Source organism: Roseomonas sp. SRI_022, assembly GCF_057586215.1.
In genome coordinates this window covers 222,200-277,350 of record NZ_JBYCZL010000001.1, presented here as the reverse complement: position 1 = coordinate 277,350, position 55,151 = coordinate 222,200, and the positions used below count along the sequence as shown (strand labels likewise).

At 69.9% G+C, this 55,151-nt stretch carries 53 protein-coding genes and 1 tRNA gene (2 of these 54 running past the window's edge); 31 read left to right on the top strand and 23 right to left on the bottom strand.

Annotated features, from left to right (window positions below; all coding sequences use genetic code 11):
• The 4 genes in view from AC2YHJ_RS01290 to AC2YHJ_RS01275 are tightly spaced (at most 7 nt apart) and all read left to right on the top strand, a layout consistent with a single transcriptional unit that may run on beyond the window.
• A protein-coding gene (locus AC2YHJ_RS01290; protein WP_487393489.1) for a hypothetical protein crosses the window boundary here: on the top strand, window positions 1-533 show its 3' portion. Its footprint begins 208 nt before the window's first position; only the last 533 of its 741 coding nucleotides appear in the window; the start codon falls outside the window, past its left edge; it ends in the stop codon at window positions 531-533.
• Between the two features lie 2 nt (window positions 534-535).
• Window positions 536-1,546 (top strand): hypothetical protein, encoded by a 1,011-nt coding sequence (locus AC2YHJ_RS01285; RefSeq protein ID WP_487393488.1) that lies wholly within the window; start codon window positions 536-538, stop codon window positions 1,544-1,546.
• Window position 1,547: 1 nt separating this feature from the next.
• Window positions 1,548-2,099, top strand: a complete 552-nt coding sequence (locus AC2YHJ_RS01280; RefSeq protein ID WP_487393487.1) for a hypothetical protein — start codon at window positions 1,548-1,550, stop codon at window positions 2,097-2,099.
• 7 nt (window positions 2,100-2,106) lie between these two features.
• Window positions 2,107-2,484 (top strand): hypothetical protein, encoded by a 378-nt coding sequence (locus AC2YHJ_RS01275; protein ID WP_487393486.1) that lies wholly within the window; start codon window positions 2,107-2,109, stop codon window positions 2,482-2,484.
• Between the two features lie 32 nt (window positions 2,485-2,516).
• Here the strand turns inward: AC2YHJ_RS01275 and AC2YHJ_RS01270 are convergent, their stop codons facing one another.
• Window positions 2,517-2,900 (bottom strand): PRC-barrel domain-containing protein, encoded by a 384-nt coding sequence (locus AC2YHJ_RS01270; protein WP_487393485.1) that lies wholly within the window; start codon window positions 2,898-2,900, stop codon window positions 2,517-2,519.
• A gap of 541 nt (window positions 2,901-3,441) precedes the next feature.
• Between AC2YHJ_RS01270 and AC2YHJ_RS01265 the strand changes: the two genes are divergently transcribed.
• Window positions 3,442-3,573: a hypothetical protein gene (locus tag AC2YHJ_RS01265; RefSeq protein ID WP_487393484.1), complete on the top strand. Its 132-nt coding sequence runs from the start codon at window positions 3,442-3,444 to the stop codon at window positions 3,571-3,573.
• 444 nt (window positions 3,574-4,017) lie between these two features.
• On the opposite strand, the gene AC2YHJ_RS01260 is transcribed toward AC2YHJ_RS01265, so the two are convergent.
• Both AC2YHJ_RS01260 and AC2YHJ_RS01255 read right to left on the bottom strand, forming a co-directional pair.
• Entirely contained in the window at window positions 4,018-4,476 is a 459-nt protein-coding gene (locus AC2YHJ_RS01260) for a helix-turn-helix domain-containing protein (protein ID WP_487393483.1), read from the bottom strand.
• Between the two features lie 348 nt (window positions 4,477-4,824).
• Window positions 4,825-4,899, bottom strand: a tRNA-Thr gene (locus AC2YHJ_RS01255).
• 124 nt (window positions 4,900-5,023) lie between these two features.
• On the opposite strand from AC2YHJ_RS01255, the gene AC2YHJ_RS01250 reads away from it, so the two are divergent.
• From AC2YHJ_RS01250 to AC2YHJ_RS01240, 3 genes are read left to right on the top strand one after another with little or no spacing between them, the layout of a single operon-like run.
• Window positions 5,024-6,016, top strand: coding sequence for an efflux RND transporter periplasmic adaptor subunit (locus tag AC2YHJ_RS01250; RefSeq protein ID WP_487393482.1), 993 nt, complete (start codon window positions 5,024-5,026; stop codon window positions 6,014-6,016).
• Window positions 6,013-7,257 (top strand): ABC transporter permease, encoded by a 1,245-nt coding sequence (locus tag AC2YHJ_RS01245; RefSeq protein ID WP_487393481.1) that lies wholly within the window; start codon window positions 6,013-6,015, stop codon window positions 7,255-7,257. The genes AC2YHJ_RS01250 and AC2YHJ_RS01245 overlap by 4 nt, the downstream gene beginning before the upstream one ends.
• Window positions 7,254-7,943, top strand: coding sequence for an ABC transporter ATP-binding protein (locus AC2YHJ_RS01240; RefSeq protein ID WP_487393480.1), 690 nt, complete (start codon window positions 7,254-7,256; stop codon window positions 7,941-7,943). Before AC2YHJ_RS01245 ends, AC2YHJ_RS01240 begins: the two co-directional genes overlap by 4 nt.
• A gap of 100 nt (window positions 7,944-8,043) precedes the next feature.
• On the opposite strand, the gene AC2YHJ_RS01235 is transcribed toward AC2YHJ_RS01240, so the two are convergent.
• From AC2YHJ_RS01235 to yddG, 4 genes are all read right to left on the bottom strand, one after another.
• Window positions 8,044-8,811 carry an SDR family NAD(P)-dependent oxidoreductase gene (locus AC2YHJ_RS01235; RefSeq protein WP_487393479.1) on the bottom strand — a complete coding sequence of 256 codons (768 nt, stop codon included), beginning with the start codon at window positions 8,809-8,811 and terminating at the stop codon, window positions 8,044-8,046.
• On the bottom strand, window positions 8,808-9,482 hold the full coding sequence (locus AC2YHJ_RS01230; RefSeq protein ID WP_487393478.1) for a cyclase family protein: 675 nt from the start codon (window positions 9,480-9,482) through the stop codon (window positions 8,808-8,810). The genes AC2YHJ_RS01235 and AC2YHJ_RS01230 overlap by 4 nt, the downstream gene beginning before the upstream one ends.
• 3 nt (window positions 9,483-9,485) lie before the next feature.
• On the bottom strand, window positions 9,486-10,463 hold the full coding sequence (locus AC2YHJ_RS01225) for a tripartite tricarboxylate transporter substrate binding protein (RefSeq protein WP_487393477.1): 978 nt from the start codon (window positions 10,461-10,463) through the stop codon (window positions 9,486-9,488).
• Between the two features lie 83 nt (window positions 10,464-10,546).
• Window positions 10,547-11,389 carry an aromatic amino acid exporter YddG gene (gene yddG, locus AC2YHJ_RS01220; protein WP_487393476.1) on the bottom strand — a complete coding sequence of 281 codons (843 nt, stop codon included), beginning with the start codon at window positions 11,387-11,389 and terminating at the stop codon, window positions 10,547-10,549.
• 78 nt (window positions 11,390-11,467) lie between these two features.
• Between yddG and AC2YHJ_RS01215 the strand changes: the two genes are divergently transcribed.
• Together AC2YHJ_RS01215 and AC2YHJ_RS01210 are read left to right on the top strand one after the other, a co-directional pair.
• The gene (locus tag AC2YHJ_RS01215) at window positions 11,468-11,812 is read left to right on the top strand and encodes a phage holin family protein (RefSeq protein WP_487393475.1); all 345 of its coding nucleotides are present in this window, start codon (window positions 11,468-11,470) and stop codon (window positions 11,810-11,812) included.
• 101 nt (window positions 11,813-11,913) lie between these two features.
• A complete protein-coding gene (locus AC2YHJ_RS01210; protein WP_487393474.1) occupies window positions 11,914-14,331 on the top strand; it encodes a PQQ-dependent sugar dehydrogenase in 2,418 nt (805 codons plus the stop codon).
• Here the strand turns inward: AC2YHJ_RS01210 and AC2YHJ_RS01205 are convergent.
• The 3 genes from AC2YHJ_RS01205 to xseA all read right to left on the bottom strand — a co-directional run bounded on the left by AC2YHJ_RS01205 (window position 14,328) and on the right by xseA (window position 17,364).
• Window positions 14,328-14,936, bottom strand: coding sequence for a class I SAM-dependent methyltransferase (locus tag AC2YHJ_RS01205; RefSeq protein WP_487393473.1), 609 nt, complete (start codon window positions 14,934-14,936; stop codon window positions 14,328-14,330). The two genes, AC2YHJ_RS01210 and AC2YHJ_RS01205, sit on opposite strands and share 4 nt — an antisense overlap.
• Complete coding sequence (locus AC2YHJ_RS01200; protein WP_487393472.1) at window positions 14,933-15,781, bottom strand: M23 family metallopeptidase; 849 nt, start codon at window positions 15,779-15,781, stop codon at window positions 14,933-14,935. Before AC2YHJ_RS01200 ends, AC2YHJ_RS01205 begins: the two co-directional genes overlap by 4 nt.
• A gap of 134 nt (window positions 15,782-15,915) precedes the next feature.
• Window positions 15,916-17,364 (bottom strand): exodeoxyribonuclease VII large subunit, encoded by a 1,449-nt coding sequence (gene xseA / locus AC2YHJ_RS01195; RefSeq protein ID WP_487393471.1) that lies wholly within the window; start codon window positions 17,362-17,364, stop codon window positions 15,916-15,918.
• A 50-nt stretch (window positions 17,365-17,414) separates the two neighbouring features.
• Here xseA and purD point away from each other — a divergent pair, with 50 nt between their 5' ends.
• From purD to AC2YHJ_RS01180, 3 genes are all read left to right on the top strand, one after another.
• Window positions 17,415-18,683, top strand: a complete 1,269-nt coding sequence (purD, locus tag AC2YHJ_RS01190; protein ID WP_487393470.1) for a phosphoribosylamine--glycine ligase — start codon at window positions 17,415-17,417, stop codon at window positions 18,681-18,683.
• 95 nt (window positions 18,684-18,778) lie between these two features.
• Window positions 18,779-19,396: a MarR family winged helix-turn-helix transcriptional regulator gene (locus tag AC2YHJ_RS01185; protein ID WP_487393469.1), complete on the top strand. Its 618-nt coding sequence runs from the start codon at window positions 18,779-18,781 to the stop codon at window positions 19,394-19,396.
• Complete coding sequence (locus tag AC2YHJ_RS01180; protein ID WP_487393468.1) at window positions 19,294-20,265, top strand: Bug family tripartite tricarboxylate transporter substrate binding protein; 972 nt, start codon at window positions 19,294-19,296, stop codon at window positions 20,263-20,265. Before AC2YHJ_RS01185 ends, AC2YHJ_RS01180 begins: the two co-directional genes overlap by 103 nt.
• 12 nt (window positions 20,266-20,277) lie before the next feature.
• Here the strand turns inward: AC2YHJ_RS01180 and AC2YHJ_RS01175 are convergent, their stop codons facing one another.
• On the bottom strand, window positions 20,278-20,613 hold the full coding sequence (locus AC2YHJ_RS01175) for a 4a-hydroxytetrahydrobiopterin dehydratase (RefSeq protein WP_487393467.1): 336 nt from the start codon (window positions 20,611-20,613) through the stop codon (window positions 20,278-20,280).
• A gap of 8 nt (window positions 20,614-20,621) precedes the next feature.
• On the opposite strand from AC2YHJ_RS01175, the gene AC2YHJ_RS01170 reads away from it, so the two are divergent.
• Window positions 20,622-21,014 carry a metallopeptidase family protein gene (locus AC2YHJ_RS01170; protein WP_487393466.1) on the top strand — a complete coding sequence of 131 codons (393 nt, stop codon included), beginning with the start codon at window positions 20,622-20,624 and terminating at the stop codon, window positions 21,012-21,014.
• Window positions 21,015-21,150: 136 nt separating this feature from the next.
• Window positions 21,151-23,280, top strand: a complete 2,130-nt coding sequence (locus tag AC2YHJ_RS01165; protein ID WP_487393465.1) for a calcium-binding protein — start codon at window positions 21,151-21,153, stop codon at window positions 23,278-23,280.
• 14 nt (window positions 23,281-23,294) lie between these two features.
• On the opposite strand, the gene AC2YHJ_RS01160 is transcribed toward AC2YHJ_RS01165, so the two are convergent.
• Complete coding sequence (locus AC2YHJ_RS01160) at window positions 23,295-24,431, bottom strand: CaiB/BaiF CoA transferase family protein (RefSeq protein WP_487393464.1); 1,137 nt, start codon at window positions 24,429-24,431, stop codon at window positions 23,295-23,297.
• 106 nt (window positions 24,432-24,537) lie between these two features.
• Here AC2YHJ_RS01160 and AC2YHJ_RS01155 point away from each other — a divergent pair, with 106 nt between their 5' ends.
• Window positions 24,538-25,803: a hypothetical protein gene (locus AC2YHJ_RS01155; protein WP_487393463.1), complete on the top strand. Its 1,266-nt coding sequence runs from the start codon at window positions 24,538-24,540 to the stop codon at window positions 25,801-25,803.
• Window positions 25,804-25,912: 109 nt separating this feature from the next.
• On the opposite strand, the gene AC2YHJ_RS01150 is transcribed toward AC2YHJ_RS01155, so the two are convergent.
• The 4 genes from AC2YHJ_RS01150 to AC2YHJ_RS01135 form a co-directional block, all read right to left on the bottom strand.
• Window positions 25,913-26,710, bottom strand: coding sequence for a sulfotransferase family protein (locus AC2YHJ_RS01150; RefSeq protein ID WP_487393462.1), 798 nt, complete (start codon window positions 26,708-26,710; stop codon window positions 25,913-25,915).
• A gap of 125 nt (window positions 26,711-26,835) precedes the next feature.
• Complete coding sequence (lpxK, locus tag AC2YHJ_RS01145; protein WP_487393461.1) at window positions 26,836-27,825, bottom strand: tetraacyldisaccharide 4'-kinase; 990 nt, start codon at window positions 27,823-27,825, stop codon at window positions 26,836-26,838.
• Window positions 27,826-29,199, bottom strand: a complete 1,374-nt coding sequence (locus AC2YHJ_RS01140) for a 3-deoxy-D-manno-octulosonic acid transferase (protein ID WP_487393460.1) — start codon at window positions 29,197-29,199, stop codon at window positions 27,826-27,828.
• A gap of 175 nt (window positions 29,200-29,374) precedes the next feature.
• Window positions 29,375-30,052, bottom strand: a complete 678-nt coding sequence (locus AC2YHJ_RS01135; protein WP_487393459.1) for a lysophospholipid acyltransferase family protein — start codon at window positions 30,050-30,052, stop codon at window positions 29,375-29,377.
• A 236-nt stretch (window positions 30,053-30,288) separates the two neighbouring features.
• Here AC2YHJ_RS01135 and AC2YHJ_RS01130 point away from each other — a divergent pair, with 236 nt between their 5' ends.
• The 3 genes from AC2YHJ_RS01130 to trxA all read left to right on the top strand — a co-directional run bounded on the left by AC2YHJ_RS01130 (window position 30,289) and on the right by trxA (window position 35,010).
• Window positions 30,289-31,434: an efflux RND transporter periplasmic adaptor subunit gene (locus tag AC2YHJ_RS01130; protein WP_487393458.1), complete on the top strand. Its 1,146-nt coding sequence runs from the start codon at window positions 30,289-30,291 to the stop codon at window positions 31,432-31,434.
• A gap of 4 nt (window positions 31,435-31,438) precedes the next feature.
• Window positions 31,439-34,600, top strand: coding sequence for an efflux RND transporter permease subunit (locus AC2YHJ_RS01125; protein WP_487393457.1), 3,162 nt, complete (start codon window positions 31,439-31,441; stop codon window positions 34,598-34,600).
• 77 nt (window positions 34,601-34,677) lie between these two features.
• Entirely contained in the window at window positions 34,678-35,010 is a 333-nt protein-coding gene (gene trxA, locus AC2YHJ_RS01120; RefSeq protein WP_487393456.1) for a thioredoxin TrxA, read from the top strand.
• Window positions 35,011-35,175: 165 nt separating this feature from the next.
• On the opposite strand, the gene AC2YHJ_RS01115 is transcribed toward trxA, so the two are convergent.
• The 3 genes from AC2YHJ_RS01115 to AC2YHJ_RS01105 all read right to left on the bottom strand — a co-directional run bounded on the left by AC2YHJ_RS01115 (window position 35,176) and on the right by AC2YHJ_RS01105 (window position 40,179).
• The gene (locus tag AC2YHJ_RS01115) at window positions 35,176-38,046 is read right to left on the bottom strand and encodes a hypothetical protein (RefSeq protein WP_487393455.1); all 2,871 of its coding nucleotides are present in this window, start codon (window positions 38,044-38,046) and stop codon (window positions 35,176-35,178) included.
• Between the two features lie 250 nt (window positions 38,047-38,296).
• Window positions 38,297-39,364 carry a glycosyltransferase family 4 protein gene (locus AC2YHJ_RS01110; RefSeq protein ID WP_487393585.1) on the bottom strand — a complete coding sequence of 356 codons (1,068 nt, stop codon included), beginning with the start codon at window positions 39,362-39,364 and terminating at the stop codon, window positions 38,297-38,299.
• A gap of 5 nt (window positions 39,365-39,369) precedes the next feature.
• Window positions 39,370-40,179 (bottom strand): UDP-2,3-diacylglucosamine diphosphatase, encoded by an 810-nt coding sequence (locus tag AC2YHJ_RS01105; RefSeq protein WP_487393454.1) that lies wholly within the window; start codon window positions 40,177-40,179, stop codon window positions 39,370-39,372.
• Between the two features lie 207 nt (window positions 40,180-40,386).
• On the opposite strand from AC2YHJ_RS01105, the gene AC2YHJ_RS01100 reads away from it, so the two are divergent.
• Window positions 40,387-41,268 (top strand): diacylglycerol/lipid kinase family protein, encoded by an 882-nt coding sequence (locus AC2YHJ_RS01100; protein WP_487393453.1) that lies wholly within the window; start codon window positions 40,387-40,389, stop codon window positions 41,266-41,268.
• 217 nt (window positions 41,269-41,485) lie between these two features.
• Window positions 41,486-42,160: an RraA family protein gene (locus AC2YHJ_RS01095; protein ID WP_487393452.1), complete on the top strand. Its 675-nt coding sequence runs from the start codon at window positions 41,486-41,488 to the stop codon at window positions 42,158-42,160.
• 294 nt (window positions 42,161-42,454) lie between these two features.
• Here AC2YHJ_RS01095 and AC2YHJ_RS01090 read toward each other — a convergent pair whose 3' ends face one another.
• Entirely contained in the window at window positions 42,455-43,414 is a 960-nt protein-coding gene (locus tag AC2YHJ_RS01090) for a TIM44-like domain-containing protein (RefSeq protein WP_487393451.1), read from the bottom strand.
• Window positions 43,415-43,565: 151 nt separating this feature from the next.
• Here AC2YHJ_RS01090 and AC2YHJ_RS01085 point away from each other — a divergent pair, with 151 nt between their 5' ends.
• Genes AC2YHJ_RS01085 through AC2YHJ_RS01070 form a run of 4 tightly spaced genes read left to right on the top strand, consistent with a single transcriptional unit; the run spans window position 43,566 to window position 47,590 of the window.
• A complete protein-coding gene (locus AC2YHJ_RS01085; RefSeq protein ID WP_487393450.1) occupies window positions 43,566-44,777 on the top strand; it encodes a hypothetical protein in 1,212 nt (403 codons plus the stop codon).
• A complete protein-coding gene (locus AC2YHJ_RS01080; RefSeq protein WP_487393449.1) occupies window positions 44,774-45,955 on the top strand; it encodes a hypothetical protein in 1,182 nt (393 codons plus the stop codon). The genes AC2YHJ_RS01085 and AC2YHJ_RS01080 overlap by 4 nt, the downstream gene beginning before the upstream one ends.
• Window positions 45,956-46,001: 46 nt before the next feature.
• Complete coding sequence (locus AC2YHJ_RS01075; RefSeq protein ID WP_487393448.1) at window positions 46,002-46,754, top strand: ABC transporter ATP-binding protein; 753 nt, start codon at window positions 46,002-46,004, stop codon at window positions 46,752-46,754.
• Window positions 46,751-47,590: an ABC transporter permease gene (locus AC2YHJ_RS01070; protein ID WP_487393447.1), complete on the top strand. Its 840-nt coding sequence runs from the start codon at window positions 46,751-46,753 to the stop codon at window positions 47,588-47,590. Before AC2YHJ_RS01075 ends, AC2YHJ_RS01070 begins: the two co-directional genes overlap by 4 nt.
• Here the strand turns inward: AC2YHJ_RS01070 and AC2YHJ_RS01065 are convergent.
• Complete coding sequence (locus tag AC2YHJ_RS01065) at window positions 47,574-48,071, bottom strand: GNAT family N-acetyltransferase (RefSeq protein ID WP_487393446.1); 498 nt, start codon at window positions 48,069-48,071, stop codon at window positions 47,574-47,576. The genes AC2YHJ_RS01070 and AC2YHJ_RS01065 overlap by 17 nt on opposite strands.
• A gap of 23 nt (window positions 48,072-48,094) precedes the next feature.
• On the bottom strand, window positions 48,095-49,615 hold the full coding sequence (locus AC2YHJ_RS01060; RefSeq protein ID WP_487393445.1) for a helix-turn-helix domain-containing protein: 1,521 nt from the start codon (window positions 49,613-49,615) through the stop codon (window positions 48,095-48,097).
• 120 nt (window positions 49,616-49,735) lie between these two features.
• Here AC2YHJ_RS01060 and AC2YHJ_RS01055 point away from each other — a divergent pair, with 120 nt between their 5' ends.
• The 6 genes from AC2YHJ_RS01055 to AC2YHJ_RS01030 all read left to right on the top strand — a co-directional run bounded on the left by AC2YHJ_RS01055 (window position 49,736) and on the right by AC2YHJ_RS01030 (window position 54,756).
• Window positions 49,736-51,316 carry a tetratricopeptide repeat protein gene (locus AC2YHJ_RS01055; protein ID WP_487393444.1) on the top strand — a complete coding sequence of 527 codons (1,581 nt, stop codon included), beginning with the start codon at window positions 49,736-49,738 and terminating at the stop codon, window positions 51,314-51,316.
• Between the two features lie 46 nt (window positions 51,317-51,362).
• Complete coding sequence (locus AC2YHJ_RS01050; RefSeq protein ID WP_487393443.1) at window positions 51,363-52,001, top strand: histidine phosphatase family protein; 639 nt, start codon at window positions 51,363-51,365, stop codon at window positions 51,999-52,001.
• 150 nt (window positions 52,002-52,151) lie between these two features.
• Window positions 52,152-52,970, top strand: a complete 819-nt coding sequence (locus AC2YHJ_RS01045) for a lipid-binding SYLF domain-containing protein (protein ID WP_487393442.1) — start codon at window positions 52,152-52,154, stop codon at window positions 52,968-52,970.
• A 57-nt stretch (window positions 52,971-53,027) separates the two neighbouring features.
• Window positions 53,028-53,507, top strand: coding sequence for a YcgN family cysteine cluster protein (locus AC2YHJ_RS01040; protein WP_487393441.1), 480 nt, complete (start codon window positions 53,028-53,030; stop codon window positions 53,505-53,507).
• Window positions 53,504-54,445 (top strand): dihydrodipicolinate synthase family protein, encoded by a 942-nt coding sequence (locus AC2YHJ_RS01035; protein WP_487393440.1) that lies wholly within the window; start codon window positions 53,504-53,506, stop codon window positions 54,443-54,445. The genes AC2YHJ_RS01040 and AC2YHJ_RS01035 overlap by 4 nt, the downstream gene beginning before the upstream one ends.
• Window positions 54,442-54,756: a cupin domain-containing protein gene (locus tag AC2YHJ_RS01030; protein ID WP_487393439.1), complete on the top strand. Its 315-nt coding sequence runs from the start codon at window positions 54,442-54,444 to the stop codon at window positions 54,754-54,756. Before AC2YHJ_RS01035 ends, AC2YHJ_RS01030 begins: the two co-directional genes overlap by 4 nt.
• Here AC2YHJ_RS01030 and AC2YHJ_RS01025 read toward each other — a convergent pair.
• Window positions 54,737-55,151 carry the 3' portion of a DMT family transporter gene (locus AC2YHJ_RS01025; RefSeq protein ID WP_487393438.1) on the bottom strand. The gene runs 479 nt beyond the window's last position, so 415 of the gene's 894 nt are visible here — the last part of the coding sequence; its start codon lies off the right edge, out of view; it ends in the stop codon at window positions 54,737-54,739. The genes AC2YHJ_RS01030 and AC2YHJ_RS01025 overlap by 20 nt on opposite strands.

Genomic DNA, 55,151 nt, shown 5'->3' with positions numbered 1-55,151 from the left:
GCGCGATTGGGCTGACCGAGAGGCGCGTCGCCACCGTGAAGGCCGAGGGGCGCCTTCCGGTAAGCAGCACAGGCAAGGTGGATCTACCTGCTCTGTTGCGCTTGGGCTGGACGGCCGCACTTGCGGCGAAGGGCTATGTCGAGAAGTTCCCGGAGCCGACCGAAGAGGAACTCGCCGCGGCGAAGGGCCTTGCACCGGGGTTGGCGTTCACAGAGCCCATGCATCGTGGATATGCCCTCGCTGCCCTGATCGCGCTGCATGAGGCGCCGATCAATGCAGCGATCGCCGCGGCCGAGGCTGGCGTGTCACGGGCGCAGGCCGAGCACCTTGCCGATCTACTGCTGGTGATGCTGTTCCAGCAGATGAATGAGGGCGCCGCCAGCGCTGGCCTTCCGGATGCGGGCAAAGGCGGCCCCTTGTACGCGAACCCTACAATCAAGGATTGGCGCTCCGGCGTCGCCTGGCATCGACTGTTCGACGCATCTGGAGCGCCGGCAACCTCGACGCGAATTCCTCAAGCGGAGGAGACCTGACTATGACCATCGAATACATCGACGGCTTCGATCGGGCGAACACGAACACGTCCCTCGCCCTGCGCGGCTGGCAGGGGATCACGGGGACGTTCGCCGCGATCACTGGGCGGAACAGCCAGGGGAACGCGCTGCGCCTGTCCTTCAATGGAACGAATGGGATGTGGCGCGACCTCCCAGGCGGGAACCTCGCGTCGCGGGTTGTCGGCGTGGCGCTGAAATATCGAACGACATCCTTCGCGTCTTCAATCAGCCTGTTCTCCTTGCGTGACGGCAGTACAGCGCAGATCAACGTCTTCCAAGGGGCGAATGAGGGGCGTCTGATTGTCAAGCAGGGTACGACGACGCTCGGGACCAGCGCCATCCTGTGGTCAGATCCGGCTGGACTGGGCGTGTGGAAATATGTGGAACTCGTTTCCACCATCCACAACACAACGGGTTCCTATGAACTGTTCGTCGATGGTGTGTCCGTTCTAAGCGGCACCAATGTCGATACGCAGGGCTCGGCCAACGCGTACGCAAACCGCCTCTATATCGACGGTAGTTACAACGGGTGCTCGGATTTCGACGATCTGTATGTCGGAAGCACTCGCCTTGGCGAACGCCGCGTTGTCTCGCTTTCCGTTACCTCCGATTCTGCCGTCGCCTGGACCCGCAGCACTGGGTCGAACAACTACGCGACGGTGGATGACAATCCACTGAGCGCGAGCGACTACAACCAGGCGACCGCGGCCAGCCTTCGGGATCAGTTTGGGCTTGAGGACCTGAGCTTCACGCCAGCGTCGATCGACGCGGTCGCGGTGAACTACACTCACACCAAGACCGACAGCGGAGCGCGGACGATCCGGGCCGGAATTGTGAGCGGCGGATCGACGGGCAATGGCACCACGGTCAGCCCTGTGCTGTCGGTTGACACATTCCGACAGGAGCTCTTCGCGACTGACCCGAACACCGGCTCCGCGTGGACCAAGTCCGGTGTCGATGCGGCCGAGCCATTCTACGAAACCATGACCTGATATGAGTGGCACGACCCGCATCCCCGCGGCGTTTGTCGAGGTTCTGTCGGAGGGGCCGCCGCCGCCAGCGCGCGTGTCTGCCGCGTATGTCGAGGTGCTGGCGGGTCCGCCCGTTGTGCCGGCGCTGGTGTATTTCGCCTTTGTCGAGGTGTTGGCCCAAGGCCCGGCTGTGGTGATTGAGGGCGACTTGGCCGCCACCCTGGCTGACGATGTCGTGGCGGCTACGGGCACGGTCCCGATCATCGGCAACCTAACCGCGACTCTGGCTGACGACGACGTCGCCGCTACCGGCACCGTGCCCCTGTCTGGCGACCTTGAAGTCACGCTCAGTGACGATGTGGTCGCCGCCGCGGGGTTCCCTGGCGAGGGCACCGTTGGGGTGGTCGGCGACACGCCGATCGTTCTGGAAGGCGACACGGTGGCCGCGACCGGCACGGTGGAACTGATCGGCGACTTTGCCCAGACACTGGGCGATGACGTGGTCGCGGCGCTCGCGATCGTCGGCAGCAACGGGCCGTTCACCAGGCGGCGAACGATGGTGCTGAACGGGTGACCACGCGATGAACGAGGACTTCATCCGCCCCCTGCAGGACCGCGACCTGCAACGCCATCCTTTGTCCGCTGAGCAGATCCACGGTCTGGAGAAGGCGAGCGATGGTGACGCCGCGTGGTTCGCGGCCCATCCCGGGCGGAATTACCGCCTGCGCCGTACGGGTTTCCACGAGGTGGCCCTAGACCCCGACCTACTCACCTTCGCGGTGGTGAAGCAGGTGCGTCCCGGCTCGCGCGTGAGGGCGTTCTTCCGTGGCCGCCTCGCCCAGATTGAGGATGCTTCAGAGGCGGAGGCCGAACGCCTGTTTCATACCGCCATGGCCCAGTACCCGCAGCACGCCGCGGCAGTCGCCGAGTATGAGGCAGAGAGGGGGACACCGCGATGAAGGGCGCCGGAAGTCCGGCGCCCCGTTCACCATCAGAGCGGCGGCGCAATATAGTAGTCAGACACGCCTCGCCCATAGTCGGGCCGGTCCCATGGCCGCTCGTCCGCCCGATAGTGTGGCGCGTTGTCGAGTTGGTCGCGCGTGACTGACACGACGTAGCCGCCCAGTCCGGTGTCGTAGTCGAGGCTGCTCCACGGCAGCGGGTAGTAGTCGTCTCCGATGCCGAGGAACCCACCGAAGCTCACCACCGCGTAAGAGACTTGGCCAGACATCTTGTCGATCATCAGCGTGTAGACAGAACCGATCCGCTCCCGGTCAGCACCGTAGACGGCGGTTCCTTCGACCTTGTCGGATGAAATGAGCTGCTGGGTCTCGTCAAGCGCGACCGGCTTTCCCGTCATTGAGCGATCAGACATTGTTGCCTCCCTCGTTTTGGCTGGAGACGGTGTAACCTCCGATGCCAATCGAAGTTGCACCGCCGCGCTTGGTGGGCAGGTCCGGCAGTCCATCGCCGCGGTTGGCGTGATCTAGCTGTTCCGGCCACGAGGGCTGCGGCGGCGAGCCTGAGCATCACGGAAATCTGCAAGGCGCGGGGGGATTGTGCAACGGCGTGCGCTGTTCACGCGTCGCCGGAAGGAGATTTACGAGGCGATCCATCCGGAGACGCGGCATGGAGTGAACCAGCACACGAGCACTCGCCAAATTGGCGACACCTCGCGCTTCACGGCCGACACCGCCTCCCGCACCGGCCGGTCAGCCCGCGATGTTCGTCGAGACGCCACGCGCGGCGCAACGGTGATCGCGCGTGTAGCATCCGACCCGGGCGTGCGCGCGGTGCATATGACGAGTGCACCGGCGACCGCTGGCAAAGGCGCCTGCCGACCGACAAGGTCATCCCGCCCGGGGAGAACCGCTCATGCACACGCGCCCATCGCCGCGCCCGCCAACTGCCGTAGCATGCGCTCGCTGACGTTCTGCGCCGCGCTGGCATGCCTCGTTGCCGCCATCGCCCTCGGCCTCGACGCGCTGCGTCCGGCGCCGGTCGCCGTCTCGGCGTTCGATGTTCGGGCGGTCGGGCTGCGCCGCTAACCACCCCAACGTGGCAGCAGTGGCACCGGCAGCAGCACGCCGCGGAGGTCGCCCAGTATGAGGCAGAGAAGGAGGCGACGCGGTGACACAGATGTCGCGCTGAGCCCGCGGCCGCTCGCGGCTGTGGCCTCAGCCCAGAATCAGCAAAACCCCGGCGGCGAGCGCCGCAACGGCAGAACTTGATGTGAACAACCAGAACGAGGGAGCGCGCATGGCTTTCCTCTCCGGCGAGGAGTTAGAGGATTACCTGAGCGCGTAGCGGCCGCACTCCGCCAGGGTCGGAATCTACCCATAGGAACCGACCGGCCCCTGACACCTGTCGGCGTCCTTAGGGCATCCCTGCCTGCCGCGGCGCATTGCAGGTTGTGACGCGTTTTCGCTGACCCCATTTCCACATCACGCAGCGCCGGCAGCGAAGAAGGCCCCGCTACCGCAATGGTCTAGCTAATGCGCGGGATGGATGCCCCTGAGGAACTCGAGAATCTGGCTTCGCGTTTCCTGGCGACTAATCCTCGAAAAGGCTCGAATGAGGTCCCGCCTCTCGCGCGCGGTGCCGGTTAAATCGCCGCGATCGGCGCGCAAAGTGCCGTTGATGCTGTGCTCGGGCGTTGCCATTTCGAAGAAGAAGAAGGCGATCGACACGCCCATCGCGCGGGAGATGTCGTAGAGGCGCCCGGCCGCGATTCGGCTTAGACCTGACTCGTAGTTCTGAATCTGTTGGAATGATACCCCAATGGCGTCCGCTAAGGACTTCTGGGACATCCCTAGACCCACGCGTTGCTCGCGCACTCTTTTGCCGACATTGAGATCGAGCTCGTCGGGCGCTCGAGGACGTTCTCGTGCGGGGCGAGGCCTCGGCGACGGGCTGACCATCTGAAACGCATCCTCGCCGTCTGGGATCATGTGCTCTTCCGGCTGAGGGGCGCTGTTCATAGAAGGACGGCTCCAATCCGGCGGTGCGGCACCCGCTGAACGCGCGTTGCGTTCAGCGGAGAAGACACCATGTCTGCGCCCGAATGGACGCGCGCTGCGACCGTCGGAATCTACTCATGCCAATCACGCAGGGGGGTGCGCATGCAGCGGCAGCGAACCGCGCTGGGCGTGACCGTCACGCGTCGGCCGCAGTGACCGCGCAGGGGCCGGGTTCGCCCGGCCCATTCTGCGCCGATGTGTCCGGAGATGTCTCGCGGGCTGTGAAGCCCCCGTGAAGCCCCGATATCGTCTGGCTCTGTGGATAAGTCCCGTAAGTACTGGTGCCGGCACGCGGATTTGAACCGCGGACCTACTGATTACGAATCAGTTGCTCTACCACTGAGCTATGCCGGCCCCCGCAGCGCCGCGTGTCCCCACGCGGCCCGGGCGGCGCTCTCTACCCCCCGGACGCTCGCCGCGCAACCGTGTGTTTCGCGACCCGGCACAGGCCCGCGTCCCGTGCTACCCATGCCGCGCCATGCGCCGCCGAATCATCCTCCTGGTCCTGCTTGCCCTCGCCGCCGGCGCCGGATGGTTCTGGTGGACCCTGCCGCCGGCCGTCGCCATCGCCATGGCGACCAGCGGCCCGGCGCTGCGCGCCGTCTATGCCACCGGCAGCGTCGAACCCGTCCATTGGGCACGGGTCGGCCCGGCCGTGCGCGCCCGCGTGACCGAGGTGCTGGTCCAGGAAGGTGAACGCGTCACCCAGACCCAGCCTCTGGCCCGGCTCGACGACCGGGAAGCCCGCCATCGGGTCGAAGAAGCCGAGGCCCGCGCCCGCTTCGCCGATGATGAGCTCGCCCGCACCCGCACCCTGGTGACGCGCGACATCGCCTCCCGCTCGGCCCTCGACCGGGCGGAGGCGGAGGCCCGCGCGGTCCGCGCCGGGGCCGACGCTGCCCGCCGGCGGCTCGACGACTACATCGTCCGGGCCCCCTCGGACGGCGTGGTCCTACGCCGCGATGTCGAACCGGGAGAGGTGGTGGACACCCCCGCCAGCCTGTTCTGGATCGGCGAGCCCCGCCCGCTCCGCGTCACGGCCGAGGTGGATGAGGAGGACATCGCCCAGGTCCGCGAAGGCCAGCGCGTGCTGCTGCGTGCCGATGCCTTCCCCAACCAGGTGCTGACCGCGACCGTCGGCCAGATCACCCCCAAGGGCGACGCGACCCGCAAGGCATACCGCGTGCGGCTGACCCTGCCGGACGACACGCCGCTGCTGATCGGCATGACCGTGGAAGCCAACATCGTCCTGCGCCAGACCGACGATGCCGTGCTGGTACCGCCCGCGGCGGTGCGCGACGGCCGCGTCTTCGTCGTCCGCCGCGAAACCGTGGAACGCCGCCCCGTCGAAATCGGCGTGCAAGGCCCCCGCGCAGTCGAGATCCTGCGCGGGCTGGCACGGGGCGAAGCCGTGGTGCTCGATCCGCCGGCCGGTCTCGCGGACGGCCAGGTGGTGCGCCTCAGGCCATGAGGCTCATCCTCGACCTCGCGCGGGGCATGCTCTCGCGCCGGCGGCGGCAGACCCTGGTCAGCGTGCTCGGCGTCGCGCTCGGCGTCGCCTTCTTCATCGCCATCGCCTCGATGATGCGCGGCTTCCAGACCTACTTCGTCCAGCAGGTCATCGATGTGCAGCCGCACATCGTCATCAAGGACGAAACCCGCAGCCCCACCCCCCAGGCCGCGCAGATGGCGCTGCCGGACGGGGCCGTGTCGATCAACGGCGTGAAGCCGGTGGATCGCATCCGCGGCATCCGCGCGGCCGGGGACAAGCTCGCGATCCTCGAATCCATCCCGGGCGCGGCCGCGGCGCCGATCCTCACCGGCGCGGCGCTGCTGCGCTATGGCTCGCGCGACGTGTCCATCACCGTCACCGGCATCGATCCCGCGCGCTACGCCCACGTCTCCAACATCGAAAAGGACATGCTGCAGGGCCGGCTCGAGGAACTGCGCTCGACCGCCAACGGCATCATCATCGGTGACAGCCTGGCGCTGCGCCTGGGCGTGCAACTCGGCGACACCGTGGTTGCGATCTCGCCGCGCGGCGTCTCGCTGCAGATGAAGGTGGTCGGCCTGTTCCACACCGGCCTCGTCACGCTCGACCAGTCGGCGGGCTATGTGCTGCTGAAGGTCAACCAGGTCCTGCAGGACCGGCCCAACGTGGTGAACCAGATCCTGCTGCGCCTGGCCGACGTGACCCAGGCCGAACCGCTGGCGCGCGAGATCGAGGACCGCTTCGGCGACCGCACCGAGAGCTGGGAGGAGCAGAACCGCAACATCCTGACGGTATTCGTCATCCAGAACGCCATCATGTACAGCGTCACCGGCGCCATCCTGCTGGTCGCCGCCTTCGGCATCTACAACATCATCTCGACCGTGGTGTTCGAGAAGACGCGCGACATCGCCATCCTGAAATCGCTCGGCTTCACCGAGGGCGACGTGCAGCGGCTGTTCCTGGTGCAGGGGCTGATCGCGGGCTTCCTCGGCGCGGCGCTCGGCTGCCTGATCGGGCAATTGATGATCGAAGGGCTGGCCCAGGTGCGCTTCCGCACCGAGACACCGGCCGGCACCGACCGCTTCCTGCTCGCCCGCGACTGGCGGATCTATGCCGTCGCCGCCTTCTTCGCGGTCGCCTCGGCCGCGCTCGCCGCGGTGATCCCGGCGCGCCGTGCCGCGCGGCTCGACCCCGTGCAGATCGTGCGTGGCGCGGCGTGAGCGAGCCCACCCCGCTGCTGGTGGCGGAGAACGTGACCAAGATCCTGCCCGAGGGCGTCACGCTGGTGGCCGACATCGACCTTACCGTCCAGGGGGGTGAATTCGTCGCCATCACCGGGCCGTCGGGGTCGGGGAAATCCTCGCTGCTCTACCTGCTCGGGCTGCTGGACCGGCCGAGCGTGGGGCGCGTCCTGCTCGAAGGCCGCGACACCGCCGCACTGTCCGCCCACGATCTCGCGGCGATGCGCCTCGCGCGGCTCGGCTTCGTGTTCCAGTTCCATTTCCTGCTGCCGGAATTCACCGCGCTCGACAATGTGCTGATCCCCATCCGCCGGCGCGGCGCGCTGAAGCTGCCCGCGGCGCAGGAACGCGCGCATATGCTGCTTGATGCGCTTGGCCTCGGCGCGGCGGCGAACAAGTTGCCGGAACAGCTTTCGGGCGGCATGCGCCAGCGCGTCGCGGTGGCGCGCGCGCTGGCGAACGACCCGGTGCTGCTGCTGGCGGACGAACCGACCGGCAATCTCGACACGAAGAACGCGGCCGCCGTCTTCGACATCTTCGCACGGCTGGCGCGCGAGGACGGGCGCGCCGTGCTGGTGGTGACGCATGATGCCGAACTGGCGCAACGCGCGACGCGCCGCGTGCATCTCGTCGATGGCCGGATCGTCAGCGACGAGAGAGGCTAGAGCAGATCCCGATCAGGTGGAATCACCTGATCGGGCGAAGATGCTCGCAAATACAGAAGCCTGGAGACGTTGCCGCGAGCCTGGGCGAACGGAAACGGCTCTAGGCGCCCTCCGCCGGATCATACATCACCCCGGACGACGCGAAGCCGCCATCCACATTCAGGATCTGCCCGGTGACGAAGGCGTTGTCGCCGCTGCACAGGAAGGCGACGGCAGCGCCGACATCCTCCGGCGTGCCGTATCGCTTGACCGCCATGCGGTCGAGGAAGGCGGCGCGCTGGCGCGGCCCATGCGCGGTGCGGGCCACCTGCGTCGGCCCGGGTGCCACCCCGTTCACGAGGATGCCATACGGGGCGAGTTCCACCGCCAGCACGCGCGTCAGCATCTCGATCCCGCCCTTGCTGGCGCCATAGGCCGCTCGCCCGGTGCCACCGAACTGCCCGGAGACGGAGGAAATGGTCACGATCCGCCCGCCGGTATCAGGTGCGACAGCCATCGCCCGCCCTGCCGCGCGTGCGGTCAGGAAGCAGCCGACCAGGTTCACGCGCAGCACGCGCTCGAAGGCGGCGAGCGACATCTCCAGCACCGGCACGCGGTCGGTGATGCCGGCATTGCAGACGGCGATGCGCAGCCGGCCGAAGCGGCGCTCGGCCTCGGCCACCGCCGCGTCGACGGATGCCTCGTCCGTCACATCCGTCCGCCAGGGTGCGGCGGTGCCGCCGAACACGGCGATCTCCTCGGCCACGCGCGCGGCGGCCTCGGCATTGATGTCGGCGACCAGCACAGATGCGCCCTCGCGGGCGAGGCGCTTCGCGATCCCCTCCCCGATACCCGACCCGCCGCCGGTAACGATCGCGCCCCGGCTCATGCCTCGTCCTCGATGGCGATGACGCGGGCGGGTGCGCCGTCGCTGTCCGGGATCTTCACCGGCAGGCCGATCACCTGGTTCCGCGCCTGGCGCAGCGCGCCCATGTTGCAGAGGTATTCGAACATGATGATGCCGCGCGCGAGCAGGTGGAAATGCGTGACATGCTCGGGCAGCGGCGGGCGCGGATCGCCGGTCAGGAAGTTGCGGATGCAATGGTCCTGGGGGAAGTCGAAGCCGACTGCCTTGATGCCGCGCTCGCGCAGCCAGATCGACCCTTCCGCCGTCATCCACGGCGCCTCGCGCCAGAACGCCTCGGTGTCGAGGCTCGCGCGTTCGTCCCAGCGCGTGCGCACCAGCACGAAGTCGCCCGCCCGCACATGCGTCCCTGCGGCCGCGAGATGCTCGCCGGGGATCGCGGTGTTCGCCGGCACGTCGGAGACATCGATCACCGCCCCCGGCCCCACTGTCATGTCGAGCGTGATGGCATCCGTCGTGAACCCCTGCGGGTCCACATGGCGTGGGCTGTCCATATGGGTGAAGGCGTGCACGTTCCAGCCGGCCCAGGTCGCCTGGCCCGCGCCGGTGTCATGCGTCTTGGCGAAGCGCCGCTCGACGGCCCAGCGGAAATGCCCGGTGCGCACCGGGGTCGAAAGGTCGATCAGCCGCGCCACGTCTCAGCCATCCTTCCAGGGGCGCCGCGCCCACAGCGCGCGCAGCGCCGCATCCTCCCCCAGCACGATCTGCCGCGTATCCTCCGCCGAGCGGAACTTCAGCGGGATGAACAGCCGCTCCGCCTCGGCGATCCAGGCGGGGTCGCGCATCGTCTCGGCCAGCATCAGTTCCAGCCGCGCGGTGATCGGGATGGGCGTCGCCACCGGCACCACCAGGGACCGCACCACGCGCGTGTCGATCGGGTATCCCGCCTCGGCGAAGGTCGGCACATCCGGCGTCATCGGGAAACGCTGCGCGCCGGCCGAGGCGATCGGGCGCACCCGCCCCTCGCGGATCAGCCCGACGCTCTCCCCCATGTTCATCGACGCGATCTGGATATGCCCGCCGATCAACGCGGTGACGGTCGGCGCCTGGCCGGCGAAGGGCACATGGTTCAGCCGCACGCCGGCCGCGTTCTCGAACTCGATCATCAGCAGGTGGTCGTCGGACCCGATGCCCGCGGTGCCAACCGAGATCGTCCCCGGTGCGGCGCGCGCCGCCGCCACGAGGTCCGCGACCGTGCGCATCGGATTGTTCGGCGCGACATGGAAGCCGCTAGGATCCTCGACCACCGTGCCGAGATAGGCGAAGTCGGTCAGCGCATAGCGCGGCGTGCGTTCGATGGTGATGGTCTGCAGGCTCGGCGTGATGACGGTGCCGATCGTGTATCCGTCGGGTGCCGCCTGGGCCGTGGCGGTGTAGCCGATCTCCCCTCCCGCGCCGGGACGGTTGACGACGATGAAGCGCGCGCCCGGCAGGTGCTTCTCGAAATAGGGGACCATGGCGCGGATGTTCACATCCGTCCCGCCGCCCGGCGGGAAGGGCACGATGATCTGGATGGGGCGTTCCCCCGGCCAGGCGCCTTGCGCGCGCAGGGCGACGGGCGCGGCGATGCCCCCGGCGAGGCCAGCGGCCATCAGGCCGCGACGCGATGCTGTCATTCCTGCCTTCCTTCCCGTCCGGCGCTCGTTGCGGCGCCGTCGTCCCGCGAAGGCTAGAACAGGCCAAGCGGCCCCGGTAGCCGTCAGCCTCGCGCAGTCGCAGCGAGCAGCCCGCCGCCGGCCACCAGCGCCGCCGCCACCGCGGCACGCCAGGTCAGCACACCCTCCCCCGCCACCACCAGCAGCAGCGTGGAGGCGACCGGCACCGCATAGGCCAGCGTGCCGAGCAGCCGCGGATCGCCCCGCTTCATCCCCGCATCCCACAGGAAGAACGCCGCCCCCAGCGGCCCGGCGCCGAGCAGCAGCACCGCCAGCCATTGCCGCGCATCGGGCAGCACCGTGGCCTCGAAGGCCAGGTGAGCGACGGCGGACAGCAGCGCGGTGGCCAGGCAGAAGCCGGCCAGCGCCTCGGTCGGCACCGCAGCCATGCGCTTCGAGGTGACGGAATAGACCGACCACACCACCGCGCAGCCCACCGCCGCCGCGAAGCCCGGCGCCGCACCCGGCGGAAAGGACGCCCCGGCACCGACCAGCAGCACGCAGCCCGCAAAGCCGAGCGCGACGCCCGCGATCCGCCGCCCGCCCAGTGGCAGGCCCAGGATCGGCGCCGAGAGCAGCACGATCAGCAGCGGCCACAGATAGTTCAGCAGATTCGCTTCCACCGCTGGCGCCAGCGCCAGCGCGGCGAAGTACAGCGCGTGGTACCCGAACAGCCCGCCGACGCCATGCAACCAGGCAAGCGGCCCCTGGCGCAGCAGGACGAGCTGCCCGCGCGCGGCAACGACGGCGAGTGCGATCAGCCCGCCCGCTGCGAAGGCCATCGCGGTGAGTTGAAGTGGCGGCAGGCCGCCGGCCATGCGCGCGAGCAGCGCGAGGAAGGCCCACAGGACTAGGGCGCCGCAGCCGGCAATGGTGGCAGAGGACATTCGATCCGGGGCAGAGTGCGTGGCCCGGCACGGAAGCGCCGGCACCGTGCTCTACCATGCTGGAGTGATCAGAAGGAAATGCTTGGCTTTCTCGTCCGCACCGCCATCGCGGCCGTCGCACTTTGGGTCGCGGTGTCCATCGTGCCCGGGCTTGCCGCGCGGGGTGGCGGCACGCTGCTGCTCGCGGCGATCGTGCTAGGTGTCGTCAACGCCGTGGTGCGGCCGATCGCGGTGTTCCTGTCCATCCCGATCACCATCCTGACCTTCGGGCTGTTCCTGCTGGTGGTGAATGCGGGAATGCTCGCGCTGGTCGCCTGGCTGGTGCCGGCCTTCACCGTCGCCGGTTTCGGCGCGGCGCTGCTGGGGTCGCTCGTGGTCTCGATCGTCTCGGCGACGATCAACGGGGCGCTGACCACGGGCTGACGGCGCTGGCTTCGCATGGGCGGACCGTCTATCCCTGACATGCGCATGATCCGTGGCGCCGGGGTGCCACGCCAGGATCGCGTCGCCGGAAGGGTGGGTTGATGGCCGACATCAGCGGGTCCCAGGCTGCCGACACGCTGATGGGCGGTGCGGGTGACGATCTGATCATCGCCTTCGCGCAGGGTGGCGCGCCGGCGGCCATCACCGCCACGCGGGTCGCCGCGGGGCTCGCCAAGCCGGTCGCCGCCGTTGCCGCACCGGACGGGTCGGGGCGCATCTTCATCCTCGAACGCGACGGCCTGTTGAAGTCGATGGACGCGGCGAGCGGCGCGATCGCCGCGACGCCGGTGCTGGACCTCACGGGGCAGGTGCCGACGACCGGTGAACGCGGCTTGCTCGGCCTCGCCTTCCATCCGGATTTCGCCGCGAATGGGCGCTTCTTCCTGTTCCTGTCGCAACTGGATGGCACCAGCGAGATCCGCGAATACCGGCTCGGCGCCGATGGCGTCGTGGAACCAGGCAGCGCGCGCACCATCCTCGAGATGCCGCAACCCGCCTTCGGCAACCACAAGGGCGGCTGGCTCGCCTTCGGCCCGGACGGGATGCTGTACGCAGGGGTCGGCGATGGCGGCGGCACCGGCGATCCGTCGAACAACGCGCAGAATCTCGACACCCTGCTCGGCAAGATGTTGCGGATCGATGTCGATGGCGACGACTTCGTCGCGGACCCGCTGCGCAACTATGCCATCCCTGCCGACAATCCCTTCGTCGGCACGGCGGGCCTCGATGAGATCTGGGCCTATGGCCTGCGCAACCCCTGGCGCAACGGCTTCGATTCCGCCGCCGGCCAGTTGTTCATCGCCGATGTCGGCCAGGCGACGCAGGAGGAGATCAACCTCGGCACCGCCGGCGCGAACTACGGCTGGCGCCTGTTCGAGGGTGATGCGCCTTATGATCCACCGAATGCCTCGCCCGCCGGGCTGACCTTCCCGATCCATGTCTATACCCATGCCTCGGGCGACGGCATCGCGGTAACCGGCGGCACCGTCTATCGCGGCCCGTCCGAGGCGCTGCACGGTGCTTACATCTTCAGCGATTCCGGCAGCGCGAAGCTCTTCGCGTTGCAGGATCTCGATGGCGACGGCACCTGGACACGCACGGCGCTGAGCCCGCTGACCACGCCGAGCGCGGGGAGGATCAACAACATCGTCTCCATCGACGAAGGACCGGATGGCGCGCTCTATGTCGTGGACTATCTCGGGGAGATCTTCCGCCTCGACCCGATACTGTCGGGACCGGTGGATGCGGGCGATCTGGTGCGCGGCGGCACGGGACGGGATCGTGCCTATGGCGGTGGTGGCGGCGACACGCTGATCGGCGGCGCCGATGCCGACACGCTGTTCGGCATGGCGGGCGGCGACCGGCTGTTCGGGCAGGATGGCAACGACAGCCTGTCGGGTGGCGCCGCGGGCGACACGTTGTGGGGCGGGGCGGGATCGGACACGCTTGATGGCGGGACCGAGCGCGACGCATTGGCGGGCGGGGCGGGCGATGATCTCTACCTCGTTTCCGACCAGCATGACCGGGTGGTCGAACTGGTAGGCGGTGGCGCCGATACCGTGCTTGCCGCCGCGTCCTTCCGGCTGCCCGCTGCGGTCGAGGTGCTGGTGCTGACCGAGGCCGCTGGTGCTGCGCAAGGAATCGGCGCGGCGACGGCGACGCGCATCATCGGCAACACCGCGGCGAATCTGCTGGTCGGGCTGCAAGGCAACGACACGCTGGATGGTGGCGCCGGGCGCGACGACCTGCGCGCCGGCGCGGGCCGCGATCGGCTCGATGGCGGATCCGGCGTGGACACGCTGCGCGGCGCGGCGGGGGATGACACCTATCTGGTCGACAGCCGCGCGGATCGTGTCTTCGAGGGCGTCGGCGGCGGCGCGGACACCGTCATCGCCAGCGGTGCCGATGGCTATTGGCTGACAGCGCAGACCGAGGTGCTGATGCTGGCCGGGCAGGCGCTGTTCGGGTCGGGCAATGGCGGGGCCAACATGCTGTACGGCAATGCGCTGGCGAACCGGCTGTATGGGCAGGCGGGGGCGGACACGCTGGATGGCGGGGGCGGCGCCGACACGCTGTGGGGCGGCGCGGACGGCGATCTGTTCATCTTCCGCGAAGGCGGCGGGGACGACATCGTGATGGACTATGACCCGACGACCGACCAGATCCTGATTGGGCCGAGCACGACCATCGCCATCAACGCCACGGCCGAGGGAATGCTCCTGGAGAACGCGGATTCCTCGATGCTGCTGCGCGGCGCGTCCAGCCTGCGGGTTTACGACGGCACGCCCGGCGGGGTGCCCGTTCCAGGGCCACAGATCGGCGGAGGCGACCTGACCTTGCGCGGCGGTGCTTCCGAGGCGCCACCACCGGCTGGCAGCATCACGATCGGCGGCGACCTCATCCTGACCAGCGCCGGCGGCACCGGTGCGCCGGGCGTCAGCGTCGATCCCTTCGGCTAGGCCGGCCGCCGCAGCACGGCGCGCGCGACTTCCGCCAGTCCCTGGTGACGTGGGCCTTCATCGAGGCGCACCGCGCCTTCGACCAACTCCAGCACCTCAAGCCCCGCGAAGTGCCGTTCCACCAGCGCGCGCGACCACAGCAGCGCGGGCTCCTTCGGCCCGCCGCTGCGCCGGCCTTCCTGCGCCGGGGTGAAGCATTCCAGCACCAGCACCCCGCCGGGGGCGAGCGCCCGCAACGCGCCTGCGCAGGCCACCTGGCGATCTTCCGGCGGCAGGTGCACATAGATCCAGGCGATCAGGTCGAAGCGCGCTTCCGGCCAGTCCCAGCGCGACAGGTCCGCCGTCACCGTCGTGACCGGCACGCCTCGGCGCGCGGCGAGCGCACCCGCCTTGGCCAGCCCCACCGCGGACCAATCGACCGAGGTCGCATCAAGGCCCTGTTCGGCCAGCCACACCCCGTTTCGCCCCTCCCCATCGCCCACCGCGAGCGCGCGCATGCCGCGCCGCAGGCGATGCGCCTGCGACAGCAGGAACAGGTTCGGTGCCTCCCCGAACTGGAAGTCGCCGCCGGCATAGCGTTCATCCCAGGCGAGCGACGTGCTCATCCCGGCAGCACCACCGGCCGGGGGTCGAGGAAGGTCTGGAACCAGGAAAAGGAGAAATGCAGGTGCGGCCCCGTCACGCGCCCCGTCGCACCTGACAGTGCGATGCGATCGCCCTGCGCCACCGTCTGACCCTCCCGCACCTCGATCGCCGACAGATGCGCATAGAGCGAATTCACCCCATGCCCGTGGTCGATCACCACCAGGTTGCCGAAGAAGTGGAAGGCATCCGCCAGCGTCACGCGCCCCGCCGCCACCGCCTTCAGCGGCGTGCCCGTCGGCACCGCGAAATCCAGCCCATAATGCGGCTGGCGCGGCTGGCCGTTGAGGATGCGCCGGCTGCCATAGACGCCGGAAATCCGCCCCTGCGTGGGCGCGATGAAGCCCTGCGCGAAGCCGGTCAGCGCGCTGTCCACGGCGCGCGCCGCGGTGAGCTTCTCGCGTTCGCGCAGGATGCGCTGCAGCGTCGCCTCATCGGGCGTGACCTGTTCCGGCGGCAGGCCGTTGATGCGTTGTTCCTGCCACTGCCGCCGCGCGATCGTCAGGCGGCGTTCCTCCCGGCGGTTGTCAGGATGGACGATCGCAAGCGTCGCGCTGGCACCCTGGTCGCGACCGAAGCCGAAGGCGAAGGCGCCGTCGGCGGTGACGCGCAGCGCGCGGCCGTCAAGCGCGAGCCGCGTGCGAGGGTCCGCCACGCGCCCCAGCACGAAGCCACCCTGCGCGAGGCCCGTCGCCGGGATGTCCAGCGTGCGGAGCGGGGCGGACGCAGCGGCAGGGCGCGCGAGAAGCAGTGCCGGGGCGGCAAGGACAAGGCGACGCGCGATGGTGGAGGGGCGCCGCCCCTCCAAACCACCCCGCCAGGTGGCAGTGCCACCTGGACCGCCGGCACATGGCACCAGGTCAAGGTGTCCAGAGGCCCTTAGGCCTTTGGTGGGGTGGGGTTCGGGGAGGGGCAAAGCCCCTTCCCGGTCACGCGTCACGCTCACAACAACGACCCCTGTTCCGGTGCCTGCCCCTTGCGCCGCGCGGGCGCGCCTTCCGCCTGCGCGCGCACCTCCCCATCCGCGAAGGTCAGCCGCAGCGCCTGCCCCGGTGCGACGCGTTTCGCCGCGGTGACGGCATGGCCATCCGCATCGCGCACCAGCGCAAAGCCGCGCGCGAGGACGGATTGATACGACGCGCTCTCCAGCCGCGCCGACAGCCCTTCCAGCACGGCGCGACGCTGGCGGATCAGCGCCTGCACCGGGGCCGGCGACAGCCGCGTCAGCGCACCTGCCGTTGCACGCGCATCGCGCTGCCGGCCCCAGGCGGCGGACAGCCGCAGCGACAGCGCCTGGACCGATGCACGTCGCGCAAGGATGCCCTCCCGCGGATGCGGCACACGTAGCGCGGACAGCGCCTGGCGCCGCCGATCCAGCAGCGACACCAGCGCGCGTGGCAGTCGGTCGCCGATGTCATCCAGCCGCTGACGCGATTGGGCGAGCCGCGCCGGCACATCCGGCAACCCACGCTCGGCGCGCAACAGCCGCAGCCGCGCGCCGTTCAGTAGGCCCGCCGCGGCCTGCGCCAGCCGCGCGCCGGTCTGCGCCAGTGCCGCTGCCATCTCCGCCCGCGCCGGCACCGCGAGTTCCGCCGCCGCCGTCGGTGTCGGCGCGCGGCGGTCGGAGGCATAGTCGATCAGCGTCGTGTCCGTCTCATGCCCCACCGCGCTGATCAGCGGAATGGAGCAGGCGGCGGCGGCGCGGATGACGATCTCCTCGTTGAAGGCCATCAGGTCTTCAAGGCTGCCGCCGCCGCGCGCGACGATCAGCACATCGGGGCGCGGCACGCGGCCGCCCGGTTGGATCGCGTCGAATCCGCGAATGGCGGCGGCGATCTGCTCGGCCGCGCCCTGCCCCTGCACCACCACCGGCCACAGCAGGATGCGGCGTGGAAAGCGGCGCGCGATGGTGGTGCGGATGTCCTGGATGACCGCGCCCTTCTCGGACGTCACCACGCCGACAACCAACGGCAGGCGCGGGATCGGCTGCTTGCGGGCCTCGTCGAACAGGCCCTCGTCCAACAGCCGCTTGCGCAGTGCCTCGATCTTCGCGAGCAGCGCGCCCTCGCCCGCGTATTCCAGGCGCTCGATGACCAGCTGGTATTTCGACCGGTCGGCGTAGGTGGAGATGCGCCCTGTCGCGATCATCTCCACGCCGTTCTCGGGCATGGTGCCGAGGTTGCGAACGCCGGACTTCCAGATCACCGCCTCGATCTTCGCGTCGGCATCCTTCAGCGACAGGTAGATGTGGCCGGAAGGATACCGTTTCATCTCGGTGATCTCGCCGCGCACACGCACGCGGCCGAACGCACCTTCCAGCGTGCGGCGGATCGCGCCGGCCAGGTCCGAGACGCTGTAATCCGGGATGTTCGAAACGGCCGGGGTGTCCATGGGCCCACCCTATGCTAAGGCGCGGCCCATCCAAAGCGGGGGTATGCGCGATGAAGGTCCTGGTGGTCGGCGGCGGCGGGCGGGAACATGCGCTGTGCTGGGCGATCGCGGCGTCTCCGCTGCTGGACACGCTTTGGTGCGCGCCGGGCAATGCCGGCATCGCGGAAGTCGCGGAATGCGTGCCGATCGATTCGCTCGACATCCCTGGCCTGGTCGGGTTTGCGAAGGACAGGGGCGTCGATCTCGTGGTGGTCGGCGGGGAGCCGCCGCTGGTCGCTGGCCTGGCCGACGCCTGCGCCGCCGCCGGCATCAAGTGCTTCGGGCCATCGCAGGCGGCCGCGCGGCTCGAAGGCAGCAAGGCCTTCACGCGGGAAGTGGCGGATGCCGCCGGCGCCCCCGGCGCGAAGTGGCAGCGCTTCACCGATCCCGCCGCCGCGAAGGCCTATATCCGCGAACAGGGCGCGCCGATCGTGGTGAAGGCGGATGGCCTCGCCGCCGGCAAGGGCGTCGTCGTCGCAGCGACGGTCGAGGAAGCCGAGGCCGCCATCGCCGACATCATGGAATCCCGCATCCATGGTGACTCCGGCGCGCTGGTGCTGATCGAGGAATGCCTGGTGGGGCAGGAGGTCTCCTTCTTCGCGCTGTGCGACGGCAAGACGGCGCTGCCGCTCGGCGCGGCGCAGGACCACAAGCGCGCTGGCGATGGCGACACCGGCCCGAACACCGGCGGCATGGGCGCCTATTCTCCGCCGCCCGTCTTCACCGATGCGCTGCGTGACGATGTGATGGCGCGCATCGTCAACCCCGTGCTGGCCGAGATGGCGCGGCGCGGCACGCCCTTCCGCGGCGTGCTGTTCGTCGGGCTGATGATCACCGCCGACGGGCCGCGCCTGATCGAGTTCAACGTCCGCTTCGGCGACCCGGAATGCCAGGCGCTGATGGTGCGGCTGCGGTCCGACCTGCTGCCGGCGCTGCTCGCCGCCTGCGATGGCGAGCTCGCGCGCTTCGACCTGCGCTGGGAACCGGTGCATTCGCTGGTCGTGGTGATGGCCGCGCGCGGCTATCCGGGGTCCTACGCCAAGGGCACCGAGATCCGCGGCCTGGAACGCGCCGCGCAGATCCCAGGCGTGCAGGTCTTCCACGCCGGCACGGCGCGCGGGGAGGATGGCGCGCTGGTCGCGACCGGGGGGCGCGTGCTGGGCATCACCGCCGCCGCCGCGACCCTGGCCGAAGCGCAGGCCGCCGCCTATGCCGCCGTGGACGCGATCGACTGGCCGGAAGGCTTCTGCCGCCGCGACATCGGCTGGCGGGCGCTCTGATAGGATAGGCGCCGCACCGCGACCTCGGCGTCGATCGCGGATCATATACGAAGAATTCTTCTTGCATCGTTCCTATTGCGAAGTATTCTTTGCATATGTCCGAACCACCGCCCAACGAAGCACTTCCCTGGCAGTTGCACCGCCGCGTTCCGCAATACCTGGCGCGGCGCTTCGCGCAGATCTGCGTCGCCCTGCAGACCGAGGATCTCCAGCCCTACAGCCTGCTCAATTGGCATGTCGCGCTGTTCGTGCAGATCCGGAACACGCCGGGCCGCGAGCGCAACGCCCTGGCCGCGGCGATCGGCGTCGATGCCACCTCCTGCGGACAGGCGCTCGAACGTTTCCAGCGTGAAGGCCTGGTCGCGCGCGGCGTGCAGGACGGCGACCAACGTGCCGCCGCCTTCACCCTGACCCCGGCCGGCGAGACGCTGGTGGTGGAGCTCATGCGCCGCTCGCGCATCACCGCGCAGCGGCTGCTGGCGCCGCTTGCGGCAGACGAAGCCGAGACCCTGCTCGCGCTGCTCGCGCGCCTGATCGAGGCCCATGAACCCCATGCCCGTCCCGGCGCCGATCGGCGGCCCCCGCGGCGGCACAGGACGGAGGATGAAGCATGCACCACCTCGGCCGTCGCGCCGCGCTCGCCCTCGCCGGCGCCCTCCCCGCCTTCCACCACGCGACGGCCTCGTCCTGGCCGGAACGCCCGGTCCGGCTGATCAATACCGGCGCGCCGGGATCCGGCATCGATCTCGTCGCGCGGCTGATGGGCGAAGGCCTGGCGCAGCGCTACCGCCAGCCCTTCCCGATCGAAAGCCGCCCGGCCGGCGGCATGCTGCCGGCGGGTGAGGCACATGCCACCGCCCGCTCAGGCGAGAGCCTCCTCATCGCGGCGACCGGCATCGCCTCGACGGTGCCGCTGCAATATCCCGGGCGGCTGCCCTTCGATCCAGATGCGGACCTGCCGCCGGTTGCCACCTTGGCCTCGGAATTCCTCGCCTTCGCCGTGCCCGCCGCGTCCCCGGCGCAGGACCTGCGCGGCTTGCTCGACCTGATCCGGGCGCGGCCCGGCGCGCTGAACTGGTACTGCGTGCCGGGCTTCATGGAACTCCATTTCCGCCTGTTCCTGCATGAGCAGGGGCTCGACGCGGCCCATGTCGCCTATCGCGGATCGCCGCCGGCGGTGCTCGACCTGGTGGCGGGGCGCATCCAACTGGCGATCGTGCCGATCTCCACCGCATTGCCGGCCTGGCGCGACGGGCAACTCCGCCTTCTCGCCGTGAGTTCGACCGTCCGCGCGCCCACAGCGTCGAACGTGCCGACCGCCGAGCAGGCCGGCATCGCCGCGCTGCGCTACGACCCCTTCACCGCGCTGTTCGGCTGGCGCGGCATGCCGGCGGCCCTGCGCGACGCGGTATCGGCGACCGCGGCTGCCATCATCGGTTCGCCCGACGTCACGCAGCGCCTGCTGGCCGCCGGGCTGGTGCCGCAATACGGCACGCCAGCGGCGCTGGCCGGCATCATCGCAGCACAGCGGGAACGCATGGAGGCCGCGATCCGCGTGCTCGGCCGCCCCGCGCCGGCCTGACGCGGCGGGGCGTTACGCCACCAGCGCGTCGATCGCCTTCGCCAACGCCACGTCCCGCGCGCTCAGCCCGCCCGCATCATGCGTGGACAGCGTGATCTCCACCCGGTTCCACACATTGAACCATTCCGGGTGGTGGTCCTGCTTTTCCGCCAGCAGCGCGACGCGGGCCATGAAGCCCCAGGCGGCGCTGAAATCGGCGAAGCGGAAGGTCCGCGTGATGGCGTCCCGCCCTTCCGCCATCGCCCAGCCCGGCAGGTCCCGCACCAGCGCCGCACGTCCCGCCGCGTCGAGTTTCTCCACCATCGCTGCCTCCTCATTTGCTTGACGGCGCCCCGGCGCGGCCCGCATGACGCGCCATGCGCTTCACCACCCCGCCCGGCCTCGATGACCTTGTGGAGATGGCCGAGCACGCGCTCGCCGCCATCCCCCAGCCGCTGCGCGACCTCGTGCGCGGCACCGCCATCCTGGTCGAGGACGTCCCGGATGACGAGACATTGCAGGAGATGGGCCTCGAAAGCCCCTGGGAACTGACGGGGCTGTACCAGGGCGTGCCGCTCACCCTGAAGTCGTCGGGCGACGTACCGCGCGAACCGGACCGCATCCTGCTGTATCGCGAGCCCATCCTGCTGGAATGGATCGAGACCGGCGAGGACCTGTTCCGCCTGGTGCGCAACGTGCTGATCCACGAGATCGGCCACCATTTCGGCCTGTCGGACGAGGATATTGCGCGGTTGGAGGAAGAGGACTGATCAACCGTTTGGGAATGCTGAATCATTCTGGATTGCCGCGACATTCCGAACCGAGAAGATCTACGTAGTACGGCTGGTCGTTACAGGCGTAGCGTTCTTCGACTTTGATCCCAGATCGGGTCGCGGAGTACGTGCTATGGCTACGTTCACGGCTGCCACTGGCTTGGATATTCCCGATATCCAGGACGGCACGGTGACGATGAAGTGGCGTATCCTCGGCAACGCCGTGCAACTGGTCATGGGCGCGGAACTCGTCGGCGGGCTGCTTTGCAGCATCGTCGGGCTTGACGAGATCACCGGCTTCGATCTCCGTTCAGGCGACGAGCGCTGGACGCCCGCGCTTGCGAGTGGCGCCGGGGAAGCCTTCCAACTCGACCTCATGATGAGTCTGGAAGCGGCCAGCGTGCCCACCACGGGACCTGACAGTCTCACGGGCGGCCTGGGCAATGACAGCATCGCCGGCCTTGGGGGAAACGACACTCTTCTCGGGCTGGAGGGCGACGACACGCTGAATGGCGGCATTGGCACGGACCGCCTCATCGGTGGTGCGGGCAGTGACACCTACTTCGTCGATTCTTCGTCTGACCTTGTGCGGGAAGTTGTCAGCGCGGGTGAGGTGGATTGCGTTATCACCACCGCAACCCGAACGCTCGATGCCAATGTTGAAAAGCTGATCCTTGCCGGTGCATCGGGGCTTACAGGCACGGGCAACGGGCTGCACAACCTGATCATTGGAAATGCCGCGGCGAATACCCTCGTCGGCCGCAATGGCGTTGACACGCTGATCGGCGGCGCCGGCAATGACATTCTCGACGGCGGGGGCTACGCCACCGTTCGACCGGACGGCACTCCCGTTATCGTGACCGAAACGTCGGCTGACCGCTTGGTCGGCGGCACGGGTGATGACCAGTACCAGCTGCGCTTTACCTCCCAAGTCGACACCATTATCGAGTTCGCCAACCAGGGCACCGACACCGTCGTCACCGCACTCCCGAACTTCACGCTGCCGGCGAATGTCGAGAATCTTGCGGAAAGTGCTGGTTTGCTGACAGGCAATAGGGTGGCCAACTCCATCGCCGGGTCTTCCGGCGCCGACACGATCAGGGGTCTTGCCGGAAATGATACGCTGGACGGAAATGGCTACATTGACCGGCTGGAGGGCGGGCCGGGCGATGACACGCTGAATGGCGGCACTGCGAATGACACACTGAACGGCGGCGTCGGGAACGATTCGATGGCCGGCGGTTTGGGCAATGACACCTATTTCGCCGATTCCGCGAACGACACTGTGATCGACGAGGGCGGCGACGCTGACTGCCTGATCACGACCGTGGGCGGAAGCATCAACGGGAGCATCATCGGCGGAACCATCTCCGGAGGCATGGAAATGGTGGTGCTGGCTGGGACTTCACCTATCGCTGCCTCTGTCGCCACATCGTCGAACAGCCATGTCATCGTGGGAAACGGGGCGGAGAACTATCTCATCGGTGGGAACGGCAACGACACGCTGATCGGGGGCGGTGGCGACGATCGCTTGGAATCCGGCGGCCGTATCGTGGTGAACGCGAACGGTCTCGGCTTAGTGGTTTTCCCCGAAGTTCGGATCGACAGTGTGGTCGGCGGCACCGGCGATGATCTTTATGTGCAGACATATACCAGCGCTCGCGACAACGTGATCGAATTCGCGAATCAGGGCGTCGACACCATCGTTACCAACCTCACGAACTTCACCTTGCCGGCAAATGTCGAGAACCTGACAGCCGTCCCCTACTATCGCGATTCCTACTTCGACCCCCCCTACCCCTCTCTCGTCATCAACTACACGCTGAGAGGCAACGAGCTGGACAATGTCATCACCAGCAACAACTACAACGGCGTCGACACGCTCATCGGCGGTGCCGGGGCGGACACGCTCGAGGGTAGCTGGAGCGCCTACGGGTACGGGGGTGACTGCTACCGCTTCGTCGCCCTCTCGGACAGCACAGTCGCGGACCCCGACCTTATCAGGAATTTCGTCTTCAGCGACGCGGCTGGCTTCGACAGGGTTGACCTCTCCGCCATAGACGCGAATGCGTCCGTCGTTGGCAATCAAGCCTTCGTCTATCGTGGCGACAGTTTCACCGGAGCGGCCGGGGACCTCCTGGTGTATGCGCTCAACACGTATTTCCATCTCGTCGCGGGAGATGTGAACGGCGATTTCGTCCCCGATTTCGCCATCGTCATCAATACAAGTCTTGCGCCCGAGGCCAGCTGGTTCACCCTGTAGCATGACGGCGCCGTTCAGCGTCGCCCCAGCACCTCCGCATTATGCTCCCCGAGCCGCGGCGCCGCGCGCGCCGAGCGCGGCCGTTCCCCGTCGAAGGAAATCGGCAGCCCCACCACGCGCGGCCCGCCGCCCGGCAACGCCTGCACGATGTCCACCGCGGCGAACTGAGCGCTGCCCGCCACCTCCCCGATATCGTTGACCGGGGAGCAGGGCACGCCCGCATCCTCCAGCGCCGCGATCCACGCATCGCGCGGGCGCGTCTTCAGCACCTCCGCGATCATCGGCAGCAGCGCGGCCTTGTTGCGCACGCGCGCGGGGCCCTTGGCGAAGCGCTCGTCCACCGCCCATTCCGGGTGCCCCAGCACCGCCGCACAGCGCGCCCACAGCCGGTCGTTGCCCGCCGCGAGGCACATCGGCCGGTCGGCGCAGTCGAACACCTGGTACGGCACGATCACCGCGCCTCCTGTGCCATGCCGCGTCGGGATGTCGCCGGTGGCGAGGTGGTTGTTCACCTGCCCTTCCACCCAATGCACCGCCGTCTCGAACAGGGACGTATCGACCAGGCACCCCTGCCCCGTGATGTCGCGGCGACGCAGCGCGCCCAGCGCGCCGATCACACAGAACATCCCCGTCGCCTTGTCGTTGATCGACGCGCCGCAGAAGGTGGGCGGGTCCTGCGGGCGTCCGGTCACGCTCATCATGCCGCCATAGGCCTGCAGCAGCGGGTCGAAGCCCGGCTTCATCTGCATCGGCCCGGTCGCGCCGAAGGCCCAGATCGAGCAGTAGACCAGCCGGGGATGCCGCGCGAGCATCGCCGCCGAACCGATGCCGATCTCATCCACCACGCCCGGGCGCAGGTTCTGGATCAGGATGTCGGCGGTCTCGCACAGCCGGTGCAGCGCCTCGACGTCCTCCGCCTTCTTCAGGTCCAGCGTGACCGAGCGCTTGTTGCGGTTCTGCCCGTGGAAATACAGCGAGGTCACGCCATCCGGGCCGAAGGGCGGGCCCCAGGCGCGTGCATCGTCGCCGCCATCGGGCTTTTCCACCTTGATCACGTCCGCACCCATGTCGGCCATGATCGCCCCGGCCAGCGGCCCGGCCAGCGCCTGTCCCACCTCGATGACGCGGACACCCTCCAGCGGCAGGTTCATCGGCGTTCCACTCCCACGATCCTTGTCGGCGGCAAGCATAGGGGCTTGCCGGCGCACGGCCAGGGGCAGCCTTGCCCGCCGCGGCGGCCAGGGCTACGCCGCGGGAATGAATGCCCATCCGACCATCCTGATCGGTGCGTCCATACCGCGCTCGGGCCATCATTTCCTGGAACGGACGTTGCAGCGGTATTTCGGCAACCGCATGCACTACTGCGAGTTCTACACGCCGCGGCAATGCTGCCGACAGATCCCCTGCACGAAGCGCGGCGCCTTCGACATCGTCTTCCAGAAGAACCACGACCACGACATGGCGCTGGACCAGGCCATCGCGGGCGTGACCTATGTGATCCAGCACCGCCACCCGGTGCCGGACATGGCCTCGGGCTGGGAATTGTCGTCGAAGCCGGGGATCGGCGCGGTCTCGGCCGAATACCGCGCCACGCGCGACCATTTCGCCTGGTGGCTGTCACGGCGGGCCATCTATTATCGGCGCTTCCACGACAAATGGGTGGTCGGCCAGCCGGCGAATGCGCTGCGCATCGACTATGACGCGTTGCGCGGCGACACCGCGCGGCAGGTCGCCGCGGTGATCCGCGCCGCAACGGGCGCGGTCGACGAAGCGCGCCTGGCGACCGCAGTCGAAGCCAGCGGCAAGGTGCGCGCCACCGCCGGCGAGCCCTTCACGCCGCGTCGCGTCGATGTGTCCGCGCTGCCTTGCCCGCTTCTCGCCGCCGCCTTCGAGGAGCATGTGCTGCGCCACGGCCCGGCCTTCGGCTACGCCCCGATGCTCGGCGGTGGCTATGAGGGCAGCCTGTTGCAGGGCCTCATCCTCGCCGACGACCCGGCCGAGCCGCTGCCGGCCGGCTTCGCGACGCGTGAGGACGCCGTCGAGGCCCTGGCCGGCCGCCACCCGGAGATGCGCCTGCGCCGCGCCCGCGCCCTGCTCGATGCGCAACAGCCGGCCGAGGCGGCGGTGCAGCTCGAATCCCTGCTTACGGATTCACCGCATTTCAGCACCGCCTGGCAGCCGCTGCTGCGCGCCTGGCGTGAGGCCGGCCTGCCGCCCAGGCCCGCGATGGTGACGGCGGACGCGGTGTTCGGCGCCATGCACGACCCGGTCGCCGTCCTCGCGCTCGCATCCTTCTGGCGCGACGAAGGCCGCCTGCTGCCGGCCGCGGCGGCGCTGCACGCCGCGATCGGCCTGCATCCGGGACGCGCCGGCCGGCTGCGGACGGTGCTCGCGGCCATCCTCGAATCGCTCGGCCGCAAGCCGGACGCGATCGCGCAGCTCGAAGCCGCGCTGGCGCTGGATCCGAAGGACGAGGTGGCGCAATCCGCGCTGGACCGGTTGCGGCCGCCGAAGCGGACGTGACGGGCGCAGGAGCATGCTGCGTTCGCGTCTGCTCACGCCGCATGCTCCGGCCACTTGTTCTGCGAGCATCTTCACGCGTTCAGATGAGTCCATCTGAACGCGATCTGCTCTACCGCCCGCGCCGCGCCCGCCAATGCCCGCGCGCCAGGCGGTACAGCATGCGGTCGAGCACGGTCAGCCGGTCGAGCTCGGCGCGGATCGCCGGCGTGATCTCCTCGGCCTCGATCGGCTCCAGGTCCGGCGAGTCGCTGTCCCGCGTGTTCAGCTTGGCGAGCTGCGGCACGCGCTTCATGCCGAATTCCCAGCTCACCTTCGCGTAGACCTCCCCGAGATGGGAGGTGAAGCCGAAGTGATCGACGGCCATGAGGTTGCCGGTCGCGCGGTGGACCACCTCCATGTCGGTGATCAGCACCGAGGTCCCGCCATTCGGGAAGGCGTAGGTACCGTCCGCCGTGATGTTCACGCCACCGGCGAGGTAGCGCGCCATGGTGTTCTCGATCGCGTCGCGCACCGCGGGATCGGTGCTCTGCAGGAAGCCGAGCAAGTCGGTGGCGCGCGCGGCGGCCGGACCGGCGAGGTTGTGGCTGCTCACCACCTCCGGCCGGTGCCGCTTCCAGAAATAGTAGGTCGAGAGGATGCGCTCCGCCGGGTCGCGCAGCACGGTCACGACATAGGACGGGCCGGGGACGAGGCGCACCTGCTCGAAGTTGAAGTGGCCGGAGAAATACCGGTAGCTCGCCAGCGTCTCCGCCGGGATGGCCTGGAGGTTGGAGAAGCGCTCCGGGCAGACTTCATCCGGCGCGAAACCCGCCGAGAAATGGTGATGGAGCGTGGTGCCGCCGGTCTTCGGAAGATGCAGGAAGACCAGCTTGCGCCCGGCGGCGGCAGGGAATGAGGGATCGTTCATGGCGTGCGGCCGCGAAATTCCGATGTGCCGGAGGCAGGGTCAAGCGCGCCGCCAGCGCCGCGCGATGGGTGCGGCCCGGCGCCGGCCTCCAGAATGCGCCCGCAGGCGCACTCTCGAACGGTCACCTACGCCGGCACCGGCACCCGCGCCGCGATCGGGTCGAGCAGCACCTCGATCGCCGCCGGCTCCACCCATTCCAGCTGCACCGTCACCACCGTCACGCGATTGCGGAAGGCGGGGGGGATGCGCACGAAATCCTTGCGCGTCGTCACCGGCGTGGCGCGCAGGCTGTCGGCCTCGGCCAGCAGGTCGCGCAGGTCGCCTTCGTCGAAGGGGTAATGGTCGGCATAGGCCTGCCGCCCCGCCACGAAGGCCCCGGCCTCCTGCAGGGTGGCGAAGAACTTGCGCGGATTGGCGATGCCGCAGAAGGCGAAGACCGGCTGGCCGGCCAGCAATTCGGCCTCCGGCCCCGGCTTCAGCCGGGCGTGCAGCACCGGCAGTCCGGGCGGCAGCTGCGCCAGCGCGCCGGTCTCGTCCTCCCCGACCATCACGGCCACGTTGCAGCGCGCGGCGGCGGCGGCAACCGGTTCGCGCAGCGGCCCGGCCGGGATCACCCGACCATTGCCGAAACCGGAGGATCCATCGATGACGAGGAGCGAGAGGTCCTTCTCCAGCGTCGGATTCTGCAGCCCGTCATCCATGACGATCGCCTGCGCCCCGGCGGCGATCATCGCCTGCGCCCCGGCGGCGCGGTCGGCGGCCACCCAGGTCGGGCGTTCGGCGGCAAGCAGCAGCGCCTCATCCCCCACCGCGGTGCTGTCGTGCTGGGCCATGTCCACCCGGGCCGGCCCCTTGATCCGGCCGCCATAGCCGCGCAGCAGGAAATGCGCGCCGATGCCGCGATTGCCGAGCCGTCGTCCGAGGTCGAGCGCGACCGTGGTCTTGCCCGCCCCCCCGGCCGTCGCATTGCCGCAGCAGATCACCGGCACCGATGCCTGCCATCCCGGCTTCGCCATGCGCCGGGCGGTCGCGGCCGCATAAAGGGCGGAGAACGGCGAAAGCAGGATGGGCGCGAGCCCCCCGCCACCGCCGCTCCAGAACTCTGGAGCGCGCATTCAGTTCCTGTCGTCCACAATGCCTGTACCTGGCGGCCCGGAGGTTTCCGACCCTACCATATCCCGGCCGCCCGACCCGGCCGCCGCCTTGTCCCGCAGGGACAACAGCGGCAGCAGCGCCGCGGCGATCCGCTCGGGCAACCCGGCCTCCTCGGCCGCCACCCCGGCGGCGGCCTCGGCCTGAGCCCGCCCCCGGTCCGGATTCGTTAGCATAGTGCCAACCGCCTCGGCCAGCGCGGCAGCGGGATCCGGTCCGGAGGCGATCCGGGTCAGGCCGCCGGCCTGTTCCATCCGCCCGACGATCTCCGCGAAGTTCCAGGCATGGGGGCCGAGCAGCACGGGGCAGCCCAGCCGCGCCGGCTCCAGCGGGTTCTGCCCGCCATGCGGCACCAGCGAGCCACCGACGAAGGCGGTCGCCGCCAACCGATAGAACAGGCCGAGCTCGCCGAGCGTGTCGGCCACCAGCACATCGGTCGCGGGCGTGGGGTCCTCCCCCGCCGTGCGGCGTGCGGCGGCGAGCGTCCCGGCCAGCGCCGCGATCTCCACCCCGCGTTCGGGGTGGCGCGGCACGATGATGGTCAGCAGGCCGGGATGCGCGGCGGCGATGCGCGGATGCGCGGCGAAGGCGATCGCCTCCTCCCCCGGATGGGTGCTGGCCGCGAGCCAGACCGGCCGACCGGCCACCAGCGCACTAAGCCGGGCGAGTTCCGCCGCATCCACCGGCAGCGGCGGGGCGGCGTATTTCAGGTTGCCCCAACACAGTGCGGCGGCGCCGACGGCGCGATAGCGGGCCGCGTCGGCCTCGGTCTGCGCCAGCACCAGGCCGAAGGGGGCTAGCACCTGGCGCGCCAGGCCCGGCGCTCGGCGCCACCAGCGGCCCGAGGCCTCCGACATCCGCCCATTGACGAGTGCCAGGGGAATGCCGCGGCGCGCCGTGGCGGCGATCAGGTTCGGCCAGAGTTCGGATTCGACGAAGACCGCCGCATCCGGCCGCCAGCCATCGAGGAAGCGCCCGGCCCAGGCCGGCACGTCGAGGGGGACGAAGCGATGCGCGACGCGCGGCGCGAGGTCCGGCGGCAGCCGGCGGCCGAGCAGCGTCGCCGAGGTCAGCGTGCCCGTGGTCACCAGGAAGGACAGGCGCGGCGCGGCGACGCCGAGGGCCTCGAGCAGCGGCAGGATGGACAGCGTCTCTCCCACGCTCGCGGCATGCAGCCACAGCAGCGGGCCGTCCGGGCGCGCCGCGCCGGCGCCAAAGCGTTCGGACAGACGCGCCGGGTCCTCCTTCCCGCGCCGGACGCGGCGGCGGAGGTAGAGCGGCAGGGCCGGGGCGGCGGCGGTCGCCGCCCAGTGCCAGGTGCAGGCCAGGGGGGTCATGCGGGGCGAGGTCCCTGGAGGGGCCTTGCCCCTCCAGACCACCCCACCAAAGGGCAGTGCCCTTTGGAATGCCGAAACCTGGTGCCCAGCGCCAAGTGACGGTTTCCAAAGGCCCTTAGGCCTTTGGTGGGGTGGTCTGGAGGGGCAAAGCCCCTTCGGATTCCGACTGTGGCCTTCATGCGCCCGCCATCGCATCCGCCCGCGCACAGGCTTCGGTCAACGCAGCGGCGATGGCCGGCAGCGCCGCCTCGGCATCGTCGCGCGGCACGGAAACGGGCGCGCCGACCACGGCGAAGCCGCGCGCGAAGGGCAGCGGGAAGCGCATCCGGTCCCAGGACCCGGCGAGCCGCATGCGCGACGACGCGGCGGCGCAAGGCAGCACCGGCACGCCGGTCAGCGCAGCGAGCTGCGCGACGCCCGGCGCTGCCACCCGCGCCGGCCCGCGCGGCCCGTCGGGCGTGATCACCGCGACGCCGCCACCCGACAGGATGCGCGCCAGCCCACGCAGCCCCGCGACCCCACCCTTGGAGGACGAAGCGTGCACCACGTCGATGCCGAAGGGCCGCACCGCGGTGGCGATCAGCCGCCCGTCGCGGTGGCGCGAGATCAGCACCTTGGCGCGCCGTTGGCCGGCCTGCGGCACGCGCTTCACCAGCAATCGCCAGCCAAGCGCGGCGAGCGGCAGGCGTTCATGCCAGAAGGCCAGGATCATCGGCCGGTCGGCGAAAGGGCGGGCGTGCTCCTCCCCCACCAGGGTCCAGCGCGTGGTGGCCCAGACGAGGCGCAGATAGAGCGCCACCAGCCGCGCCAGCATCCCCTGCACGACGGGGTGGCGGATCAGGCGCTTGGCCATCGGGCAGGGCTGGCGGTCTTGGTCACGGAAGCGGCCCTAGCATGCCGGGGCCCACATGGCGAAGCGGCGCCATGCCGCCGCGCCTGGACGCCTCCGGAATGTTCCCCTTGGGAGTTCCTTCGCCGCACCACGGCGTGCGACACTGCCGCGCGCCGCGCCGGATGCGCGGCGGGCCACACGAGACAAGGATGGACTGCATGCAGGGTCGGTGCGGACGCGGGATGCGCGGCAAGGGCATGACACTCGCAGTCCTGCTGGCCTCGGGCGCGATGACGCTGGCGGCCTGCAAGGAACAGGCGCCGCCGCCGCAGCAATCGGCCGCCCCGCCGGCAGTGCTCGTCGCCCGCGTGGCGCGCCAGCCGATTTCCCAGGGTGCCGAGTTCATCGGCCGGGTCGAGGCGGTGGACAAGGTCGAGATCCGTGCCCGCGTCACCGCCTTCCTGATCTCCCGCCACTTCACCGAGGGCGACGCGGTCAAGGCCGGCGACCTGTTGTTCACGCTGGAACAGCCGCCCTTCGCCGCCGAGGTCGCGCTGCGCCAGGCGCAGCTGGAACGCGCCGAGGCGGAGCTGCGCAATGCCTCCGTGCAGGTCGAGCGCGGACGGGAATTGGTGCGCACCAACAACATCCCGCAATCGACGCTGGACGAACGCATTGCCGCCGAGGGCGAGGCCAAGGGCAGCCGCGACGCGGCCCTGGCGCAGTTGGAGCAGGCGCGCATCCAGTATGGCTATACGGAGATGCGCGTGCCCTTCGACGGGCGCGCCGGTCGTTCCCCGATCAGCCCCGGCAACATCGTCGGCCCCGACACGGGCGTACTGGTGACGGTGGTGCGGGAGGATCCGATCCGCGTCTCCTTCCCCGTGACGCAGCGCGAATTGCTGCGCGTGCGACAGGCCGGGCCGAACATGCCGCAGGACGGCATCCGGGTGCGGGCACGCCTGCCGAACGGGTCGCTGATGGAGCCCGCCGGGCGCCTCGAATTCGTCGATGTCGCGGCGAACCGCTCGACCGATTCGGTGCTCGTGCAGGCGATGCTGCCCAATCCGAACCGGTTGCTGACGGATGGCCAGGCGATCTCGGTGGTGCTCGAAGCGGCCGAACCGGCCCAGGCCATCCTGATCTCGCAGGCGGCGCTGCAGGTGGACCAGCAGGGCGCCTTCGTGCTGGTCGTGGGTGCGGAGAACAAGGTCGAGGTGCGGCGCGTGCGCACCTCCCCCGGCCCGGCCGGGCAGGTGGTCGTGAATGAGGGGCTCGAGCCCGGCCAGCTGATCATCATCGAGGGATCGCAGCGCGCCCGCCCTGGCCAGCCCGTGACGCCGCGCATGGAAGAACCGCCGCCGACCGGTGCGGTGCCCACCAACGCCGCGCGCGGCGGCTGAGCCCATGATCAGCAAGGTCTTCGTCGATCGGCCGCGGCTCGCGGTCGTCATCGCCATCGTCATGACCATCGCCGGCATCGTGGCGTTGAAACAGATCCCGGTGGCGCAGTTCCCCGACATCGTGCCGCCGCAGGTCACGGTGACGGCGAACTACCCCGGCGCTTCGGCCGAGGTGGTGGAGGCAACGGTCGCGCAGCCGATCGAAAGCCAGGTCAACGGCGTGGACAACATGATCTACATGCGGTCCACCAGCGGCAATGACGGCTCCTATACGCTGACCGTCTCCTTCCTCGTCGGCACCGACCCGGACCAGAACACCACCAACGTGAACAACCGGGTGCAGCTGGCGCTGGCGCAGCTGCCAGAGGAAGTGCAGCGCCAGGGGCTTTCGGTGCGCAAGAAATCCTCGGCCCTGCTGCAGGTGGTCACGCTGCGCTCCGCCACCGGCGCGCAGGATCCGCTGTTCATCTCCAACTACGCGACGATCAACATCATGGACGTGCTGAAGCGCGTCCCCGGCGTTGGCGACGCCATCATGTTCGGCGCGCGCGACTACTCGATGCGCATCTGGTTCGAGACCGACCGGCTGACCGCGCTGAACCTTGTCCCGGCCGACATCGTCAACGCCATCCGGGCGCAGAACCAGGTGGCACCCCTCGGCCGGGTCGGTGCGCAGCCGGCCAGCACCGACACGTCCTATCAGCTGAACATCCGCACCACCGGGCGGCTCGAAAGCCCGGAGCAGTTCGGCAACATCGTGGTGCGCGCCAATCCCGACGGCTCCGTGCTGCGGGTGCGCGACGTCGCGCGCATCGAGCTCGGCGCCTGGAACCAGGATGTCGGCACCAGGCTGAACGGGCAGGATGCGATCGGCATCCAGATCTACCTCGCCCCCGGTGCCAATGCGGTCGGCACCGCCGATGGCGTGGCGCGGGCGATGCGCGACCTCTCCTCCCGCTTCCCCGCGGGCCTCGAATACGCGGTGGTCTACGACACCACCACCTTCGTGAAGCTGACGATCGAGGAAGTGATCCACACCCTGATCGAGGCCTTCGTCCTCGTCGTGCTGGTGGTCTTCCTGTTCCTCGGCTCGATCCGCGCGACACTCATCCCGCTGGTCGCCGTCCCCGTTAGCCTGATCGCGACCTTCGTCGTGCTGAACGCGATGGGCTATTCGGCCAACACCGTCTCGCTGCTGGCCATGGTGCTCGCCATTGGCATCGTGGTGGACGACGCCATCGTGGTGGTCGAGGCCGTCGAGGCCACGATGGAGGCGGACCATTCGCTATCGGTGAAGGACGCCACCAAGAAGGCGATGGAGACCATCACCGCGCCGATCGTCGCCATCACCCTGGTGCTGCTGTCGGTCTTCGTGCCGCTCGCCTTCATCCCGGGCATCTCGGGCGAGCTGTTCCGGCAATTCGCGGTGACCGTCTCGGTCGGCATGTTCTTCTCGGCGATCAATGCGCTGACGCTGTCGCCCGCCTTGTGCGGCGTTCTGCTGCAGCCGCATCACGGGCCGAAGAAGGGCATCATGGGCCGCATCTCCCGCGGCATCGACTGGGTGCGGGACGGCTATGCCGGCATCGTCGCGCGGCTGGTGCGCGTGGCGATCATCTCGATCGCGCTGCTCGCGCTGTTCATGGGCGGTATCGTCGGCGTTGGCAGCCGCACCCCCACGGGCTTCCTGCCGCAGGAAGACCAGGGCGCCTTCTTCGTGGAGCTCCGCCTGCCCGAGGGCGCCTCGCTCAACCGCACCCTCGATATCGCGAAGCAGGTCGAGGAATTCGCGCGCAACATGGACGGCGTGCGCGACGTCGTCACCATCACCGGCTATTCCATGCTGAACGGCCTGGCGCAGTCGAATTCCGCCTTCCTGATCCTGACGCTGAAACCCTTCGATGAACGCACCACGCCCGCACTCGGCGTGAACGGGCTGATCGCCACCCTGGCGCGGGAAACCTCAGGGATCCCGGCGCAGATCATCCCCTTCAACCTGCCGCCGATCATCGGCCTCGGCACCTCGGGCGGCTTCGAGTTCCAGTTGCAGAACCTCGAAGGCCGGCCGGTGGGCGAGATGGCGGCCGCCATGCGCGCACTGGTGCTCGCCGCCAACCAGGACCCCGCGCTGACGCGCGTGTTCTCGACCTTCGCGGCGAACAACCCGTCCGTCTTCCTCGACATCGACCGCGACCGGGCGCAGGTGCTCGGCGTGTCGCTGAACGACATCTTCCAGTCGCTCTCGGCCGCGATGGGCGGGGCCTATGTCAACGACTTCAACCTGTTCGGCCGCACCTGGAAGGTCAGCCTGCAGGCGGAGCTGCTCGACCGCGACGGCATCCCCGACATCTACCGCGTCAACATCCGCAACCGCGACGGGGAGATGATCCCGCTGCGCGCACTCGCCGAGGCGCGCATCGAACTCGGGCCGCAATCCATCATCCGCTACAACAACGTCCGCAGCCTGACGATCAACGGCGAACCGGCGGCAGGGCGTTCCTCCGGCGACGGCCTGGCGGCGATGGAACGCGTCGCGCGCGCGACGCTGCCGCAGGGCTATTCCTTCGAATGGACGGGCACGGCCTTCCAGGAAAAGGCGGCATCCGGCCAGACCGGCACCATCCTCGCGCTCGCCGTGCTGTTCGCCTTCCTGTTCCTGGTCGGGCTGTACGAATCCTGGACCATCCCGGTGCCGGTGCTGCTGTCGGTGGCGGTCGGCGTGCTGGGTGCGATGATGGCGATCGGACCAGCGGGTCTGGCGCTCGACCTCTATGCCCAGGTCGGCATCGTGGTGCTGATCGCGCTCGCGGCGAAGAACGGCATCCTGATCATCGAATTCGCCAAGGACCAGCGGGAGAACCAGGGCAAGTCGATCACCGAGGCGGCCACGCTCGGCGCCAAGCTGCGCTTCCGCGCTGTGATGATGACCTCCTTCGCCTTCATCCTCGGCCTCTATCCACTGGTGGTGGCGCATGGGGCGTCGGAGATCAGCCGCCGCGCCGTCGGCACCCCGGTCTTCTGGGGCATGCTGGCGGCCTCCTCCATCGGCATCTTCATGATCCCGATGCTCTACGTCGTGTTCCAGTCGGTGCGAGAGCGCATCAAGTCGATGATGTTCGGGCAACAGCCCGCCGCCCAGGAGGCCCACCCCGAACCCCACGCTTGACCCAGGGGTTGGGACACCCGATCTCTGTTGCAACCGGGGGGCCGTGGCCCCCCACCTGTATGATGGAGACCCCCCCGATGGGTGACATGACCAAGCCCGTCTCCGACGACACCTTCAAGCAGGACGTGCTTGATGCGCCGGGGCCGGTGCTCGTGGATTTCTGGGCCGAATGGTGCGGCCCCTGCCGCATGGTGGGCCCGATCCTCGACGAACTCGCCGAGGAATTCGCCGGCAAGCTGACCGTCGCCAAGGTGAACATCGACGAGAATCCGATGACGCCGACCGAATACGCGGTGCGCGGCATCCCGACGATGATCCTGTTCAAGGACGGCAAGCCGGTCGACACCAAGGTCGGCGCGATGCCGAAGGGCGCGCTGAAGTCCTGGATCTCGGGCGCGATCGGCGGGTGATTTCAGGGGATGAGAAGCAATCTTCTCTCCCCTCCCCCTCAACCTTTCTTCACCTCCCGGCGCTGACGCCGCCGCGTCGTCAGCCGGGAGACATTGCTCGCCAGGGTGACCACCCGAATTGGGTGGTCACCCCGGGGCAGGCCCGCGCGCCTGCGCGGGGCCTGGTCAGCAGCAACGCGGCTTGAACGTGATGTCGACCGTCACCTTGCGCACTTCGACGCATTCGATGGTCGTGCCGTCCAGCCTCAGGCATTTGAGCAGCGCCGCTGCGTCGACCGCGCAGGGGTCAGGCCCAGGCTCGGCACCGCGGGGGCCTGGCCCGGCGGGCTGATCCTTGCCCGGGTCGAAGTCGGGATCGAGAACGTAGGTCATGCCGCCAAGCGGGATGCCGTCGGCCTCGACCGTCACCACGACCTGCCGCTCCTCGGCCGCCGCCGGCAAGATCGCCCTGTCGAGCGGCCTGCCGCCCTCCATCGCGAAGACGATCTCCTTCGTCGCACCGGCCGCCATGCCGAAGGCGCCGCCGCCCGCCGACACGAAGGCAAGCTTCCAGCCGAGCTTCTGCAGCACCGCGGGCAGTTGCGCCGAGAGCACCACCCGCACGTTGCGATCGAACGGATTGCGCAGCCAGAAGCTCCGCCGCGCAAGATCGGCGCGGGTCAGCGCGATTGGCACCGGATGCACGTTGCGCTGGCCGATGTTGTTGTCGTGCGGCACCAGACGCCATTCCGGAATTGATCCAGTGATGCGGCCGTCGATGTTGCTTGCATCGCCGGTCGCCGAGACGCTGAAGAACATGCATTCGTGGCCGACCTGCGACGGCGTCCATTCGAAGGGACCGACCACCACGCCCGTCGTGTCGTTCGCCGCGAGATTGGGCGCCGAAAGCTGCGCGGTCGTCATCGGGGCCCAGTCGTCCGGATAGACCAGGCCTACGCCGGGCAGGCAATGGAAGCCCTTCACCGTGATCCCGGTCGCCGCCTGCGTGCCGCGATTGCGGATCCGCACATAGGCGTAGTTCGTGACACCGACCACGGGCTCCTGATGCACGCCACCGCCGGCGCCCGAGGTCCGGCGGTTCCAGATGTCGGTGCAACTCCAATGGTTGGCGAGGAACGGATACTGTCCGCCACGGCCGTCATCGATGTAGACGTCGACCGGCGGCGGGGCTCCTTCGGCCGTGGTCGGCGCGCCCGGTGCCTTGAACAGCCCCTGCTTCTCGAAGGCCCAGCGGATGACCTTCCAATACGCACCGCCGGCATGGGTTTCCGCGGGGTTGGTCGAGACCCAGACGCCGGCGTCCGCGGTCTCCAGCGCCTGCTCGAGGCCGCCGGCGTTCCCCGGGTTGGTCGCCGGTGTCAGCAGCCCGACAGCCCGCAGGATCAGATACGCGGCGGTGCGGGCGGCGAATTCGCGCCGCGGCACCGAACCGGAATCGCCGCCGATCGATCGGTAGAGCCGGAACAGCGTGCTGCTCAACACCTGCTCGCTGCTGTAGCCGCCGACGTCGTTGGCCCCGCCCCAGCCCCAACCGGCGGCGGGCGTCCGGTCGTGCCTGCGGGCGATGACGCCGCTGATCCATGGGAAGGTCAGGAAGCGGTCGGCCGCGGCCGAGCCCGGGTCGTTCAGGATCGCCGCGAAGCTGTCTCCGGCACTGTGCGCGAAGCCGAAGTTCGGCGAATTGACATGATCCCAGAGAATGCCGTGTCCGGCGAGCTCGTGCAGCGTGACCCTCCAGTCCGCCGCGATGCCCATGGGATTGCCGGTGTCGGTGAGGTCGGCCAGTGCGTATTCCACGGTGCCGATGCCGTTGCCGATGGCGTTTCCCGGGCAGCGGGCGTTGATGACGTTGCCCCCGAAGCCGCGATGGTCGACCTGCACGGGAAAGGTCGTGCCGTTGAAGTAGGTCGGCACGTCGAAGCCAAGGTCGCGCACCATGCGGAAGAAGCGGTCGTTCTGATAATACGCGTTGGCGGCAGCGAAGTTGTTGGTGCGCGTATCGTAGGCGAAGCTGAAGGGCGCCGCGGTGGTCGGCACCGCCACCGTCGGCGCGACCGCGTCCACGATGCGGACGAAATCGCCGCTGAGGGCCTGCACGCCGGCAACGGGCGCGCCGAGCCCCGGCAGCGTGACGCTGTCCCGCAGCGGGTTCAGCTGGGCGGCGGTCGCCGCGGGCGTGAAGGCGCTGCCCTTCGTGCTCGGGTCGCGCAGGAACACCATCGCAGTCGCATGGTCGACCAGCGGCGCCATCATCAGGACGCCGAGCGTTCCGACATCGAGGTAGAGGACCCAATTCAGCCGGCCCCAGGCCGGCGTCGTCATGGTGAGGTAGATCTCGACCGCGACATAGGCCGCGCCGTCCTCGATGCCATCGGGCAGCGGCGGCAGCGGGATGCTCGGCAGTGGCGCCTCGGTCAGCCCGGGCTCCCGGCCGGGCGTCGTGCCCGGGTCGCGCGGGTGGCCGCCCTGGCGCCGGCGCGCGGAGAAACGGAAGATCACGAGACGCGCCGCGTTCATGCGGGTGTCCCGCTGCGTGTCGTCCAGCCCGTCCTGCGGCGCCGCCAGGCCGAATTCGGTGAGGCTCGCCCGGGGTTGCACGCCACCGGCCCGTGCGATCAGCGCAAGCGCCCGCTTCACGGCCTCGTCGGTCGGCCGCTGGACCTTGAGCCCATGCTCGACCGTTGAACTGGCGGCCAGCACGGCGCGGGGGCGGTCGCGCAGCACCACACTGGCACCGGCGCCAACCACCGGCAGGCCGAAATACGTCTGGCTGTAGGCGACGACCACCTGGTCCATCACCTGCTTCTCGCGTTCGAGCCGCAGCTCGCCGAGGTCGGCCTCCGGGAGGTCCGCGATCCGCTTGCCGAGGCCACTCAGAAGCTCGGGCCGCAGCGCCAGCAGCTTGCCGCTGCGCTCGAGGAAGGCGCCTGCTTCGGCCTGCGCCGCCAGCTCGCGCTGCGGTTCAAGTGCCAGGCCCCCGGGGAAGGTGACGTTGCGGGGCACGCCTTGTTCGTCGGAGACGATAATCGGTTCCATCGTCCACCTCCCCGTCCCTGGTGCAGGGACTTATGTTATACTATCGTAACATGTTAATCGGCCATCGATGTACACTGTTGCGTGAAGTCGGAATGCCGGATGCACCTCTGGCGCGATCCCGGCGCCAGCGGGGCCACCGCCAGCACCCCGCCCGAACCTCGGTGTCGCCCGTCCCGAACGGGCGGTCGCGACATCGATGCCGGCAAGGGCGGAGGTGCAGGGAGGTTCCCCGTCCCCGGCCTTCGTCGTTTCACCGTGCCGCAACCGGAACCAGCGCGGCACGGAACTGAGCGGCACAGGCTTCCCACGACCACGCTTCCGCATGCGCCCGGCAGGCCGCGCGATCGGCATCCAGCGCACGTAAACAGGCGCCACGCAGATCCTCGTCCAGCGCGCCGATTCGCGGATCCGTGAGCACATCGCGCGGCCCGGTCACCGGAAAGGCCGCGACCGGCGTGCCCGAGGCCAGAGCCTCCAGCAGCACCAGCCCGAAGGTGTCCGTGCGCGACGGAAAGACGAAGACATCCGCCCCGGCATAGGACCGCGCCAGCTTCCCGTTGTCGCGGTACCCGGTGAAATGCGCGGCCGGAAAGCGCTTCATCAGCCCTTCCCGCGCCGGCCCGTCGCCGACCACGACCTTGGTGCCAGGCAGGTCGAGGGCGAGGAACGCCTCGATGTTCTTCTCCACCGCGACGCGCCCGGCATAGAGGAAGACCGGCCGCTGTAAACCATCCCAGGCCTCGCGCGGTTCGGGCCGGAAGCGCGCGAGATCGACCCCGCGCGTCCAGGCACGCACCTTGGTGAAGCCGCGCCGCGCCAGTTCGTCGCGCAGCGACTGCGTCGCGGCGAAGGTACCGGCGCCGGCCTCGTGGAAGCGCCGCATCACCGCCCAGGACCAGGACAGCGGGATGCGCGTGCGGGCATGCAGGTATTCGGGAAAGCGCGTGTGGAAGGCGGTGGTGAAGGGCCAGCCACGCTTGCGGCAGATCGCCCGCATCGCCCAGCCGAGCGGGCCTTCTGTGGCGATGTGCACAACCTCAGGCGCGAAGGCATCGACCAGCTTCGCGAGCCGTCGCCCCGGCGCGATGGCAAGGCGGATTTCCGCATAGCCGGGCATCGGGACGTTCACGAAGCGGTCGGGTCCGATCACCTCCACCGTGTCGCCACCGGCGCGCAGATGGTCGGCGACGATCGACATGGTGCGCACCACACCGTTAACCTGGGGGAACCAGGCGTCGGAGACGATCAGGATGCGCAGCGGCGCCCGATGCGCGCCAATGCAATCCGCGGCCTGTCGCGCCGCGCCGGCGTCATCCATCGGCATCAGGCCGCCGGCATCGCCGCGGCGGCGCGGCGCGGAGTGCGGGCGAAGGACAGGCGGTTCTCCTGCACCCAGTCCACCAACTCGAACCGGCCATCGGCGTGTTCGACCAGGGCGGTGCAGGATTCCACCCAGTCGCCGTCATTCATGTAGAGCACGCCATGGACGGTGCGCATCTCGGCATGATGGATGTGGCCGCAGATCACGCCGTCCAGGCCGCGACGCCGCGCTTCAGTGGCGAGCGCCGTCTCGAAGCGGTCGATCGCCTTCACCGCTTCCTTCACCTGCCGCTTCAGCCATTGCGACAGCGACCAGTAGGGATAGCCGAAGCGCCGCCGCGCCGCGTTGAACCAGCGGTTCATCGTCAGCGCCCAGTCATAGGCCCAGTCGCCGAGATGGGCGATGACCTTGGCGTAGCGGATCACGCCGTCGAACTCGTCGCCATGGATCACCAGGAAGCGGCGGCCATCGGCGGCGGTGTGCTCAGCCTCGCGCATCAGCTTCACGCCCGCGACTTCGAGGCCCAGCCAGTCGCGGAACATCTCGTCGTGGTTGCCGGGGATGTAGATGACCTCGGTGCCGTGGCGCGCCATGCGCAGCACCAGGCGGATCACCTCGTCATGGTCGGCATCCCAGTACCAGGATTTCTTCAGCCGCCAGCCATCGACGATATCGCCGACCAGGTAAAGCCGCTCGCATTCCACCTTGCGCAGGAAATCCACCAGAAAATCGCCGCGAGCGCCCTTGGTGCCGAGATGGACATCCGAGAGGAAGATGCTGCGGTAGCGGCGGCGAGGGCTGGCGTCATGCATCCGTCACGGTCTCCGTGGCGTCACCGGGCTGTCACGCGAATCCCGGCGGCGTGCTGCAGTTGCGCGCGGCGATAGCGTGGCGCGCGACGCGCGCGCGTGAATCTTGAATGAAGCATGTGGCGGAACGTGTTGGCGCGGCGCCATGTCATGCGACGGTCGCCGAAGCGACGCCGAATCGTCATCGTCACACGCCAGAAGCCCTGCCTCATGCCGACGCGTATGCTGATCGTCTTCAACCCCGCCGCGGGCGCGCGCCGTCGCCGCCGGCTGCTCGCCGCCCTCGACCTGATGCGCGGGGTCGGGCTGCGGCCCGAGGTCGCGGACACCGCGCGGCGCGGCCATGCGGTGGAGATCGCACGCGACGCCGCGAAGGCCGGCGTGCCGGTCGTGGTGGCGGCGGGCGGCGACGGCACCATCGCGGAAGTCGCCGATGGCCTGTCCGGGTCGGAGACGGCGCTTGGCGTGCTGCCGCTGGGCACGGCGAATGTGCTGGCGCTGGAACTCGGCATTCCGCGCGCGCCTGGGCAAGCAGCGGCGGTGCTGGCGTTGGGGCGCACCGCGCTGCTGCATCCCGGGCTCGCGCGCTATGCGGATGGGCGGGAGCTGCTGTTCGTGCAGATGCTCGGCGCCGGCTTCGACGCGGCAGTGGTGCACAACCTGTCCGCACCGCTGAAGCGGGTGATCGGCAAGGGTGCTTATGTCTGGCAGACGCTGCGGGAGATGCCGCGCTACGGGTTCGCGCCGATCCGCGCGGTCATCGACGGCAGCGCGGAGGACGCGGCGAGCGTGATCATCACCAAGGGGCGGCTCTATGCGGGGCGCTTCCTGCTCGCGCCCGGCGCCGATCCGCGTGCCGAGGGCTTCCATGTCGCCCTGTTCCGCGACGCCGGGGTGGTCGCGGCGATGCGCTATGGCGCGGCGCTGCCGCTCGGGCTGCTGCCGCGGCTGCGGGGGGTGGAGATCCGGCGCGCGCGGTCGGTGCGGTTGGAAGGTGGCGGTATCCCGGCCCAGGCGGACGGCGATGCGGCAGGCTGCCTGCCGGTGGCGATCGAGGCGGCACGGCGGCCGATGCGGATCGTGGTGCCGTGAGGGGTGCCGGGGCCATATTGCCCTGGATTTCAGGGCTTGTTCTCTGTATGTTCCAATCATCGAGGGGCGGTCGTGCGCCCGGCCCGGCAGCCCAAATAAAGGCTTAAAATCCTAAAATCGTAAAGTGGCCTTTATGTCGCGTTGGTGGCCCTGGCCGGCCCAGGCGGCGCGTGCTGGATTGCGCGCCCGTTTCCCAGGCCCAGGATTCAGCAGCCTCATGCCCATCGGCTTTCGTATCGCCCCCGTCACCCAGCGCGTCGAACCCGCGCTGATCGCCCGCGCGGCGAAGCTCCCCGCCGCCAATATCGGCGACGTCATGTCCCGGATGCAGACCATGCGCGGCGGCTTCCGCCCCTTCGGCGGCAGGAAGGTCATCGCCGGTCCGGCCTTCACCGTCCGCGCGCGGTCGGGCGACAACCTGCTGCTGCATCGCGCCTGCGACATGGCGGCACCTGGCGACATCATCGTCGGTGACGGCGGCGGCGATCTCGCCATCGCGCTGATGGGCGAGCTCATGATCGGACACGCGCAGAAGCGCGGCGTGCAGGGCATTGTGCTGGATGGCGCGGTGCGTGACGTCGATGCGCTGGCGGCGATGGATATCGGCGTCTGGGCCTGCGGCGCCACACCCTCCGGCCCCTACAAGGACGGGCCGGGCGAGATCGGCCACCCGGTTTCCTGCGGCGGGCAGGTGGTGATGCCCGGCGACCTGATCGTCGCGGATGCCGATGGCGTGGTGGTGGTGCCGCGCGCCGAGGCTGCCGCGGTCATCGCGCTCGCCGAGGCGCACAACGCCAAGGAACAGAAGGCGCAGGCGGCGATCGACGCGGGAACCTACGACCGCGCCTGGGTGCTGGCGGCGCTGCGCGCGAAGGGGTGCGAAGGGGCTTGAGATGCTGGAGGGGCGCTGCCCCTCCAGACCACCCTGCCAAAGGGCAGTGCCCTTTGGAATGCCGGGACCTGGCGCTGGGCAAGACGGCTGCGCCAATTCTCCTGCCGATCGTGGGGCGCCAAGGCGGGCCTTCGGAATCGCCCTGACAGCGGCGCCCGGTGCCAAGTGACGGCATTCCAAATGCCACTGGCATTTGGCGGGGTGAGCCCGAGAGGGGCGGCGCCCCTCTCGGTCATAAGAAAGGGCCGGGGAAGCATCCTCCCCCGGCCCCATCACATTTCGCTGTGACCCGTGTCAGGCGGTCTGCGTCTGCTGGATACCCGAGAGCATCCATTGCCCGCCTGGACCCTTGCGCACGAAGGTCCAGAGTTCGACCGCCTCGGTGCGCTGCGTGGTGCTGCCCTCGATGACCTTGTTGGTCGCGTTGTCGAAGGTCGCGTCCAGCATCGAGAAGCGCATGGCGACGGTGGCGTAGTCCTCGCCATCCTCGTTCCAGGCTTCCGACAGGTCGCCCTGTTCCAGCCGCACGTCGCGCGTCTCGTTGCGCCAGTTGCGCGCCTCGAGGTCACGCAGGTCCTGCGCGAAGTAGGACACCATCTCGGGCGTCGCGACGGCGCGCAGCGCGGTCAGGTCGCGCTTGGACCAGGCAGCGTTCACATCCTTCAGCGTCTGCTCGAAGGCCTGGTAGTCGCCGGCGCCGATCTCTAACGGACCACCCGCGCGGACAGGCTCGGCCGCCTTCATGCCACCCATGCCACCGAACTGCTTCGGTTCGGGCTGCGCCTGATAGGCATAGCCCTGCTGCGGGCCGCCGGCGGTCGCGGCGCGACGGCTGCGGATCAGCCGCACCACGAACATCACCGCGAAGCCGATCAGCGCGATCTGCAGCAGCATGCCGAGCATGGCGCCGAAGCCGGCCCCGCCGCCGAACAGCCCGAAGCCGAGCAGCCCGCCGATCAAGCCACCGGCCAACAGCGCGCCGCCGAAGGACCCGAAGAAGCCGCGCTGCGGCGCGGCCGTCCCCGGCGCCGTGCCCGGGCGGGGCGTGACGTTGGGGGTGCCGGGCTGCGTCGCCGTGCGGTCGAAGCGCTGTGCCCCGCTTGGCGCGGTCGTTGTGGCCGGCGGGGCGGAATAGGTCCGGCTGCCGCGGCTACCGGAGGAACCGCCGCCGCCCGGCCGGGCCTCGGCCAGCATCGGCGCCAGCACCAGGGCAAGGGCGGCAAGCGCGGTCAGGAAGGTTGCGGTACGGCGCATTGATCTTGGCGTCTCCGACATGAACTTCACGCAATATAGTGGATCTGGCCGTCCTTTTCGATGGGCTTTCGCGCAACGTTTCCTTCACCCCGCCGGGCCGATGCTGGGCCGGCGCGCGGGCCGTCCGCCGCGCCTGCGCAGGATGCAGGGGATGCACGGGCAGGACAGTTCCGCCGTTCTCGACAGCGCCGCCGGGCCAGGCCCCGACGCGATCCGGCGCGCCCTGCGCGGGCCGCCAGGCCGCGTCGCGCTGCGGCTTGCAGCCCCGGGGTCGCCGGCGCACCGGCGCGTTGCCCTCGCCCTGCTTGAGGAAGCAGGCCGGCCGTGCGGCGGCGCGGTGCTCGAAACCGCCGGGGGCGACCTGCTGCTGACCGACGCCGATGCCGCCGACGCGACGCGCGTCGCCGCATTGCTGGAACGCCTGCTCGGCAGCCCGCCGGAGCGGTTCGACCTGCCCGGGGCGGTTGGCGCCCTCTTGGCCTTGCCGGGCTTGGCACCCGCCCTTCCCGAGGGCGCGATCCTGCCCGCCGCCACCGGCATCGAGGCCCTGGCCGATGCCGCCCCGCTGGCCGCCCTGCTGCGGCGGGAGGGCGTGCTGCATCTCGCGGCCGGCCTGCCGCAGCGGCTCGCGCTGCTGCGGCTACGGCTGTCCGGCGCGGCGCTGGCGCCACATCTCGGCGCGGCGGCGGCGGATGCCGACCTCGCGCGCCATGCGCGGGACCGGCTGCGCGGCCGGCTGCTCGCGGCCCTCGCGGAACCGGGGCGGCGGGACGCGCTGCTCGGCGCCATCCCGGCCGTGCCGTTGCTCATCGACCTGCCGCTGTCTCTGCTGCCCGACATGCCCGCCGCGGCACCGGCCGAGGAGCCAGGCATTGCCCCCGCCCTGATCGCCACCCTCACCGCGGCCGAGGCCATGGCCGAAGGGCTGGCCGGCCGCCGCGCGGCGTTGCGCCAGGCGGGCTGGGGGCTGGCGGTTCGCGGGCTCGATGCGGCGGCGCTCGCGCTGCTGGCGCCCGAGGCGCTGCCCGCCGACGTACTGCTGCTGCATTGGTCCCCGCCGATCGCAGGACGCGCGGTCGCCGCCGCGCTACGCCGGGTGGACCCCATGCGGCTGGTGCTGACGCGCTGCGATGGCGCGGCAGCCGTGGAATGGGGCGTCTCGATCGGCATCAGGCGCTTCACCGGGCCCTGGATCGATGCGCTATTCGCCGCGCGGCGGATGGCCGTCTGCCCGCAGGCCGGTCCCTGCACGCGCAGCACTTGCGCCGCCCGCGGGCGTGCGGCGACGGCTGAAGGCCGCGCCGGCTGTGCCGCGCTGCCACTGCTCGCCGCGCTGCTGCCGCCGCACGAGGCTGTCGCATGATCCTCGAGGAGGTGCCGGTCCTCGGTGCGCTCGGCCCGCCGCCCGGCGCCGCGGGCGCGGTCGCATTGGCTGGGCTGGTGAGGGACACGGTGGCCGCCGGAGTGGAACGGAACCTGCTGTTGTTCCGTCCGCAGCACCTTGCACCCGCGCGCCGCCGTGGTCCTCAGATCGCCATGCTGCACAGCGCGTGGGATGCGCTGCGCCGCACCTCCCGCACGCGCGTTTTCGAGTTGCCGCGCGGCGGCTTGGTTGCCGTCGAAGCGCTGCCCGGCCACCACCTGATCGAAGCCGAACGCAGCCTTGCCGGCATGCTGGATCCGCACGAAGCCGCGGCGGCGATCAGCCTGCTGCGCCTCCCCGGTCAGGCCGCGGCGGTGCTGGCGGCGGTGGAGGAGGCGCTCGGCCTGGTCGCCGCCATGCGTGCCGCGGTTCCGCAGCCAATGGGCCGTGCGCCGGATGGCGATGCCATCGCGGGCGCCGAACGGGCGCTCGCTTCGGCCGACGTCTCTGCCTTCCTGCGGCGGCAGAAGATCTGCCGCCTGACGCCGGACGGCGGCGCGCCCGAACCGCTCGGCGAGGACCGGCGCCTGTCGTTGCGGGATGTACGCGATGCGCTGTTGCCCGGCGTCGAACTGGGCCTGGCGCCGGCCCTATCGCGGCGGTTGCGGCGCCTGCTCGACCGCCGGCTGCTTGCCGGCCTGGCGCGGACGGAGGAATTGCGTGGCATCGGGCCGCTTTGCCTCGCACTGGGGGTGGAGGCGGTGACATCGCGGGACTTCCTGCGCCTCGATGCGATGTGGCCGGCGGCGCTGCGCGGGGCGCTCACCATCGCGCTGGCGTCGGACGACATGGCGATGGATCCGGCTGGCTTCATTTTCGCGCGGGACCTGCTTGTGGCACGCGGGCACCGGCCGATGCTGGGTGCGGTGGGGCCTGCGGCGCTGCTTGCCCTGCCGCCGGTGCGCGCGGGGATCGATCGGCTGCGGTTGCGCTGGTCCGCGGCGCTGCCGCCGCTCGGCACCCCGGCAGCGGAGGCGCTGCGCGCCGCCTTCCCTGCAGGGCCCGAAGCCGTCGTGCTGTCCGGCGTCGATCGCCCCGCCGCCATCGCCTGGGGCTGGGAAATGGGCATCACCCTGTTCCAGGGCCGCCTGATCGAAAGCCGTCGGCCCGCCGGTTGATGGGCACCGCTTGGCGCCGGCGGTGGGAGGGCCGATATGCGGCGTCATGGAAACGCCGGCACTGCTCGTCGAGGGCCTGACCAAGACCTACCGCCTCGGCGATAAGCCGGCGGTCGACGGGCTGTCCTTCACCATGCCAATGGGCGTGACCTGGGGGCTGCTCGGCGGCAATGGCGCGGGCAAGTCCACCACCATCGCCATGCTGCTCGGCCTGCTGGTGCCGAGCGCGGGGCGCGTCGTGGCGCTGGGCCATGACATGGCGACGGACCGCTTCGCCGCGCTGGCCGGGATGAATTTCTCCTCCCCCTACATCGCGCTGCCGCACCGCCTGACTGTGGAGGAGAATCTGCGCGTCTATGCGCATCTCTACGGCGTGCCGGACAGCAAGCGGCGCATCGCGCAACTGCTGGAGGATTTCGCGCTGACCGACTTCGCGAAGCGGCCGGCCGGGCAGTTGTCGGCCGGGCAGAAGACGCGCGTCGCACTCGCCAAGTCGCTGATCAACCGGCCGGCGCTGCTGCTGCTTGATGAGCCGACGGCGAGCCTCGACCCCGATACCGGGGATTGGGTGCGCAGCGCGCTGGAGCGGTATCGCGCGGAAAGCGGCGCGGCGATGCTGCTCGCCAGCCACAACATGGGGGAGGTCGAGCGGCTTTGCTCCCATGTCCTCATGCTGAAAGGTGGGCAGGTTGTGGACGCGGGCAGCCCGGACGATTTGCTGCGGCGCTACGGGCGTGACGACCTGGAGGAGGTGTTCCTGGACATCGCGCGTGGCCGGACGCGAGAGGCCGCGGCATGACCGGCACCGAAGGCCTGAATCGGAGCCACACGCAACAGGGCTCCCCGGCGCGCCGCATCTGGGGGCTGATGTACCGGCACCTTGCGCTCTATCGCGGGTCCTGGCCGCGGTTGCTGGAACTCATGTACTGGCCCGTGCTGCAGATGATCGTGTGGGGTTTCATCACCGCCTATCTCGCGGGCGTGCAGGGCAATACCGCCTCGGTCGCGGCCGGCGTGCTGCTCGGTGGCGTGCTGCTGTGGGAGGTGACGCTGCGCAGCCAGATGGGCTTCGCCATCTCCTTCCTCGAGGAAGTGTGGTCACGCAATCTCGGGCACCTGTTCGTCTCGCCGCTGCGGCCCTGGGAACTGGTGGCGGGGCTCGCGGCGATGAGCGTGCTGCGCACCGTCGCGGCCGTCGCGCCGGCCATGGTGCTGGCCTTCTTCCTCTACGGCTTCGGGGTGTGGACGCTGGGGCCGGTGCTGGTCGCCTATGTCTTCGCGCTGATGGCCATGGGATGGGCGGTCGCGCTCGCCGTCACCGCGCTGATCCTGCGCCATGGCGCGGGGGCGGAGGCGCTGGCCTGGGGCGTGATGTTCGGCATCGCGCCCTTCGCGGCGGTGTTCTACCCGGTCGCGATCCTGCCGGGCTGGCTGCAGCCCGTCGCGCTCGCCATTCCGGCGGCGCATGTGTTCGAGGGCATGCGCGCGGCGCTCACCCATGGCGTCATCGCCTGGGACCACCTGGGCTGGGCGGTGCTGCTGGATGTGGTCTGGATGGCACTCGCCGCCTGGATCTTCCTGGCACAGTTCCAGGCCGCGCGGGTGCGCGGCGCGCTGCTCAACATCGGGGAGTGAGCGGCAGCACCAGCCGCCGCTCGGTGACGCGGCGGCCCCATTGCTCGGCCTCGACCTCATCGGTAAGGGTGAAGCCGGCAGCCTCATAGAGATGCGCGGCGGCATCCAGCCCGGCGAGCGTCCAGAGATGGATCTGCGGCGCCCCGACCTGCCGCGCCTGGGAAACCGCTTCGTCCAGCCAGCGCCGCCCCAGCCCGCGCCCACGCAGCGCGGGATCCATGATGAACCAGCGCAGATGCGCCGAATCCGGGTGCTCCCCGCAATCGAGCACCAGCGAGCCCAGCACCCGCCCTTGCCCCGTCGCACAGCGGAACACGTCGCGCGCCGGATCGAAGCGCAGCAGGAAATCGCCGAGCTCGCGCGCCACCTTCGCCTCGAAGAAGGCGCCGAAGCCGTGGCTCGCGGCGTAGTGGCGGGCATGCAGGGCGGCGATGTCGCCGATCGCCCCGGGGGTCCAGGCGTCGTGGAGGGTGATGTCCATGCGGCGAGCCTAGCCGGATCAGCTCAACGCGGCAGCCCGGCCTTCGACAACCCTTCCAGCACGCGCTGCAGCGCCTCCGGATGCAGGACGCCCGACCGTGCGCATTGGTCCACCGTGAGGTCCGGGAAGGCATGGCGCAGCGCCAGCAGCGCGCGGTTCGCGGCGTCATGCGCGCCGGCGTGCATCGCCGCCGCCGTCAGGAAGCGGTATGGCCAGGTGCGTGCCGGCTGCTCCTCGACAGCGCGCGTCAGCAGGCGGGCGGCCCGCGCGTAGTCCCTGCTCACGAACCGCGCGACGCCCAGGCCGATCACCGCCATGTTCGTGTCGTCCTCGGTCGGCCAATGCCGCAGCGCCCGCTGGAAGGCCGCCGCCGCGAGCGCGCCGTTGCCGCGGAAATTCTGGATGTAGCCGCGCCGCCGCCAGGCTTCCGGCTGGTTCGGATCGAGCGCGATGGAGCGGTTCAGCAGCAGTTCCGCCTCATCGAGCCGCCGCGTCAGTGACATCACGCCGGCGGTGAGCATCAGCACTTCGGGGTCATCCGGCGCGAGGGCCAGGGCACGCTGCCCCTGGTCGACTGCGAGGGCGCGCACGGCATCGGGGTCTGCCCAGAAACTGTGATTGGCGCCCTGGGCGCGGGTCCAGCCGGCGAGTGCGAGCGCACGCGCATGACCGGGGTCGCGATGCAGGGCCTCCGCCAGAAGGTCAAGGGCCAGGTCGGTCGCCCCATGCTCCCGGACCAGCGCGGCCGGCCGGGCGCGGAGGAACAACGTCTCGGCATCCGCCTGATGTCGCGGGGTGCGCCGCGCCTGGTCGATCCGCCGCAGCGTAATGGCGGCCACCAGGGCGCCCGCCGCGGCATCGGCCCAGCCGCGGCGGGCCAGACGCAGGCGCGTCATCCATACCACGCTGCCGCTCGCCGGATGCAGCAGGGACAGGACGGCCTCGCCCGCCTCGACCCGGCCTTCAAGCCGCAGCCGCCCGGCATCCGTTCCGCCCGGCGCGGCCAGGACCAGACCGCGCGCGCGGGTGATGGCGATGGCCAAATCCTCGGTGGCACGGCGGGCCTGGGCCGCATCCATGGCGCTGCCGCGGCCGAGCGGGCGCAGGTCGACGACCGTTCCCGTCGCGGCCGTGGCGCCGGCCGCTTGCATGCGCCTCTGCCGCACCGTCGCCGACGGCGCCTCGCCGAAGGTGCGGCGATAGGCGATGGCGAAGCGGCCGGGATGGTCGAAGCCGTGCCGCAAGGCTGCGGCAAGCACCGTGGGCGCATCGCCACCCGCCAACGTTTGACGCGCCGCCGCGAGGCGCAGCCGCAACACCACCTCGCCGGGCGAAAGCCCGAGCACCGTCGCGAAATCCCGCTGCAGGCTGCGTGCGGAAACGCCCGCCGCCGCGGCCATCTCGGGCAGACCGGGTCGTGCCAGGGCATCTTCCGCAAGGCGGGCGCGCACCAGCCGCAGGGCGCGTTCGACACTGCCCGGCATGCCGCGATCCGGCAGCACGAGGCCGTCATCGACGATCCGAGTCCCGGCAGTCTGGCCCATCCGGCCGACTCTCCCGCGCATCCTGGCGCGTTGCGGACAGGATGTCGCAATCCGGACAGAACCGCCACATCGGCATGGGCCAGCATCGCCGGGGGCGACACACTTCGCAGTGAGGCCACGATGCTTCGATCGGCGGGATTCGGACTGGCGGTGCTGGCCCTCATCGGCAGCGCGCAGGCGCAGCCAGGTGCGGGGGCGACGCATCGCGTGCTCGGCACGGTGAACTTCCCGGTGCAATGCAGCCCGGCCGCGCAGGCCGATTTCAACCACGCGATGCTGCTGCAGCATTCCTTCTGGTACCAGGTCGCGGGCAGCGGCTTCCGGCAGGTCCGCGCGCAGGAGCCCGGCTGCACCATGGCCTATTGGGGGGAGGCGCTGACGCTGCTGACCAACCCCTATAGCCCGCCCTCCCCGCAGAATTTGCGCGACGGGCGCGCGCTGCTCGACGAGGCGAAGCGGATCGGCGCGCGCAACCCGCGCGAGGCGGCCTATATCGACGCGCTCGCCCTCGTCTTCGCCGGTGACGATGCGCCGGGGCATCGCGCGCGGCTCGTCGCCTATCGCGATGCGATGGGCCGGCTGGTGGAACGCTTCCCCGACGATACCGAGGCGATGGTGCTCTACGCCCTGCTGCTCGGCGTCGCCTCCGCACCGGGCGACCGCAGCCACGCCGACCCGCTGCGCGGCGCCGAGATGCTAGAACGCGCGCTGGTGGCGCAGCCGGACCATCCCGGCATCGTCCACTACCTGATCCATCTCTACGACTATCCGGCGCTGGCCGGGCGCGGCGTCCGCGCCGCCGACCGCTATGGCAGCCTCGCCGCCGACGTGCCGCATGCGCTGCACATGCCATCGCACATCTACACGCGCATCGGCCGCTGGACGGATTCGATCGAAAGCAACCGCCGCGCCGCCCGGCTCGCCCTGAGCAATGCGGAGCCGGACGACACGCTCCATGCCTATGACTACATGGTCTATGCCTATCTCCAGCTCGGCCGCGACGGCGATGCTGAGGTGGCGATGCGCGAGGCCCTGGCCGCGCGCTTCACGGCGACGACGCGCAATGCCTATGCCTTCGCCATGGCGGCCATCCCCGCGCGGGTCGCGCTGGAACGCGCCGCCTGGTCCGATGCCGCAGCACTGGTGTCGCGCCCCGCACCGGCCTTCACCTACACCGAGGCCCTGACGCATTTCGCCCGCGCCATCGGCCTCGCGCGATCCGGCCAGCCCGCCGAGGCGGATGCCGACATCGCGACACTCGGCCGTATCGCCGAGGCGCTGCGCGGCCGCGATCCTTATTGGGCCGAACAGGTCGCGATCCAGCGCGAGGCCGCGCTCGGCTGGCAGCAATTCGCCGCCGGGCAGCGCGACCAGGGCCTCGTGACGCTGCGCGGCGCGGGTGAGCGCGAGGCGCGCACGGACAAGCATGTGGTCACGCCCGGCCCGCTCGCCCCGGCGCGTGAGCTCTACGCCGAGGCGCTGCTCGAAGCCGGCCAGCCCGTCGCCGCCCTGGCGGAGTTCGAGGCGGTGCAACGCACCGAACCGCGCCGCTTCCGCGCCATCGCCGGCGCGGCGCGCGCGGCCGAAGCCGCCGGGCAGCGCGACGATGCGCGGCGCTACCATCTGATGCTGCTCGACGTGGCCGGGGATGCCGAGGGCAGGCCGGAGGTCGCCGCCGCCCGCGCCTTCGTCGTGCGCTGACCGCCACCCCCTCCCCAGCCCAGCCGGGCTGGGGTAGAGGACGCGCGTGACCCCGACCCGCTTCTTCCTTGTCCGCCATGCGCTGGTGGAGCCTTCCGCCCGCGCCGTGCTTTACGGTTCGATGGACGTCGCCCTGTGCGACCTCGCCCTGCGGCAGGAAGCGGCGTCCTATCGCTGGCTCGCGCACCGCCTGCCACAGCCGGCGCGCTGGTTCGTCACCACCCTGTCGCGCACGCGCTTCACCGCCGCGGCGATCTTCGCGGCCGGCTATCCGGAAAGCGCGCTGGAAGCCGAACCCGACCTGATCGAACAGCATCTCGGCGACTGGCAGGGCATCCCGCATGAGGCGCTGCCCGCGCTGCTGACCCGCCCAGCCCACCCTTTCTGGCCCCATGCGGGGGAGGAGGAACCGCCCGGCGGCGAGACCTTCCGCCAGGTGCAGGCGCGCGTCGCCGGGGTGCTGGAACGCATGGCGACGCTGCTTGAAGGCCAGGATGTGGTGATCGTCGCCCATGGCGGGTCGATCCGCGCCGCGCTGGCCCATGCGATGGGGCTGACGCCGGACCAGGCGCTGACCTTCAGCATCAAGAACCTGTCGCTGACGCGGATCGAGAAGCACGGGCCGGATTGGCGCGTCGCAGCGGTGAACGAGGAACCCTGGACGCCGCCCGCGCTGGAAGACTGAACAGGCGCGCCGGACCTCTGCCGCGGAGGTCGCGGCATGAATGCACGCGATGGTTGCTGCCGCTCACGTTTCCGCCATTGCGAAACCTTTGTGTTGCCCCGCAGGACAGGTTAGAACATCGGCTCGTCAATGACTTGGGGGGTCCGGTTCATGCGCCGTCTCGCCTTTCTCGCCCTCGCCGCGCTGGGCCTGGCTGTCGGGCCGCGCGACGCCTCTGCCCAGGTCGACCAGCAGGCCCTGGTCGACCGCGCCACGCTGTCCCTGCAGGAGGTTCTGGACCTCGGGGAGATGACGGGCGATGCGCGATCGATGCTCGGCCGGTCGCGGGCGGCGATGATCTGCCCGCGCGTCTTCCGCGCCGGATTCATCTTCGGCGGACAGGGCGGCGACTGCGTGCTGGTCGCGCGCGACGGCAACGGGTCCTGGTCCTCGCCCGCCTTCTTCACCATGGGCGCCGCGTCGGTCGGCTTCCAGGCCGGGGTGCAGGACGCGCAGGTGCTGATGCTGATCATGAACGACAAGGCGCTCGACGCGGTGCTGAACCACAACTTCAAGCTCGGCGCCGATGCCGGGATCGCGCTCGGCACGCTCGGGCGCGGCATTTCCGGCGCGACCACCACGGCGGTGGGCGGCGACATCGTGACCATCGCCCGCGCGCGCGGGCTGTTCGCCGGCATCTCGCTGGATGGTAGCTACCTCGATTCACGGGATTCCTGGAATCGCGCCTATTTCGGCCGCGAGGCCACGGCCCGCCAGGTCGTGGTGGAGATGGCGGCGCATAACCCCGGCAGCGATCCGCTGCGCGCAGCGCTGATGCGGTTCTCGGACGCGCCGACTGCCACGACGGCCGCGCCGGCGCCGCAGGGTTCCGCCCCGCCGCGCGAGGTGATCACGCCCGCCCCCGGCAATGCCGGCGCAGCGCGCGTGCAGACCGAGAGCCTGCCGTCGCCGCCGCGCGGCACGCGCTGACCAGCATCGCGCTCCACACCGATGGAGCGCGCCACCGCGGTGGTCTAGATTGCCGCGGTGACAGCATCCGCCCCCTTCTGGCGCACCAAGCCGCTCGGCGCCATGACGCGCGCCGAATGGGAAAGCCTGTGCGACGGCTGTGGCCGCTGCTGCCTGCACAAGCTGCGTGACGAGGACACCGACCGCCTCGCCTACACGAATGTCGCCTGCCGGCTGCTGGATGGTGAATCCTGCCGTTGCAAGGACTATGCGGACCGCAAGACGCGTGTGCCCGATTGCGTGAAGCTGACGCCCAAGCGCGTCGCCGCCATCGACTGGCTGCCGCCGACCTGCGCCTATCGGCTGCTGGCCGAGGGCAAGGATCTGCCCTGGTGGCATCCCCTGGTTTCCGGCAGCCCGGAAACGGTGCATGAAGCGGGCGTCTCGGTCCGCGGCCGCACGGTGGCGGAACGCGAGGCAGGGGATTTTCAGGACCATGTCGTCGCCTGGCCGGGAAACTGGCCGCCCGGGGCGAAGAACCGGAGGAGAGCCGGATGAAGAACGCGATCTATGGCGGCGTGAATGCCGCGGTGCTGACGGCGATGGGCCCGGACCTGACGCCCGACCTCGACCGCATGGCGGCGCATGCGCGCTGGCTGCTGGCGAATGGATGCAATGGCCTGGGCGTACTCGGCACGACCGGCGAGGCCAATTCCTTCGGCCTGCATGAGCGCAAGGCGATCCTGGAGGGGCTGATCGCGCGCGGCATCCCGGCGGCGAAGATGATGCCGGGCACGGGCTGTGCGTCGCTGACCGATTCCGTGGAACTGACGAAGCATGCGCGCGACGCCGGCTGCCCCGGCGTGCTGATGCTGCCGCCCTTCTACTACAAGGGTCCGTCGGATGACGGGCTGTTCGCCTACTTCAGCGAAGTGATCAACCGCGTCGGCGGCGGGGTGAAGGTCTATCTGTACCACTTCCCGCAGCAATCGGCGGTGCCGTTCACGCTCGACCTGCTCGGCCGGCTGATCAAGGCCTTCCCGGGCACCATCAAGGGCGTGAAGGATTCGTCCGGCGACTACGCCAACATGCTCGCGATGGTGAAGGCCTTCGCCGCGGATGGCTTCGAGGTCTATTCCGGCAGCGACGAATTCCTGCAGCAGATCCTCGCCGAGGGTGGCGCGGGCTGCATCACCGCGGCGTCGAACGGCAATTCCCATTGGGGCGGCATCGTCTATGCGAAGCGCACGGGGCCGGAGGCAGATGCCGCGCAGGCGACGCTGACGGCGACGCGCCGCGCCGCGACCTCCGTGCCGCTGATCCCGGGCCTGCGGGAGATCATCGCGCGCAGCACCGGCGATGCCGGCTGGCGCGTGATCCGTCCGCCGCACCTGCCGCTGAACCAGGAGCAGGGTGACAAGGTGTGGGCGGCGTGGACCGCCGCCGGCGCCATTCCGCTGCCGGGCCTGTCGCCGGCGAAGGCTGCCGCGGAATGAACGAGCCGCTCCGCTGCCGCGAACCGGCCATCGCCACCGTCCAGGTGGATGACGCGAATGTCCGCGTGACTCGGTGGGATTTCCCGCCGGGTTCCGAGACCGGCTGGCACCGGCACGGCATGGCCTATGTCGTCGTGCCGGTGTCGGACGGTTCGATGCTGCTGGAACTGCCCGGCGGCCAGACGGCGACCGCGGAGATCAAGGAAGGCGTGGCCTATGCGCGCGCTGCGGGCATCGAGCACAACGTGGTCAATGTCGGCGACAAGCCCTTCGCCTTCGTCGAGACCGAGCTCAAGCACCTGATCGGCTGACGCTCCGGCCGGGCAGCGTCACCAGCGCGAGCCCGGCGAAGACCAGCAGCGCGGCCGGGATGGTCAGCCATCCCGGCCTTTCGCCGAACAGCATCCAGCCCCAGGCGATGCCTGTGATGGTGATGATGTACCCAGTCTGGGACGTCACAACGCCGCCATGGGCGCCGAGCGAGCGGAAATACAGCATGAAGGCGGTGGCCATCGCCGCCGCCTGCAACGCGGACACCGGTATGCCCTGCGCCGGAACCGCGTGGACCTGCCCTGCGAGGATCGCAAGGACGGCCAGTGCGATCGTCCCGGCCGTCAGCGTCCCCGTGGCGAGCGCGAGGGGCGGCGTGTCGCGCGGCGCCAGCCAGACTCCCATCAGGTTCGACGCCGCGTAGCAGACCGGCGTG

Coding starts and splice junctions, on each gene's coding strand:
- AC2YHJ_RS01270 (WP_487393485.1), bottom strand. CDS start 2,900: ATGTCTGATCGCTCAATGACGGGAAAGCCGGTCGCGCTTGACGAGACC.
- AC2YHJ_RS01160 (WP_487393464.1), bottom strand. CDS start 24,431: ATGAACCTGCCGCTGGAGGGTGTCCGCGTCATCGAGGTGGGACAGGCG.
- AC2YHJ_RS01100 (WP_487393453.1), top strand. CDS start 40,387: ATGCCGACGCGTATGCTGATCGTCTTCAACCCCGCCGCGGGCGCGCGC.
- AC2YHJ_RS01045 (WP_487393442.1), top strand. CDS start 52,152: ATGCGCCGTCTCGCCTTTCTCGCCCTCGCCGCGCTGGGCCTGGCTGTC.
- AC2YHJ_RS01055 (WP_487393444.1), top strand. CDS start 49,736: ATGCTTCGATCGGCGGGATTCGGACTGGCGGTGCTGGCCCTCATCGGC.
- AC2YHJ_RS01065 (WP_487393446.1), bottom strand. CDS start 48,071: ATGGACATCACCCTCCACGACGCCTGGACCCCCGGGGCGATCGGCGAC.
- AC2YHJ_RS01215 (WP_487393475.1), top strand. CDS start 11,468: ATGCTTGGCTTTCTCGTCCGCACCGCCATCGCGGCCGTCGCACTTTGG.
- lpxK (WP_487393461.1), bottom strand. CDS start 27,825: ATGCGCGCTCCAGAGTTCTGGAGCGGCGGTGGCGGGGGGCTCGCGCCC.
- AC2YHJ_RS01130 (WP_487393458.1), top strand. CDS start 30,289: ATGACACTCGCAGTCCTGCTGGCCTCGGGCGCGATGACGCTGGCGGCC.
- AC2YHJ_RS01035 (WP_487393440.1), top strand. CDS start 53,504: ATGAAGAACGCGATCTATGGCGGCGTGAATGCCGCGGTGCTGACGGCG.
- AC2YHJ_RS01185 (WP_487393469.1), top strand. CDS start 18,779: ATGTCCGAACCACCGCCCAACGAAGCACTTCCCTGGCAGTTGCACCGC.
- AC2YHJ_RS01170 (WP_487393466.1), top strand. CDS start 20,622: ATGCGCTTCACCACCCCGCCCGGCCTCGATGACCTTGTGGAGATGGCC.
- AC2YHJ_RS01110 (WP_487393585.1), bottom strand. CDS start 39,364: ATGGATGACGCCGGCGCGGCGCGACAGGCCGCGGATTGCATTGGCGCG.
- AC2YHJ_RS01060 (WP_487393445.1), bottom strand. CDS start 49,615: ATGGGCCAGACTGCCGGGACTCGGATCGTCGATGACGGCCTCGTGCTG.
- AC2YHJ_RS01135 (WP_487393459.1), bottom strand. CDS start 30,052: ATGGCCAAGCGCCTGATCCGCCACCCCGTCGTGCAGGGGATGCTGGCG.
- AC2YHJ_RS01210 (WP_487393474.1), top strand. CDS start 11,914: ATGGCCGACATCAGCGGGTCCCAGGCTGCCGACACGCTGATGGGCGGT.
- AC2YHJ_RS01175 (WP_487393467.1), bottom strand. CDS start 20,613: ATGCGGGCCGCGCCGGGGCGCCGTCAAGCAAATGAGGAGGCAGCGATG.
- AC2YHJ_RS01245 (WP_487393481.1), top strand. CDS start 6,013: ATGAGGCTCATCCTCGACCTCGCGCGGGGCATGCTCTCGCGCCGGCGG.
- AC2YHJ_RS01260 (WP_487393483.1), bottom strand. CDS start 4,476: ATGATCCCAGACGGCGAGGATGCGTTTCAGATGGTCAGCCCGTCGCCG.
- AC2YHJ_RS01030 (WP_487393439.1), top strand. CDS start 54,442: ATGAACGAGCCGCTCCGCTGCCGCGAACCGGCCATCGCCACCGTCCAG.
- AC2YHJ_RS01225 (WP_487393477.1), bottom strand. CDS start 10,463: ATGACAGCATCGCGTCGCGGCCTGATGGCCGCTGGCCTCGCCGGGGGC.
- AC2YHJ_RS01265 (WP_487393484.1), top strand. CDS start 3,442: ATGCGCTCGCTGACGTTCTGCGCCGCGCTGGCATGCCTCGTTGCCGCC.
- AC2YHJ_RS01115 (WP_487393455.1), bottom strand. CDS start 38,046: ATGGAACCGATTATCGTCTCCGACGAACAAGGCGTGCCCCGCAACGTC.
- AC2YHJ_RS01140 (WP_487393460.1), bottom strand. CDS start 29,199: ATGACCCCCCTGGCCTGCACCTGGCACTGGGCGGCGACCGCCGCCGCC.
- AC2YHJ_RS01075 (WP_487393448.1), top strand. CDS start 46,002: ATGGAAACGCCGGCACTGCTCGTCGAGGGCCTGACCAAGACCTACCGC.
- trxA (WP_487393456.1), top strand. CDS start 34,678: ATGGGTGACATGACCAAGCCCGTCTCCGACGACACCTTCAAGCAGGAC.
- purD (WP_487393470.1), top strand. CDS start 17,415: ATGAAGGTCCTGGTGGTCGGCGGCGGCGGGCGGGAACATGCGCTGTGC.
- AC2YHJ_RS01280 (WP_487393487.1), top strand. CDS start 1,548: ATGAGTGGCACGACCCGCATCCCCGCGGCGTTTGTCGAGGTTCTGTCG.
- AC2YHJ_RS01080 (WP_487393449.1), top strand. CDS start 44,774: ATGATCCTCGAGGAGGTGCCGGTCCTCGGTGCGCTCGGCCCGCCGCCC.
- AC2YHJ_RS01090 (WP_487393451.1), bottom strand. CDS start 43,414: ATGCGCCGTACCGCAACCTTCCTGACCGCGCTTGCCGCCCTTGCCCTG.
- AC2YHJ_RS01070 (WP_487393447.1), top strand. CDS start 46,751: ATGACCGGCACCGAAGGCCTGAATCGGAGCCACACGCAACAGGGCTCC.
- AC2YHJ_RS01275 (WP_487393486.1), top strand. CDS start 2,107: ATGAACGAGGACTTCATCCGCCCCCTGCAGGACCGCGACCTGCAACGC.
- AC2YHJ_RS01125 (WP_487393457.1), top strand. CDS start 31,439: ATGATCAGCAAGGTCTTCGTCGATCGGCCGCGGCTCGCGGTCGTCATC.
- AC2YHJ_RS01105 (WP_487393454.1), bottom strand. CDS start 40,179: ATGCATGACGCCAGCCCTCGCCGCCGCTACCGCAGCATCTTCCTCTCG.
- AC2YHJ_RS01155 (WP_487393463.1), top strand. CDS start 24,538: ATGAATGCCCATCCGACCATCCTGATCGGTGCGTCCATACCGCGCTCG.
- AC2YHJ_RS01150 (WP_487393462.1), bottom strand. CDS start 26,710: ATGAACGATCCCTCATTCCCTGCCGCCGCCGGGCGCAAGCTGGTCTTC.
- AC2YHJ_RS01180 (WP_487393468.1), top strand. CDS start 19,294: ATGCACCACCTCGGCCGTCGCGCCGCGCTCGCCCTCGCCGGCGCCCTC.
- yddG (WP_487393476.1), bottom strand. CDS start 11,389: ATGTCCTCTGCCACCATTGCCGGCTGCGGCGCCCTAGTCCTGTGGGCC.
- AC2YHJ_RS01235 (WP_487393479.1), bottom strand. CDS start 8,811: ATGAGCCGGGGCGCGATCGTTACCGGCGGCGGGTCGGGTATCGGGGAG.
- AC2YHJ_RS01250 (WP_487393482.1), top strand. CDS start 5,024: ATGCGCCGCCGAATCATCCTCCTGGTCCTGCTTGCCCTCGCCGCCGGC.
- AC2YHJ_RS01285 (WP_487393488.1), top strand. CDS start 536: ATGACCATCGAATACATCGACGGCTTCGATCGGGCGAACACGAACACG.
- xseA (WP_487393471.1), bottom strand. CDS start 17,364: ATGGACACCCCGGCCGTTTCGAACATCCCGGATTACAGCGTCTCGGAC.
- AC2YHJ_RS01165 (WP_487393465.1), top strand. CDS start 21,151: ATGGCTACGTTCACGGCTGCCACTGGCTTGGATATTCCCGATATCCAG.
- AC2YHJ_RS01085 (WP_487393450.1), top strand. CDS start 43,566: ATGCACGGGCAGGACAGTTCCGCCGTTCTCGACAGCGCCGCCGGGCCA.
- AC2YHJ_RS01095 (WP_487393452.1), top strand. CDS start 41,486: ATGCCCATCGGCTTTCGTATCGCCCCCGTCACCCAGCGCGTCGAACCC.
- AC2YHJ_RS01205 (WP_487393473.1), bottom strand. CDS start 14,936: ATGAGCACGTCGCTCGCCTGGGATGAACGCTATGCCGGCGGCGACTTC.